We start from the raw sequence: 56,394 nt of genomic DNA, 5'->3' as shown, positions 1-56,394 counted from the left end.
AAAGCTTCAAAAATGCCAATTTTGCCGTATACGTTAAATTTTTAACGTATACATTAAAATTTTGGTTTTTACGGCCGGACGGGTGCTCAAGAACAGCCAAAAAAGTCCTGAAAAGTACCTTTTTAGGGGCCTAATCGGGCTGTAGACCAATGAATATGTACGTGAGTAGCTACTTAAATGATAGCGACTGTGTTTCTTCGGGGCGCCAGAAATACCGGAGAATCGCGTTCAGGCCGGATAAACCGTCAACAAGCCCATCAATAACCCATGGTCCCGCTGCCGTCGCCCCGGCCCTTGCGGCCCACGATCTGCCAGTAAGTGCGCTGGCCTATGAGTTCGGCGAGGAATTCCTGCTCGGCGTCGGTGTGGTTCAGGTAGCCCGCAGGCGTCAGGCGTGGCCCCTCTTTGGTCGAAGGTTCTGCCCAGAATGACTGGTGGTATTCAGCTTGCGACAGCTGCCTGCTGCCGGTCGCATTCAGCTCGACAGTGCCGTAGCAGTTGCAGAAGTAGGTGCGGTTGTCCTGCTGGGGCAAGACCTCTGTATAGACGCCGGTGCCGCGTATGCCTGCAGTGAGGGTAGGCGTGACGATGGAGCGGCTGCCGCCCTTGTTCCAGATGCTGGCAACTGCGCCCGTGACAAGGCGCAAAAGGCTGACCGTTGACAGGGTTGCACCGCGCTCGACCGTCATCATGGTGTTCTGGCGCACCAGGAAAGAAGCGTTGCCCATGACAAAGATCAGGCTGGAGTCTGGCCCGGTCTGCAATTGGTCGCCGGTCTGAATGGTTTGCCCCGGCAGCAGGCGGCTGCCGTTAAGCAGCGCGTCACCCGTCAGCTGGACCACATTGCTGCGTTGCTGGGCCACTGCCGCGCCAAAACTTCCCATCGCCACCCAGGCTGCTGCAGCTTTCAGCGTTTCCCGCCTTTGGTACCACGTGACTTCCTTTTCAGAGCGGCCTTGCAGAAAGTGCTGGGTCATGTGGAGTCTCCTGAAAAAGCAGCCGGCGCGTCCGGGGCTGGCGTTGAGGGGTCGGGGGTGTCAGTGAAGCTATCACGAAAGGTGAAAAAAATCGACGTAAAAAACATCGCCATCACCAGCAGTGCCACCGGGAAGAGCGCCATCACGGCGATGTTGGGGTTACCCAGCAGCACGGCAATCAGCGTCAGCAGCACCATGGCGCCCATGAAGATGCCGGCCCAGGCGAGACCGTAAACGGCCAGTGCCGCCCAGTTTTTGTAGCAGGCCATCAGGCTGAAAAACAGGCTTTTCACCGGCGGTATGCCATGCCAGTGCACCAGCGCCGGGGCGTGCCAGAACAGCAGCGACAGCGGGATGTAGAGCAGCATGGTGACCCACATCGCCAGCTGGAAATTGTCTTGCGTCACCATCTCCTGGGTGATCTTGCCGCCCACCAGATAGAGCTTTGCGAACTGCCCGCCATCAATCAGCGCCGATATGCCCATCAAGACCAGAAAGCCCACGGCGTAAAGCGCACCCAGCACCATCATGGCGCGCATGCGCTGCTTGCCGGCGCGGAAGGCGCTGATGAGGATGGAGGGCATGGGGAATTTCCCTTTGGTCGCCTCCTGCGTCGCGGCCATCAGGCCCAGCGTGGCTGCGGGTAGCAGGGCAAGCGCCAGGGCAGATCCGATAAAGGGCAGCAGCGTCGCCACCGACAGCACGGCCATGAACATGAAGAACAGGCCGGACATGGCCAGTGGCTGCTGAAGAAAGGTTTTCAGGCCGAGCTTGACCCAGGTGATGCCTGTACGTGCCGGAACAATATTGAGTTTCATGGTGGAAGGCCGGTTGGGGCGCGCAAAAGCTTGGAAGTTCAAAAAAAGGCGCCAGGGCGGCATCGGGTGTGTGGCGCAATGGTTGCCAAGCGTAACCTGCCACCCCTGGCGGGCCCGGTTTCAGGCCGGCATGAGGACCGGGTGCAGCACGCGCTGGCGCAACACGCGTTCAAAGTGACCGGGGTCATGCGGCTGAAGCACTGCAGCTTCACGCGGCAGGTGGAAATCCCAGAGGCGTGACACCCAGAAGCGCAGTGCCCCGGCGCGCAGCGCTGCAGGCAGCAATGCACGCTCCTGCGCGGTCAGCTTGCGGACTGTCTGATAGGCGGCTATGAATGCCTTTGCGCGTGCTTCTTCATGCACACCGGTTTCCACATCGACGCACCAGTCGTTCAGGCAGACACCGATGTCAAACAAAAAGGTGTCGCAGCCGGCAAAGTAAAAGTCGAAAAAGCCGGTGAGCTGGCCGTCCTCAAACATCACGTTGTCGCGGAAAAGGTCGGCATGTATGGGGCCGCTCGGCAGGGCGGTGTAAGCAGACGATGCCGCAATATGGTTCTGGTAGGCCAGCTCGCCCAGAAGCAGGCTGTGCTGCTCGGGCGTGACCTCGGGCAGCACCACGGGCACGGTCTCGTTCCACCAGGCCAGGCCTCGCAGGTTGGGCTGCCGCCTGGGGTAGTCCAGCCCCGCGAGGTGCATGCGCGCCAGCATTTCACCGACCTGGGCGCAGTGGCTGGCCTGGGGCTTGAGCTCGCTGCTGCCGCGCAGGCGGTTCACGACTGCGGCGGGTTTGCCCTTGAGTTTGTGCAGGATCTGCCCGCTCGCGTTGGCCGCAGGGTCAGGCACGGGAATGCCGCGTTCTGCCAGATGCTTCATCAGGTGCAGATAAAACGGCAACTGCTCGAACGTCAGCCGCTCGAACAGCGTGAGGACAAACCGGCCCTTGTCGGTATCGACAAAAAAATTGGTGTTTTCAATGCCGCCGGCGCAACCCTTGATGGACTCAAGTTTGCCCAGATCCAGCGTGTGCAGGAAATCATCGGCCTCGTCGAACGAGACCTCGGTAAAAACGGCCATGCCTGAAACTAAACCTTACGGGTAGGTACAAGAATTTGTACGAAACAGCGATGGTACTAGGGTAAGCAAGCCCTAAAACTTCAGGACATTCCAGACGCGGGCACCGTTGGTGTCGCTGCTGGAGGATGAAGGAGAGCTGCTTTTGGCCGTATCCGAAGGTCGGACTTCGTAAGCCGGCACATTGATACCGGTTTTGGGCTGCACGGTGATGCTTTGCGTTTCACCGCCCACGCGCAACTCATCGATGCGGACCCCGGCGTCTTCGGTGCGTATGCGCTGCCCGGCCTTGTCCGGACGACCCTGCGCCGGGGGAGCGGCGTCGGGTGCAGGCGTTACCGCAGCTGGCGCAGCAGGTGAGGCAGAAGTTTGGGCCATTGAAACTGTCGCCACCGGCAAGGCACGCAGCGCAGCAACGACCACGGCACGACATGAGGATGGCAGAACTTGTTTCATGCCTGCATTCTAGGACGTGTTAACAATTAAACGGATGAGCGTTGGCGCCAGATGGGGATGGATGCGCGAAGCGCGGCGCTGCCAATAGCACCGCTATTGGCAAGCCGTGCGACAAAGCAGACGCCCCATCTGGGGCCAACCCGCAGGGAAAGTGCCCCAGACGACCTGCTGCGGCGTTGCTGCTCGATTGTGTGGCAGGCCACACGGCCCTCACAGCGCCTTGCATCAGGCCGCCTGGGGCACTATCGCTCATTCGTTTAATTGTTAACACGTCCTGGGCTTCGCACCGGCCTGGACAAGGGTGTCGCAGGGGTCAGGCAGCGGTTTGGCTTCTGTCCCGGGAGGGCGGCTGATATCCCCGACAATGCCATCGCATGAGCATTGACAAAAAAACCCTTCTGCTGGTCGACGGCTCCAGCTACCTCTACAGGGCCTTTCACGCCATGCCTGACCTGCGCGCCAGGCCGGGGGACCCTGCCAGCCCTGCGACGGGGGCGATACGCGGCATGATCAACATGATGCAGAAACTGCGCAAGGACGTGCGCGCCGATTACGCCGCCTGCGTGTTTGATGCCAAGGGCCCGACCTTCCGCGATGCGCTGTACCCTGAATACAAGGCCCAGCGATCCCCCATGCCCGACGACCTGCGCAGCCAGGTGGCGCCCATCCATGAAGTGGTGCGCCTGCTGGGCTGGAAGGTGCTTGATGTCCCGGGCGTCGAGGCCGATGACGTGATCGGCACGCTGGCCTGCACGGCGTCAAGCCAGGGCATTGAAGTCATCATCTCCAGCGGCGACAAGGACCTGAGCCAGCTGGTCGACGAGAACATCACGGTGATTGACACCATGAACGACCGCCGCCGCGACCTGGCAGGCGTCGAGGCCGAGTTCGGCGTGCCGCCGCGCCTGATGGTTGATTACCAGACGCTGGTGGGCGATGCGGTTGACAACGTGCCCGGTGTGCCCAAGGTCGGCCCCAAAACAGCGGTGAAGTGGCTGCTCGAATACGGCTCCCTGGATGCGCTGGTGGCCAAAGCCGCAGACATCAAGGGCGTGGTGGGCGAGAACCTGCGCAGCTCGCTCGACTGGCTGCCCAAAGGCCGTGAGCTGCTGACCATCAAAAAAGACTGTGAGCTGGCTGAGTACATTGACGGCCTGCCCGCGCTGGATGCGATTGCCATGGGCGCACAGCAGACAGACGAGTTGAGGGATTTCTACGAGAAATACGGTTTCAAGGGGCTGGTGCGGCAGATTGATGTCGAAAGCACCCCGCCCGAGATGGTCGGGGGCCTGGAAGGCCGGCACCCGCCGGCAAAAAAAGCTGCACCGGCAGATTCGGGTTCACCCGGCCTCTTCGATGAGCCAGCCGAACGAACCGCAGCGGACGCGCATGCTGACGTACCGCTCGCCGAACGCACCACCAATCTTCGCTATGACACCATCCTGAGCTGGGACTTGTTCGATGCCTGGCTGGCGAAAATCGAAGCGGCTGAACTTGTGGCCCTGGACACCGAAACCACCTCGCTCGATGAAATGCTGGCGCAAATCGTGGGGCTGAGTTTCAGTGTCAACCCCGGCGAGGCAGCTTATATACCCCTCACCCATGACTACCCCGATGCACCGGCGCAACTGCCGCGTGACGAAGTGCTGGCAAGGCTGAAGCCCTGGCTTGAAAACCCGGCCAAACCGAAACTGGGCCAGCACGTCAAATATGATCGCCACGTGTTTGCGAATCACGGCATTGAGGTGCAGGGTTACGCCCACGACACCATGCTGCAAAGTTATGTGCTCGAAGTGCACAAACCGCACGGCCTGGCCAGCCTGGCCGAGCGGCATGTGGGACGCAGCGGTATCAATTACGAAGACCTGTGCGGCAAGGGCTCGCACCAGATTAAATTCAACCAGGTCGATATCGCCAAGGCGGCCGAGTATTCCTGCGAGGACTCGGACCAGACGCTGGATGTGCATCGCGTGCTCTGGCCGCAGATAGAGGCCAACGACAAGCTCGGCTTTATCTACGAACTGGAGATGAAAAGCAGCGAAACGCTCTACCGCATAGAACGTAACGGCGTACTGATTGATGCGCCCATGCTGGCAACCCAAAGCCATGAACTGGGCCAGCGCATCCTGCAGCTTGAGGCCGAAGCCTACGAGATTGCCGGACAGCCGTTCAACCTGGGCAGCCCCAAACAGCTGGGCGAGATCTTTTTCGACAAGCTGGGCATGCCGGTCATCAAGAAAACTCCCAGCGGCGCACGCAGCACTGATGAGGAAGTACTCGAAAAACTGGCCGAGGACTACCCCTTGCCGGCCAAGCTGCTGGAGCACCGCTCCCTGAGCAAACTCAAGGGCACCTACACCGACAAACTGGCCCAGCTCGCCTTGCCGCGAACGGGCAGGGTGCACACCCACTATGCGCAGGCTGTGGCGGTGACGGGGCGCCTGTCGAGCAACGACCCCAACCTGCAGAACATACCTGTCAAGACCGCAGAGGGCCGGCGCGTGCGTGAGGCTTTTGTGGCGCCGCCGGGCAGCGTGATAGCCAGTGCCGACTACTCGCAGATCGAGCTGCGCATCATGGCGCACATCAGTGAGGACGAAGCATTGCTGCGCGCATTCACGGAAGGCATTGACGTGCACCGCGCAACGGCCGCCGAAGTGTTTGGCGTGCCGGTAGAACAGGTCAGCAGCGAGCAGCGCCGTTACGCCAAGGTGATCAACTTCGGGCTGATTTACGGCATGAGCAGCTTTGGCCTGGCCCGCAACCTGGGCATTGAGACCAAGGCTGCGGCGGCTTATATCGACAAGTATTTCCAGCGGTATCCCGGCGTTAAAAACTACATGGATGAAACCCGCCTGTCGGCCAAAGCCAAGGGTTATGTTGAAACCGTGTTTGGCAGGCGCCTGTATTTGCCCGAGATCAATTCACCCAACGGCCCGCGCCGTGGTGGCGCCGAGCGTGCTGCCATCAATGCGCCCATGCAGGGTACGGCGGCAGACCTGATCAAGCTCAGCATGAACAGGGTGCAGCAGGTGCTGGACGATGAAAAGCGCGGCACAAAAATGATCATGCAGGTGCACGACGAACTGGTGTTCGAGGTGCCGGAGGCCGAGGTGGAGTGGGTGCGTGTTGAAATTCCTCGCCTCATGGCCGGTGTCGCCGTCATGAAGGCCCCGCTGCTCGCTGAAATCGGCATCGGACCCAACTGGGAAAAAGCGCACTAGCGTGCCCGGTTGCCTTGCAACTGCTTGATGTGTGACAAGTTTGCCATCAGTGCCTTGCGGCATGATGGCCGCATGAGGCGACCAACAACATCAGGAACCCCATGAAGCTGGCTTTGCTGTCAGACATTCACGCGAACATTCAGGCCCTTGATGCATGCCTGGCGCATGCTCACGCGCAGGGTGTACAGAAATTTGCGTTGTTGGGTGATTTTGTCGGTTACGGCGCTGATCCCGTGGCTGTGGTGCAGCGGGTGCAGGCACTGGCCGGGCAGGGTGCGCTCGTCATCAAGGGCAACCACGACGTGCAGGCCGTTACGCCGCCGCTGCAGGCTACAACTGTGGGAGACAGCACAGCCAGATGGACCCACGACCAACTTGACAGCAGCCAGCGCCAATTTCTGGACAGCCTGCCCATGGTTGTCGAGCAGGACTCGGTGTTGCTGGTGCATGCCAGCGCGGACCACCCTGAACTCTGGCGCTACGTGACAGACGAGCGCGCCGCCGCCGCAAGCCTGGCCGCCGTGACATCGCCAGCGGTACGCCATGTGTTTGGCGGCCATGTTCATTTTCAAACCCTGTATTACCGGGGCGCCGGCAGTGATGCGGGGCTGATGAAGTTCACGCCTGCGGCTGGTGTGGCCATTCCAGTACCTGCACACAGACACTGGCTGGCCACAGTGGGCTCGGTCGGCCAACCCCGGGACGGCAACCAGCAGGCCATGTACGCGGTGTTTGACACAAACACACTGCAACTGACCTTTCACCGCGTCGCTTACGACCACCGTGGGGCGGCGGTCGCCATTCGGCAGGCAGGCCTGCCGGCTTACTTTGCCGACCGGCTGGAGCTGGGACGATGAAGCTGATGGAGCCCGGCTCTGAACTGGACGGTTTCACGATTGACGGGTGCGTCCATTCCGGTGGCATGGCTCACATTTATCGCGTGCACTACACCCACGGAGCCAGGGATCCCGGTTTCCCCATGGTCATGAAAATTCCGCGCATGACGGCTGGCGATGGTGCCGAAAACATCGTCAGCTTTGAAGTCGAACACAGGATATTGCAGCTTGTGACAGGTCCGCACGTGCCGCGTTTTGTGGCGGCAGGGGACCTTGAAAACGTCCCCTACCTGGTGATGGAGTATGTCCAGGGGGCAACCCTGCAGCAGTGGGTGGATGCGCCGCTGCGTCCCGACCTGGATGAGCTGACCCGCCTGGGCGGCGCTGTGGCGATGGCTGCACACAGCCTGCACCAGCAAGACACCGTGCACCTGGACTTGAAGCCCGCAAACGTGCTGATCCGGCCCGACGGGAGCGCCGTGTTGCTCGACTTCGGTCTGTCCTGCCATGCGCACTACCCTGATCTGCTTGCTGAACAACTGCGCAAGGCCGTGGGTTCGCCGGCCTGGATTGCGCCCGAGCAAGTGGTTGGCGTGCGGGGTGATCCGCGCAGCGATATCTTTGCGATTGGCGTGATGCTCTACCAGCTGGCTACCGGAGAGTTGCCGTTTGGCGCGCCCGAGACCGTCGGTGGGCTGCGCCAGCGTCTGTGGATGGACCCGACGCCGCCGCGCAGGCTGCAGCCCCAGTTACCGCCATGGCTGCAGGAGGTCATCATGCGCTGCCTGGAGCCCGAGGCGGCCAAACGCTACCCATCCGCGGCGCATTTGGCGTTTGACCTTCGGCATCCCGAACAGGTCATCGTGACTGAACGTGGCCTGCGCACCAAAGGTACCAGTCTGGGAACACACCTCAAGCGCTGGCTGAAGGCGGCCGGCATGCACTACCAGCCCAGTCCCCTGCCGACCCGCCAGATCGAGGAAGTCCCTATCGTCATGGTGGCGCTGCCGCATCAGGATACGACGGATGCCACGTTCTACTCGCTGCGGCAGGCTGTTGCACGGGCACTTGGGACCCGCCCTGGTGCCCGCCTGGCGTGTGTGACGGTGATCGCAGCTGGCCAGACCAGCGCATCAAGTGACGCGACCAGCGAGACCAGTGTGCACCGCCGCTACCTGACCCAGATGCGGCAGTGGGCGCAGCCGCTGGGCCTGATGGGGCATCAGATATCCTGCCATGTACTGGAGGCGGGCGATGTTGCGCATGCGCTGGTGCAGTACGCGGCGGGCAACCAGGTCAGCGTCATCGTGATGGGCGCTGCGACCCACGGGCTGAAGATGCAGCGCCTGGTGGCCACAGTACCCATCAAGGTGGCGATGGAAGCGCCATGCACCGTGATACTGGTCAAGCAGGCACTGCCGTTTCAGTTGCTCGACGCACCCTAGTTTCTAGCCGCAACGCAGGTTCATCACCGAATTGGCGGCGTTGACGTCGATATTGAGGCGCTGCGCGCTGTACTCCATGGTGACGATCTGACCGGGGGCTATCACCCGTGCCGTCAAGGCCCCGGAACGCTTGCGCGCTTCTTCGACAAGCGCCGTAGTGGCCGTACCGCCCAGCGCGAACTGGGCAGCGGCCGCGTTGCACTGGCCTGCCATGGGGGGTGGCGGCATGGCGGGCACGTGTTGTTGCTGGGCGCATGCGCTGAGGATGCATGCGAGGGCGGCCGGGACGAAAAACCGTTTGAATGTCATGGTTGGGTTCCTGTTCTGGTGGTGGATTTCAGAGGGCCAAGTCATGAAGTCTGGGCGCAAGCCGTCTTCGGCGCTGTAGGATAAAAGGCGATTTGTCTGCGTGGCGTCTTCTGTGAACCAAGGGAAAATACTGATCGGTATTTCCCTGTACTGGCAAGAACTATATTGACCGAATAGACTCAGATGGTCGGTGTCGACCTGCCTTTCATTCAAAAACTGAGGAACCTTCATGCTGAACAATGACCTGAAAACCGAATTTGACGCACTGCTGCCCGGCCAGACTACCGAGGCCGGCGCAAGCCGCCGTACGGCGCTGAAGACCGCGCTGGGTGTGGGTTATGCCGCAACAGCCATGCCCATCATGGCGCAGACTGCCATCAAGACGTCCTCGGAAGGCCTGAAGACGGGTGAAACGAGTTTTGAAGTCAACGGTTTCAAGGTGCCGGCTTTTTACGCAGCTCCTGCCAATAAAAAGAACCTGCCGGTCGTCCTGGTGATCCAGGAAATTTTCGGTGTGCATGAGTACATTGCCGACACCGCCCGCCGTTTTGCAAAGGCCGGCTACCTGGCGATTGCCCCCGAACTTTACGCGCGCCAGGGTGACCCCAGCAAATACAGCGAGATGGCCAAGCTGATGACCGAGGTGGTTTCAAAGGTGCCGGATGCGCAGGTCATGGCTGATCTGGACGGTGCCGTGAAGTGGGCAGGCGCCAATGGCGGCAATCTCAAGAAGGTCGGCATCACCGGCTTTTGCTGGGGTGGCCGCATCACCTGGCTGTACGCCGAGCAAAGCAAAAATGTGAAGGCCGGGGTTGCCTGGTATGGCCGCCTCGTCGGCACCCCGTCGCCCCTGTCGCCGACCAACCCACTGGATCTTGCCGCAGGCCTCAAAGCGCCGGTGCTGGGCCTGTACGGCGGCCAGGACGGCGGCATCCCGCTGACCACAGTGAACCAGATGAAGGATGCGCTGGCCAGCGCGGCTGCCAAGGGCAACAAGGCTGCGGCAGCCTCCGAGTTTGTGGTTTACCCTTCCGCGCCACACGCCTTTCACGCTGACTACCGCCCAAGCTACCGCAAGGAAGCGGCAGACGACGGTTTCAAACGTGCGCTCCAGTGGTTCAAGACCCACGGCGTCGCTTAACCCCGCCCCCGGAACCGCCTTCGGGCGGTGTCAAGGCCGTCTCCTGCCCGGAGGCGGCTTTTTTATTTCTGGCTGCACTTGACACGCTTGATAAGATTGACGAAATGGCTGCGCCCTGTGACAGGCGGTTTGGCCTTGTTGCACGGGTACGGGGGGACTTGCAGGCCTCTTTGACCATCTTTTCTCATCATCCAGGGCTGCGGCCTTTTTAGAACAAACACAAGAAGCTATGGTTTTGATAGCAATTTTGGCCGGAACCATGGTCGCTGGCATCGGCAGTGTGTGGCTGGCAGCCATGTTGAGCTTCGGCGTGCTTGCCCGTTACACGCAACATATGCTCAGTCTTGCGGCGGGTGCGCTTCTGGCAACGGCCTTCATGCACCTGCTGCCCGAGGCATTCGAAAGCCAGGTCAGCCCCCAGGCGCTTTTTGCGGCGCTGCTCGCGGGCCTGGTGTTTTTCTTCCTGCTCGACAAGGCTGAGTTGTGGCATCACGGGCATGAGCACAACAGCGGCGAACATCGCGAAGCACCGGGCGTTTTGCACAAGGCGCATAGCCACGGGCACGTCCATCACCATCACGACCACAGCCACGGCAAGTCGGGCGGCTGGGCCGTGCTTGCCGGTGACAGCGTGCATGCGTTTGGCGACGGTATCCTCATAGCCTCGGCCTTCATGGCCGATCTGCGCCTCGGCGTCGTGGCCGCACTGGCTGTGCTGGTGCATGAGATACCCCATCACATGGGCGACCTGGTGGTGCTCAGGCAGTCGTCCAATAACCGGCGCGCCGCGATCGTCAAGGTGTCCATGGCCGGGGCCGTCACCGCATTGGGCGGTATTGTTGGCTACGCACTGGTGGACCAGCTCATTGGCTATCTGCCCTTCTTCCTGATCGTGGCATCCAGCAGCTTCATCTATGTTGCGCTTGCAGACCTGATCCCCCAGCTCCAGAAAAGGGTGAACGCACGGGAAACCGCTGCGCAGATCGCGTGGCTGATGATAGGTATCGGAATGGTCACGCTGATCAGCAGCGTTGCGCACGTTCACTGACCTGGCGTCCGATCTTTCGATCCCTGCTGTCAGCCACAAGCTGACAAAAAGGGTGCTTTATCGCCTATACGCCGTCCATTTTTCGCGCCGCAAGATATACACATCTTCAAAAATCTGTGTAAAGGTGGCTCGCCATGAACGCACATTCGGCTTCCGGTTCAGATCATTTTTATTCATCACGCTTGCCTGGGCAGCGTGACACCCCGACAGACAATCTTCCCCGCAGCGCTCTGGCCCGCCTGGGTCCGTGCATCGCATTTTTTGTCATGGTTTTCGCCAGCATGGCTGCTGCAGCTACCGTCGTCAGTGAGGCGCCATTGATACTGGTCGGCCTGTATTGATGGATCACACACCGTCATCCCCACCCGGCGCAGTTCCAGGTGGTCCGTCCATGCCACGCCCGGATCACCCTGATCTGGAACACGAAGAAGGCCCTGGCAAAAACGGCCAGAATGAAGAGCCCGAAATCTCCTGCGAAGAAGACATTCCGTCTGATGGAGAGGATGTTGATGGCCAGGCGGAAATCCGCCAGCTGCCCGACAAGCCCGAAATCTCCAGCACGCCAGAACACCTGAAAAATTGAAAGGCAAGGCCATGGCGACAAATCCGAATGTGCCACCCCCGCGGCCCGAAGAGCCGCTGCAAACGCCGCCCGAGCCTGGGGAGGTGCAGACAACGCCCATGCCAATGGGTTAATACCTGTCTGGCGCAAACGCGCTGCCGCTGCTTCAAAGCCCGATTCCGTTCGGACTTTTCCGTTCTGACCGTGCTCTGGTTCTATCCGCGCTCTACTGGCCTGCTGGCATCACTGCACCAGTCGCTCCAGCTGCCGGCGTACAGACCGCTGCTGCCCAGGCCTGCGACCTCCATCGCAATGATGTTGGGTACAGCGCTGACGCCGCTGCCGCAGTGATGCACCACGCTGGCGGGGTCGCGGCCTGCCAGCAATGCTTCGAACTCTGACCTCAGTTGCGCTGCAGGCTTGAACTTTCCATCTTCACCCATGTTTTGCGTAAAAGGCCGGTTGAGTGCGCCGGGTATATGACCGGCAACCGGGTCCAGCGGCTCCACTTCACCCCTGAAACGAGGCGCGCCGCGCGCGTCGATCAGGGTCTGGCCGGGTTTGCCGAGGCCGGAAAGAATGGTGGATGGCGATACCAGGCGGACTTTCTCGTGGCCCAGTTTGAAGTTGCTCTGAAAGTGGGCCGGCTCTTCGCCGGCGGTGACAGCGCCGCCCGCCGCCTGCCAGGCCTGCAGGCCTCCATCAAGCACCGCAACATTGTCATGACCAGCCCATTTAAGCATCCACCAGAGCCGGCCGCAGTAGTTGGCGCCATTGCGGTCATAGACAACGGCCTGCATGTCGTTCGCAAAACCGACACTGGACAGCCATGTCGCAAACCGCTCCCTGTTCGGCAGCGGGTGGCGTCCGCCCGAGGCAGGCGCATCTGCGCCGCTCGCGGTGATGACGGCGTCTGCCCCGGACTTCGCGGGATTGACGCCATGTCTTGCGCTCAATGCCGTGTCGAGGTTGGCGTAAACCGCGCCCGGTATGTGCGAATCCAGGTATTGCTTTTCGCCTGCATGCGGCTGCATCAGCTCGAAGGTGCAGTCGAAGATGCGCAAGGGTGTTTTGGCATCAACGAGCGCCTGAAGTTGTTCGGCGGAAATCAGGGTGGTGTACATCTCATGCTCCTCTGGAGGCGGCTCAGTGTTCTTCTGCGGGGGCGTTGGGGGCGGCACGCGCGCGCAGGACGGTGGCCGCGATGGCGCTGGCGACTATCAGTGCCATGCCCAGCCATCCGGACAGGGGAATATTGTCACCAAACAGCAGGACGCCGTACAGGGCGCCAAACACGACCCCGGAGTATTGCAGGTTGGCCACCATCAGCGTGCCGCCGTGATGTGCGGCTATGGAATAGGCCTTGGTCATGCTCAACTGCCCCAGCGATGCGAACAGGCCCAGCGGCAGCAGCCAGAGTGCCTGCGGCCATGACCAGTTCGAGATGCCCAGACCGGCCATGCCGAACAGACCTGTGAGCATGGTGCCGACGGCGAAATAAAACACCGTGCGGGTTTCCGGCTCGCCCAGGCGTGCCATGGCCATCACCTGCATGTAGGCAAATGCAGATACAAAGCCTGACAACAGGCCCACCAGGGCCGCAAAAGCCTGGTTTTGCGCCGTGGCCGGCCTGAGCAGCAGCATCACGCCTGCAAAGCTGGTGAGTATGGCCAGCACCAGCGGGCCCTGCCTGGGGGCTGCCTTGCCCAGCATCAGCGCGCCGCCGACCAGGAAGGCTGCAATCCAGATGCTGCTCATGTAGTTGAGGGTCATGGCGGTGGCCAGCGGCAATTCTGAAATCGCGTAAAACCAGGCGGCCATTGAGGTCACGCCGACCACGCTGCGCCAGGCGTGCATCGCGGGGTAAGACGTTCGAAGGGTGGTTCCGCGTGTGTGCGCAAGGGCTGCCATGAAAATAATGCCGAATACACCGCGGTAAAACAGTATTTCGGCATTGTTGAAATGGCTGGACGCGAATTTGATGCACACACCCATGCTGGCAAAAAAGAGCGAGGCCAGGATCATCCAGAGGGCTTGCATGGCGGGTCAGGGTATGGTGCGGAGCTTGTAAATCCGGGGCGGCATCTGCATCAGGCGATGTCGGCTGCCCGGACGGGGCTCAGATCATCTGCGTGGTCTTGCTGGCGCCCATCTCGCGGCGGTACCACTCGTGAAAGTGCTGCATGCCGTCTTCCATGGGGCTCTGGTAGGGGCCAAACTCGTTGTCGCCGCGCAGCATGAGGGCCTTGCGGCCGGCATCCATGCGCAGGGCAATTTCATCGTCTTCCACGCAGGTTTCCATGTAGGCGGCCTGCTGGGCTTCGATGAACTCGCGCTCAAAAGCGCAGATTTCTTCAGGATAGAAAAACTCGACCACGTTGAGTGTCCTGTCCGGCGCCTGGGGGTGCAATGTACTGACGACAAGGGCATGCGGGTACCACTCGACCATCACATGCGGGTAGTAGGTCAGCCAGATCGCACCGTATTTTGGCGGCACGCCCTTGCGGTATTGCAGCACCACGTCATGCCATTTTTTGTAGGTGTCGGTGCCGGGCTTGCCCAGCTTGTCCGAAACACCCACAGTCTGCACCGAGTAGTTGTTATTGAGTTCCCACTGGAGGTCGTGCGTGGTCACAAAGCCGCCAAGACCCGGATGGAAGGGACCGACGTGGTAGTCCTCAAGGTAGACCTCGATAAAGGTCTTCCAGTTGTAGTTGCACTGGTGCAGGTGCACCTTGTCGAGCTGGTAGCCGGAGAAATCAAGATCGGCCATGGTCTCCAGCCTGGACATTTCCGCCGCCACATCCCGGCCGTTGTCTTCAAACACCAGACCGTTCCAGGTGGTGGTTTTGTAGCGGTTCAGGTTCAGGCAGGGGTCGGTTTCGAAATGCGGCGCTCCTACCAGCTCGCCGGAGGTGTTGTAGGTCCAGCGGTGCAGAGGGCAGACGATGTTGCTGCCGGTGTTGCCTCTGCCTTGCAGCATGGTCGACTGCCGATGCCTGCAGACATTGGAAATCAGCTCTATTCCGGAGGCGTTTCTGACAAGCGCCCTTCCTTCAGCTTCCTGAGGCAGGGTGTAAAAATCCCCCAGCTTGGGAACTGCCAGTTCGTGACCGAGGTAGCGGGGTCCGCGCGCGAACAGCTTTTGCTGCTCGCGCTGGTAAAGACCGGCGTCAAAGTAGCTTGAAATGGGGAGCTGGCTGGTGGCCTGCAACAGGCGAAGGCTTAAATCGGGCATGCAATGGTGCGGCGGAGGCCGCAGTGGTCACCTTATCGAGAACTGTTCTCAATTCTACCCGCCGCCCCCTTGCTGATGGCTGGCGGCTGATAATGATTGACTGACTTGCCCCCGTCCCGCCTCAAGGACTGCACACGGGGAAGTAAAGCATGGCGGCAAAGGCCTAAAATCAGTCCTCACCCCAAATATCATGGCCAAATCCTCCGCTGCCCCAGCCACCGCTTCTTCCGCTCCGCCCGCACCTGCGCTGCCTGCCACCTATGAAGCCGCGCTTCGGGAACTGGAAGAGCTGGTTTCAAGCCTGGAGTCGGGCCAGTTGCCACTGGACCAGTTGCTTGCGGGCTACCAGCGCGGCGCCCAGTTGCTGGCGTTCTGCAAAAGCAGGCTGGAAGTCGTTGAAAATCAGGTCAGGGTTCTTGAGGGCAATGAACTGAAACCGTGGGCCTAGGACAGGTCCTTCGCACTGCAGGCACAGCGCCGCCGAGAAACGCCTTGAACGCACCCGAAAACTTTTCCCTTTTCAATCTTGCCGACTGGAGCTCGCAGCAGCTTGCCGCCATTGAGCAGGCATTGTCCTGCTGGGTGGCCTGTCCGGTAGAGGCGCCAGCACCGGCAGGGCTGGGCGACGCCATGCGTTATGCAGTGCTCGACGGCGGCAAGCGCCTGCGCCCGCTTCTTGTACTGGCCACCTGCGAGGCGGTGGGCGGCAATCCCGATGCCGCCTTGCGTTCTGCCTGTGCGGTGGAACTGATTCACGCGTATTCACTGGTTCATGACGACATGCCCTGCATGGACAACGATGTGCTCAGGCGCGGCAAGCCCACTGTCCACGTGAAGTTTGGCGAAGCCCAGGCCCTGCTGGCCGGCGATGCTCTGCAGGCACTGGCGTTTGAGTTCCTCACGCCCGACGATGCCGATATCGATCACGCGATGCAGGCGCGCCTGTGCCGTATCCTGGCGAAAGCTGCGGGCTTCCAGGGCATGGCAGGCGGGCAGGCCATAGACCTGGCCAGCGTCGGCATGCCGCTCACCTCAGAGCAGTTGCACGAAATGCACCGCCTCAAGACCGGCGCGTTGCTGCAGGCCAGTGTGATGATGGGCGCGCACTGTGGCGCCGTATCCGCCCCGGTCCTGGAAGCGCTGCGCGATTACGGCGCGGCAGTGGGCCTGGCGTTTCAGGTGGTGGACGACATCCTGGACGTCACGGCCGACTCTGCCACACTGGGCAAGACTGCCGGCAAGGATGCTGCGCAGGACAAGCCGACGTTTGTATCGCTCATGGGGCTGGATGCCTCCAGGCAATACGCGCAGCAGTTGCTGGCGCGTTCGCTTGCCAGCCTGGACCAGGTAGATGCCCACGGGCTGCGCGGCACTGCGGCACTGCGCGCACTTGCCGACATGCTGGTCAACCGCCAGCACTGAGCGCTGAAATCCCGCGCATAAGAAAACAGACATCACGATGACCTCACTCCTCGAATCCATCAGCAGCCCGGCCGACCTTCGCGAACTGCCGCGTGCACAGCTCAAGCCGCTGGCCGACGAGTTGCGGGCCTACCTGCTGGACACGGTATCCAAGACCGGCGGGCACCTGAGTTCCAACCTCGGCACGGTTGAGCTGACCGTCGCGCTGCACTATGTGTTCAATACGCCCGACGACCGGCTGGTGTGGGACGTGGGCCACCAGACCTATCCGCACAAAATCCTCACCGGGCGGCGCGAGCGCATGGGTAGCCTGCGCCAGTTCGGCGGCCTGTCCGGCTTTCCGCGTCGTGACGAGAGTGAGTACGACACCTTCGGCACGGCCCATTCTTCGACCTCGATTTCTGCCGCCCTGGGCATGGCCCTGGCGTCGAAGCAGAAGGGCGAAGACCGTTATTCGGTCGCCATCATTGGTGACGGCGCGATGAGTGCAGGCATGGCCTTCGAGGCGCTCAACAATGCCGGTGTGCATGACAACTGCAAGCTGCTGGTCGTGCTCAACGACAACGACATGAGCATCAGCCCGCCGGTAGGCGCGCTCAACCGCTACCTCGCCCAGCTGATGAGCGGCCGTTTTTATGCATCCGCCAGGAATGTAGGCCGGCATGTGCTCAGCGTTGCACCGCCCCTGCTTGAACTTGCCAAGCGTTTTGAGACGCATGCCAAGGGCATGGTGGTGCCGGCAACGCTGTTCGAGAATTTCGGCTTCAACTACATAGGCCCGATTGACGGGCATGACCTCGAGTCGCTGATACCGACCATCGAAAACATCAAGCAGCTGATGCAAAAAGGCAGTGGCCCGCAGTTCCTTCATGTGGTGACCAAAAAAGGGCAGGGCTACAAGCTGGCCGAGGCCGACCCCATTGCCTATCACGGCCCCGGCAAGTTCGACCCGGCCATGGGCCTGCAGAAATCCACCGCACCTGCCAAACAGACCTTCACCCAGGTGTTCGGCCAGTGGCTGTGCGACATGGCCGCGCATGACAAACGCCTGGTCGGCATCACGCCCGCCATGCGTGAAGGTTCCGGCATGGTCGAGTTTCACAGGCGCTTTCCCGAGCGCTATCACGATGTCGGCATTGCGGAGCAGCATGCCGTCACGTTTGCGGCGGGCATGGCGACTGAAGGCCTCAAGCCCGTGGTCGCCATTTATTCGACCTTCCTGCAGCGTGGTTATGACCAGCTCATTCATGACGTTGCGCTGCAAAACCTGCCGGTCGTGTTTGCGCTTGACCGCGCGGGGCTGGTCGGCGCCGACGGTGCGACGCATGCCGGTGCTTACGACATTCCCTACCTGCGCTGCATTCCCAACATGAGCGTGGCCTGCCCGGCAGATGAGGGTGAGTGCCGCAAGTTGCTCAGTTCTGCGTTTGAGCAGAACCACCCGGTCGCTGTGCGTTACCCGCGCGGCGCCGGTGTCGGCGTGGTGCCGGAAACCAATCTGGATGCCCTGCCCTTCGGCAAGGGCGAGATTCGAAAAGAGGGCGGCGGCATTGCCATCCTTGCGTTCGGCACCTTGCTTTACCCTGCCTTGCAGGCGGCTGAAAAGCTGGGCTGCACGGTGGTGAACATGCGCTGGGTCAAGCCTCTGGACACCGAATTGCTGCTGCGCGTGGCCGCGTCGCACCAGGCGCTGGTGACGGTCGAGGAAGGTGCCGTCATGGGCGGCGCCGGCAGTGCGGTCAGTGAAGCCCTGCAGGCTGCAGGCGTATCCATGCCGGTATTGCACCTTGGCCTGAAGGATGAGTTCATCGAGCATGGCGACCATGCCAAATTGCTGGCCATGCAGGGGCTTGATGCTGAGGGCATCGAGTCGTCCGTCACGGCGCGTTTTGGCGAGCTGTGTGCGGCGGGCAGATCTTCACGTGTCACGCTCAAGTCCGTGGCTTGATGTGCTTGTGTCCTGATCCCGCGGGTTCAGGGCCATGTCAGGTTTTCAAGGGTAAATCCCTGCGCAGGTGCGAATTCCGGTTTCTAGAATCCTGCATGCTTTCCCCGGGCGCCTGCCTGTCTGCCACTGCTTTGCCGCAGGCGTTTCTTTCCTGATTCGGAGTCAAATGCTGGACCGCCGCTCACTTGTCAAACATGCCGGTATTGCGGGCGTCCTTGCGGCGGGAGCGGCCCCTGCCGTGCACGCTGCGCCTCTGGTGCGCTGGCGGCTGGCCTCCAGTTTCCCCAAGTCGCTGGACACCATTTATGGGGGCGCAGAAACCTTTGCCCGGCATGTAAAGGCGATCTCCGGCGGCAGGTTTGAGGTGTCCGTGCATCCCGCTGGCGAACTGATGCCGGCTTTCGGTGTGGTCGATGGCGTGCAGCAGGGCCGCATCGAGGCCGCCCACACAGCGGCCTATTATTTTTATGAAAAAGACGAAACCTTCGCGATAGGCGGGGCCATTCCCTTCGGCCTCAACAGCCGGCAGATGAGTGCCTGGACCTTCCAGGGCAACGGGCTCAGGCTCATGCGCGAGTTCTATGCGGCCTACAACATGGTGCACTTCCCCTGCGGCAATACGGGCGCGCAGATGGGCGGCTGGTTCCGCAAGGACATCCGCTCGCTCGCCGACATCAAGGGCCTGAAGTTCCGGGTCAACGGCTTTGCCGGCAAGGTCATAGAGCGCATGGGTGGCCAGCCCCAGAACCTGCCTGGCGGCGAAATCTACAGTGCGCTTGAGAACGGCACGATTGACGCCGGTGAGTGGATAGGCCCCTACGACGACCAGAAACTGGGCTTCAACAAGGTTGCACCCAATTACTACTACCCCGGCTGGTGGGAGGGTGGCCTGCAGCTGGACCTGTATGTCAACCGCAAGGCCTGGGAAGCCCTGAGCCCCGAGTTCAAGGCTCTGGTGGATGTGGCCTCATCTGCCGCGCATGTGGACATGCAGGCCAAGTACGACGCCCGCAATCCTGCAGCGCTCAAGCAGCTCGTCAACGCCGGCGCCAAGCTGCGGCCCTTTCCCGCAGATGTGATGAACGCGGCCTTCAAGGTCTCACGTGACCTGTATGCAGAACTGTCTGCTTCCAACCCGCGATGGGCGAAGGTGTATGCAGACTACGCCAGGTTTCGCGGAGAACAAAACCTCTGGTTCCGTTTTACCGAAGCCACGTTCGACCGCTTCATGCAGGGCCAGAAACTCTAGGCCTTCATCCATGCCGTCAAGGCACGCACCGGCATGCTTTCTGGTCATGTGGGGCAACCGGTGGCCTGCAGTCAGTTTATTGACAGCTAAACACCCCTTTTCAGACCGTTTTCGCCTCTGTACTAGGGGTAATAACCGGGTCAGGTGCGATTAAAAAGCCTTGAGAATTGCGGGGCTCAGCTGCATTCCTGTCGACGGATCAAAAGTCCGGCGGCGACGCAGCAGAACATGTAATTTGATATTCCAAAATTCAGGCAAACTTTCAGGAGAAAGCACTCATGGATCGTCGTTCACTCATTAAAAATGCCGGTATCGCCGGCGTCCTTGCTGCAGGCGTCGCGCCTGCCGTCCATGCGCAGGCAGCCATTCGCTGGCGCCTCGCTTCCAGCTTCCCCAAATCGCTCGACACGATCTATGGCGGTGCAGAAGTTTTCGCCAATGCCGTCAAGGCCATGTCCGGCGGCAAATTCGAAATCTCCGTGCATGCCGGCGGCGAACTGATGCCCCCGTTCGGCGTGGTCGATGGCGTTCAGGCCGGTACGGTCGAGATGTGCCACACGGTGCCTTACTATTTCTACGGCAAGAACCCTGCGTTTGCACTCGGTTCAGCCATTCCCTTCGGCCTCAATGCACGCCAGATGACGGCATGGATGCGTCACGGCAACGGCCGCAAGCTCATGAATGAGCTGTACGCCAAGTACAACATGGTCAGCTTTGCCGGCGGCAACACGGGCACCCAGATGGGCGGCTGGTTCCGCAAGGAAATCAAGAGCGTTGCCGATTTCAAGGGCATGAAGATGCGCCTGGGCGGCGGCCTGGTCGGTGAAGTCATGCAAAAGCTGGGCGCAGTGCCACAAAGCATTCCCGGCGGCGAAATCTATCAGGCCCTGGAAAAAGGCACCATCGATGCAGCCGAGTGGGTCGGCCCTTACGATGACCAGAAACTGGGCTTCAACAAGGTTGCACCGTTTTACTACTATCCCGGCTGGTGGGAAGGCGGTCCTGAGGTGGACTTCTTCATCAACCAGAAGGCGTTTGATGCCCTGTCACCCGAGAACAAGGCGATTGTCGATGCAGCCTCTGCCCTGGCAGCGACCGACATGCTGTCCAAGTACGACGCATTGAACCCCACTGCGCTCAAGCAGCTGGTGGCCGCCAAGACCAAGGTGCTGCCGTTCTCCCAGGCCGTGCTGGAAGCCTCGTTCAAGGCCTCGCAGGAAGTGTTTGCCGCCAACGATGCCAAGAGCCCCGAGTGGAAGAAGATCTACGCCGACATGCGTGCATTCCAGCGTGACCAGGTGTCATGGTTCCGTTATGCAGAAAACCGCTTCGACAACTTCATGGCTACCCAGAAGCTGTAAGTTGCCATGCTCAGGCTGGCATTGCCGGCCTGGCATGCGAAAGCAAAAGCCACCGCGAGGTGGCTTTTTTTATGGCAATTGTGCAGGTTCGGGGAGTGTAAAGTCAGCTTTACATCCTGGCTGTTTCGTGAACCTGCGAATGGCGTTTGTCCGGGTTTTAAGCCTTCAAGCACCTGTTTTTGCCTGCGAAAATCGGCTGCAGGCCAATGGATATGCGCGTGAGCAGCTACTTATTTTGTAGCAACATGCTTTCGCCACCAGGCCCGCGATTAGCCCGGCTGGCCGTGAGGGTCGACTTCAAACCAGTTCCGGGACAGCCCGCAGGGCAAAGATCAAGCCGTCGCTTGCGCCTTGTCCTTCTCGGTCACAAACGAATCAGCATAAAACTCTTCCTCAGGCAAACCAGCCTTGATGTACGCGGCCTGTGCCGAGTCAACCACGATGGGTGCGCCGCAGGCATAGACCTGGTAGCCAGACATGTCGGGGATGTCCTGCAGTACGGCGTTGTGCACGAAGCCTGTGCGGCCCGCCCATGCGTCTTCAGGCAGTGCGTCGGAGATAACCGGCACATACGTGAAATTGGGCATCTCGGCGACCTTGCTGTTGACCCAGTCGTTCATGTAGAGGTCGGCAGGGCGGCGGCCGCCCCAGTAGAGAACCGCAGGGCGGGTGATGCCCTTGAACTGCATGTGCTCGATGATGGCCTTGATGGGCGCAAAGCCCGTGCCCGATGCCAGCAGCACCATGGGTTTGTCTGAGTCTTCACGCAGGTAGAAGCTGCCGAAGGGGCCTTCAATGCGCAGGATTTCCTTTTCCTTCATGGCGCTGAACACATGGTCGGTGAACTTGCCGCCGGGCATGTGGCGGATGTGCAGTTCAACGCCGGGGTTCTCAAGCTGCGTGTGCGGTGCGGTGCCCATCGAATACGCGCGGCGGTCGCCGTCGCGCAGCAGGAATTCGACGTACTGACCGGCGTGGTACTTGAACACATCGGCAGCGGGCAATTGCAGGCGCACATTCATCACGTCATGTGAGGCTTTCGCCAGGCTGGCGACGCGCACCGGCATTTTCTTGATGGGGAAGGCGCTTTCGTCGGTGACCTGGCGCGACTCCAGCACCAGGTCGGTTTCTGCGGTGGCGCAGCAGGTGAGGATAAAACCATCAGCCGCCTCTTCAGCCGTCAGTGCCTTGGCCTGGTGTGTGCCCTGCTTGATGGTGCCTTCGAGCTTTTTGCATTTGCATGAGCCGCAGGCGCCGTCCTTGCAGCCATAAGGCATGCCTATGCCCTGGCGTATGGCGGCAGACAACAAGACTTCATCTACCTGCGCAACAAAGGTACGGCCGCTGGGTTGCACGGTCACGTTAAAGCTCATATTCGTTATCCTTGGGGGTCTGTAGTTTTGCGTGGGCCTGCTTTTGGCCCAGACCCCAATTTTGCCTTCAAATTCAAGTCCCCTTGGTGCGCTGCCTGCACGTTTTCGCCGCCAGCGCGTTTTGATCATCGGTTGTGGTGATGTGGGCCTGCGCGCAGCGGCTGCCCTGCCTGCACGGGTCAATGTCATGGCGCTCACGTCTTCGCAGTCGAAGCTCGCGGCGTTTCGCGGAAGAAACATCACGCCCCTGCCTGGCAACCTGGACGATGCCGCCACGTTGCGCAGGTTGTCGGGGCTGGCTGACCGTGTGATTCACCTGGCGCCGCCGGCCAATGAAGTCGCCAATGCGCGCGATGACGGCCGCACGCGCAGGCTGTTGCAGGCCCTGCGGCTGCGCGGCTTGCCACAGGCGCTGGTATATGGCTCGACGAGTGGTGTGTATGGCGATTGCAGCGGCGATGTGGTGGCTGAAACGCGTTGCGTGAACCCTGCCAGCGCGCGTGCATATCGGCGTGTGGATGCAGAAAGTGCGGTGAGGTTTTTTGGGCGCTCGGCATCCGTGCCGGTACACATCCTGCGCATCCCCGGCATTTATGCGCCTGACCGCGAAGGCGGCACGCCGCGCGCACGCCTGCTCAGGGGCACGCCGGTGCTGGCCGCTCTTGACGACGTTTACACCAACCACATCCACGCAGACGACCTTGCCCGCGCCTGCCTCGCAGCCATGTGGCGCGGCAAACCGCAGCGCATCAGCAACGTCAACGACGACACACAACTGAAAATGGGCGATTATTTCGACCTGGCCGCCGACATGTACGGCCTGCCACGTCCACCGCGTTTACAGCGTGGTGAAGCCCAGCAGCAGCTGCCACCCATGATGCTGAGTTTTATGGGTGAATCCCGCAGGCTGGACAATCGCCGCATGAAAAACGAACTGGGTCTGCACTTGCGTTATCCGACCGTGTACGCTGGCCTGCGCAGTGGGGCGGAGCCATTCACGAGCCCGGGTATCAAACCGGAATGAATAGCGCGTTCAAGGCCGTAGACAGGCGCACAATTCCCGACAGCAATCAAAGATCAACCAAGGAGACAAAAAATGAACACCAACAGACGCCATGCACTCGCAGCCATTGCCAGCCTGGCAGCCACACCCTGGGCCGCGACCGGCGCCCTGGCGCAGGCCTGGCCCAACAAGCCTATCCGTCTGATCGTGCCTTACGCCGCAGGCGGCGGCACAGATGCGTTTGCGCGCACCGTTGCGCCGCGCATGGGCGACATCCTGGGCCAGCAGATCATCGTTGACAACCGTCCCGGCGCGGGCAGTGCCATAGGCGCCACGGCCGCGGCCACCTCGCCTGCTGACGGCTACACGTTCCTGCTGGGTGACAGTGCGACGTATTCGGTCAACCGCAGCCTTTACCCCAAGCTGACCTACGACTCTTTCAAGGACCTGGCGCCTGTGTCGCTGACTGCGCGCTTCGGCCTGGTGCTGGCGGTGCATCCCTCGGTACCGGCAAAGAACCTGGCCGAGTTTGTCGCGCTGGCCAAGGCCAAGCCCGGCCAGCTCAGTTACGGCACACCCGGCAACGGCACGCCGCACCACCTGGCGATGGAACTGCTGATGCAGCGCACCGGCATTTCCATGGTGCAGATTCCCTACAAGGGCGCCGGTCCTGCGGTGCAGGATTTGCTCGGCGGCCAGTTGCAGGTGCTGATGACCGACCTGCCTACGGCGGCGCAGCATCTGAAGGCCGGCACAGTGCGCGCGATTGCCTCGCTGGGTGAGAAACGCCTTGCCGCCACGCCGGACCTGGCGACGGTGGCAGAGTCGGGCTACCCCGGTTTTGACGCCTGGGCATGGCAGGGTTTCTCGGTGCCAACCGGCACGCCGCCAGCGGTGATCGCGGCCCTGAATGCGGCTTACCTCAAGGTGACCAGCGAGCCTGCCATACGCCAGAAGATGACCGAATTTGGCACCGAACTGACGCCGAGCACACCCTCTGCGATGGACGCCTACATGCGCGCCGAAGCCGTGAAGTGGGCCAAAACGATTCAGGACGGCAAGATCAAGGTTGAGTGAGCAGGCGCGTGGGTGCGTGAGTGAGTGATAGGGCCGGCATCACGTTTGATTTGCTATTAAAAACATAGCTGCTCACGTACGTATCTATTGGTCTGGAGGCTGATTTGATGCCTGAAAAAGACGTTTTTAAAGGCTTTTGGGAGCCTGCAGCGCGACAAAACCTGTTCCGAATGTGAAAAGTTAACTTCCATATTAACTTTTTGCATCTGGCCGCTTCACTTGCTTCGGCCTGAAATGAAAGTTGTGGGAACATGGACCGCGTGACAAGGTCCCTGTTTATCGCGCCGCCTCCGCAAGATCGCGCCCATCCGGGTGTCGGGCTGGCCGTGATTGCGGCGCACGTCGGGCTGCTGTTGATTGCCAACCTGTACTGGCCGCTGCAGACGGTGGCAGAACATATCGTGGTGCAGGTGTTTCGCAGCGATTCGGCCCCAAACCGCTTGCCCTCAGACCCGGCGGCCAACGCAGCAGCCAGCGGTGAATTTGCACGCAACCCCGGCAGCATCACGGCGCGGCGCTTTGGGCGCGCTGCCACGCAGCTTGAGTTGCCGGCGACAGAGGCCGCCCCCGAGCTGCCCGTGCCATCTGTTCCCGCAGCCGCCCCCGCGCGACAAAGCACACCGCTGTCTGCAACGCCGCAGGCAGTGATCGACAAAGCAGCACCCGCGCCGCTTCGTGCTGCTTCGCTGGCTGCGCCTTTGCCCCAGCCCGTACTACCCGAGCCGCCCGCGCCGCAGCCGGCTCCCGTGACACAAGCTGCAGTCACTGCAACAATCCCCGCGCCAACGCCAACGCCTGCTCCTGCTCCTGCTCCTGCTCCTGCTCCTGCTCCTGCTCCTGCTCCTGCGGTTCAGGTGCCTCAACCTGCCACGCCGCCTGCGCCTTCGCCCGCAGCAGTTGTGCCGCGCGTCACCGCGGCTTCTGAAGCGGCGACTGTGCAAACTGCGCCTGCCACCTTGCCGAGAACTACAGCCACACTGGTCGCACCAGCGAGCACGCCAGCCAGTGCGTCTATAGCGCCACCTGCGTCTTCAGTCGCCCCACCCGGGCCGGCTGCTGCAAACGTTTCACCCGGCACGCCGGCAACATCAGGTCTCGCAGCGGGCAACCCTTCGGCGGGACCCGGTGGCGCGGGTTCTGCCCCGGCGGTCAGCCCGCAGGGCGGGGGCTTTGCGCCGCCGCTGGACCTTCGCCTGCCGCCGCGCTACATCTACAGGCCGCCCATCGCGGTGCCGCAGCGCAGCCTCTCTGAAATGGCCAACGAACAACTCAGGCGCAAGCCGCGCGACCCTTTCGCCGAGGCAGTTGACCGTGCGGCCAACATCGACTGCGCCAGAGAAACGCCCGAAGGCCCGGCACAGGGCCTGCTCGCCATCGGGCCGCTGCTCAAACGCGCCATTGAAGAAAAATGCAAAAGATGACGCCGAAACAACCTTTTTTACCGCCACGTTTTTATTTCCAGTACAAAGGCATTCCATGAACCAGACGAACACCGTGACCCTGCGCTCCATGCGTCCTGCCGGTCTTTTCCATGCGCTGTTTCTGGCGATGGTTCTGGCTGCGGCTGCGTTGCCCGCAGCGGCGCAAAGCCAGCTCAGCACCACGCTGGGCGCCAGTGCGCCGTCATCGGCCGCGGTTCCCGCAGCGCTACCTTCACCTGTCCCGGCGACGCGAATTGCAAGCGGTTCGCTCAATGATGGCAAGGCACGGCCTTCAGCAGCGCCTGTACCGGCGGCTGCCAATCCCTACGGCCTGGCGGCCATCTGGCTGCAGGGCGACTGGGTGGCCAAGGGTTGCCTGTTGCTGCTCGCGCTGATGTCAATTGCCAGCTGGTACGCATTGCTGGCCAAGACTGTGGCATTGCGGCGCCTGAGAAAGCAGGCCGCGGTGGCTCAGGGCGTGTTTGACGACGTGCGGCACTTTGCATCGCATGTGGGCAAGCTTGAAGCCAGCAACCCCGTACGTTATGTGGCCGATGCGGGCAGCGCGGCCGTTCACCAGTACGCAGCGCTCAGGCCGCGTGTCGACTACGACACCTGGCTGGTGCGGGCGATAGAGCAGGCGCTCTCGGGTGTGCAGATAAGCATGCAAAGCGGTATGGCCGTGCTGGCCACCATCGGTTCGACCGCGCCTTTCGTGGGCCTGTTTGGCACCGTGTGGGCCATCTACACGGCGCTTGTCAAAATCGGCGCATCGGGGCAGGCGTCGATTGACCGCGTGGCCGGGCCGGTGGGAGAGGCGCTCATCATGACGGCAATCGGCCTGGCGGTTGCTGTGCCGGCAGTGTTTGGCTACAACTGGCTGCTCAGGCAAAACAAGCTGGCGTTCGAGTCGCTGCGCAACTTCGGCGCGCAGCTGCATTCATTGCTGCTGGCCACGACCGATGTGACGCAGGGCGCTGATGCCGCCCAAGCCCCTGAAGCTGTCGTACCTTCTGTGATTGACTGACCGTGGCGCTGTATTCGTCAACCGAAAGCCAGGCCGAAGACGGCTGGATGGCCGAGATCAACACCACACCGCTGGTCGATGTGATGCTGGTGCTGCTGATCATTTTCCTGCTCACGATTCCGGTGGTGAGCGCCACCGTCAACGTCAACCTGCCGGTCGAATCAGCGCAGTGGCGCGACACCAGCGGTGACTATGTGGTGGTCACGGTAGACAGGGTCGGCAACCTGTATTTCAACGACAGCTTCGCGCCAGACATCCAGGCGCTCTCGTCATTGATCGGTGACATCGCCGCCCTGAAGCCGCAACCTGAGATCCACATACGCGCCGACGCCAACTCACCCTATGCCTACATCGGCCAGGTGATAGACACGGCGCAGGGCCACGGCTTCGCACATGTCAGCCTGGTGACCGAGCCGGCGCAAAACCGATGAAGCTCTACACACAACACCTGTCCAGAAGCAGCGGCGATGACCCCGAGGCCGGACCCATGGTAGAGATGAACACCACACCGCTCATCGACGTGATGCTGGTGCTGCTGGTCATGCTCATCATCACTATTCCCGTGCAGCTGCACTCTGTCAATCTCGACATGCCGTCCATGCAGGCCGGCACTATGCCCGAGGTGGTCGAGGTGCAGATGAATGCTGCCGGTTTTCTTCAATGGAACGGCGAAACGCTTGCCGATATGCAGGCCGTGCAGGCGCGCATGGCAGCTGCAAGGGCGCAGCCTGTGCAACCAGAGATTCACTTGAAGCCGTCTTTCGACACCCCCTATTCTTTTGTTGCGGCCTTCCTGGTGATGGCCAACAGGGCGGGGCTGCAAAAGGTTGGCGTGGTCAACCAGGGCGGATGAACCCAATAATTTTCTTTTTAATTTCAGGAGTTTGAACATGGAATTTCCCCAGTGGATTGTTGACCGCGTCACCAGCCGGCAAGGCAGTCTTCACCCGTACGACAGTTTTGATGCAGGCAAACTCGCATTCGTGGTGGTCGACATGCAGAACCACTTTGTGCTGCCCGGTTTTCCCGCTGCTGTGCCCTCTGCGGCTGCGACCATTCCCGCCATCAACCGGCTTGCGGCAGCCGTACGCGAGGCGGGCGGCAAGGTGGTATGGATACAGACCACCTCGGTGAACTCGGACGTGCACCTTTCGCTGCATTACAGCGAGACCTATACGCCGGAGCGCAAGCAAAAGCGCATGGAGAGCCTTGACCCCGCCGCAAGGGGCTACGCCCTGCACAGCGAGCTCGATGTGCAACCCGGTGATGAGCACGTGGTCAAGCTTTGCTACAGCGCGATGGTGCAGGGCTCATCCGAGCTGAACCAGCTGCTGCGAAAACTGGGCATTGAAACCGTGCTGATAGGCGGCACGGCCACCAATGTCTGCTGCGACTCCACAGGCCGCGACGCGATGATGCAGAACTACCGCGTGGTCATGGTCGAGGATGCGCTGTCTGCCTTCACGCCCGACGAGCACATCTGGGCGCTGAACAACTGGATGCTGGTGTTCGGCGATGTACTGTCTGTCGACGACGTTGCCCGCAGGCTTGTGCCGGCCAGGGAGAACGTGGCCGCCGCAGCCTGATTATTTCGCGGTGACTGCGGCGGTTTCCGTCGCGATACGCAGGCGCAAGGCGCGGGCGAAAGCCCAGCCGGTCAGTGGCAGGGCGATGGCCGGCACCAGCAACATGAAGGTATAGCCCAGGTGGTCATAGGTGTAGCCGGCAATTAGCACGCCAATCGCCTGCCCGCCAAACAATCCAAATGCAAACAGCGCCACGGCCGTGCCCCGAAACGCCGGCACCATTTGTGTGGCATGGGTCTGCAGCGTGTTGTGGAACAGGTAAGTGCCGAAACCCGTCAGCAGCGCCAGCGGGCCGGCCAGCCACGGCACGAGTGACAGCAGCAGACCCAGGAAGCCCGTGCCCATCAACACCCCGCCCGCCAGCACCATGCGGCGCTCGCCATATTTCTGAACAATCCTTTTGGCGGTCAGCGCGTATATCAGTCCACCCACCGCATAAAGCGCAATCAGCGCCGACGCGAAAGACAGGCTCAGACCATGCCGGTTATGCAGGTATGAGGGCAAATAGCTGATCGGGCCAAGCAGGAAGATGCCCTCTGCCAGCACCGCAGCCAGCACCACACGTGCCCAGGGCGCTGTCACGACTGCACGCAACTGGCCGGCCACATTCAACCCGCCCGCAGGCGCCTTGTGTGCGGGCGCTGTGCGCAGCCAGTACCAGAGCAGGAATGCAGTGATGGCAAAACCCAGCGAGAGGCTCAGGAAAGCACCTTTCCATCCCAGCGATGAATCGGCAAAAAGACCACCGGCCAGTTGCCCGGCCATCATGCCGGACAGACTCCCGGTGATAAACCGCGCCAGGGTGGCCTGCCGCTGTTCATAGGGCACGTTGTCGCCTATCCAGGCCATGGCCAGCGGCATCACGCCGGCAGCGCTCATGCCCCAGGCGACACGTGTCCAGACCAGGATTTCAAACCTGCCGGCGAGGGCTGAGGCCAGTGCCGCCAAAGCGCAACCGGCCAGTGATATCCAGATCAGGCGCGCCTTGCCGTAACGGTCGCCGAGCGGGCCGAACACCAGTTGCATCAGGCCGTAGGCGATTGAAAAACTGATGATGACCTGGCCCGCCGCGCCCGGTGTGTGGTTGAAGTCAAGCGCCAGCCGCGGCAGCAGTGAGTCGCAGATGCGCAGGGCGGCGCCACTGAAGAAGGCCGCGCAGGCCATCAGTGTGACGGTGGTGTTGATGCGCGCCGGAGACAGCGTTTGTGTCAAGTGAGGGCGGCTGGATGTATTAATGGGAATGTGCTGCGCTACTCAGGCTCATGTCGTATTGAGTCCTGGTGCCCGGGGCCGGAATCGAACCGGCACGCCTTGCGGCGGGGGATTTTGAGTCCCCTGCGTCTACCAATTTCACCACCCGGGCTGGAATGAGCGAAGCCTCGAATTATGGCACAGTGTGGGTCTATGAAATACCCAACCATCGAAGACGCCATTGGCAAAACGCCCCTGGCGGCGCTGCAGCGCATAGGGGCTGCCGAGAATAAAAAACGCGGCAACGTCATCCTCGGAAAGCTTGAAGGCAACAACCCCGCCGGGTCGGTGAAAGACCGGCCTGCGCTTTCAATGATCAGGCGCGCAGAAGAGCGCGGCGACATCAAGCCCGGCGACACGCTGATCGAAGCCACCTCGGGCAATACCGGCATTGCGCTGGCCATGGCGGCGGCCATCAGGGGCTACCGCATGGTGCTCATCATGCCGGAGGACCTGTCGATTGAACGTGCCCAGACCATGAAGGCTTTTGGCGCTGAACTGATCCTGACGCCCAAAAGCGGCGGCATGGAGCACGCCCGCGATCTGGCCGAAAAAATGGAAAAAGAAGGTCAGGGCAGGGTGCTGGACCAGTTCGCCAACCAGGACAACCCCAGAGTTCACTATGAAACTACCGGGCCTGAAATATGGACAGATACGTCAGGCAAAGTGACACATTTTGTCAGTGCCATGGGCACAACCGGCACGATTACCGGTGTTTCGCGTTACCTGAAAGAGAAAAATCCGGCCATCCAGATCATTGGCGCCCAGCCCGCCGAGGGTTCGCGTATTCCCGGTATCCGCAAGTGGCCGGAAGCCTACATGCCGAAAATTTATGACGCCAGCACGGTGGACCGGCAGGTGTCCGTCAGCCAGCTTGACGCCGAAGACATGGTCAGGCGCATGGCGCGCGAAGAGGGCATTTTTGCGGGTATTTCAGCAGCGGGCGCCTGCTGGGTGGCCCAGGAAATCGCCAAAACCGTGACCAATGCCGTGATCGTGTTTGTGGTGTGCGACCGCGGTGATCGATACCTGTCGACAGGGGTGTTCCCCGCATGACCCATGAATTCAGGTTCTGCCCCAGTTGCGCGACGGCGCTGGAGATGGTCACCCAGATGGAAGACGGCGGCGAAAAGGCCCGCCTGCGCTGCCCGGCCTGCGGCTATACCCACTGGAACAACCCCACCCCCGTGCTGGCGGCCGTCATTGAATATGAGGGCCGGATTTTGCTGGCGCGCAATGCCGCCTGGAGCCACAAGGCTTACGCCCTGATCACAGGCTTCATGGAGGCCGGCGAGACGCCGGAGGGCGGCATCAAGCGCGAGATCCAGGAGGAGACCAGCCTGCGCACCCTGTCGCTGGACCTCATTGGTGTTTACGACTTCCAGCGAATGAACCAGATCATCATTGCCTACCATGCCGTCTGCGAGGGCGAGGTGGCCCTGTCTGCCGAACTGGTCGACTACAAGCTGTATGACTTTGACAAGGTCAAATGCTGGCCCGCCGGAACGGGCTATGCCCTGGCCGACTGGCTGAAGTCAAAAGGCCATAACCCCGAGTTTGTGGAATGGCCCCGTCGCGACTGAGGCCACCAGCACCTTTTAAAATGAGGGCAACCCAAGGACCAAGATGAACATTGACAAAGAACTCGACACCCGCGGCCTCAACTGTCCGCTGCCCATACTGAAAGCCAAAAAAGCACTGGCCGACATGCAAAGCGGCGAACTGCTGCGTGTGGTGTCTACAGACTCGGGCTCTACCCGGGATTTTCTGGCTTTTGCAAAGCAGACGGGCAACGAGCTGATGGAGCAAAGTACGTCTGGCGGCGATTTTATTCACGTCCTCAAACGCCGTTAAAGCTTGATAAGTATCGATAAATACTCTCAAGAGGCGTTAAATGCCTCTAAAAGCGCTGCCTGCGTTGCCGGTCAGCCGAGTTTGAGCTCTTTCAGGTAGGCCCTGAAGTTCTCACCCACTTCGGGGTGCTGCAGGGCCAGCTCTACCGTCGCTTCCAGAAAGCCCGACTTGCTGCCGCAGTCATAGCGCTTGCCCTTGTACTGGAAGGCATACACCGCTTCTTCCTTCATGAGGCTCGCAATGCCATCGGTCAGCTGGATTTCCCCGCCCACGCCTGTCGGCTGGTTGCGGATATGTCTGAAAACTGCCGGTGTGAGGATGTAGCGGCCCGCCACACCCATGCGCGAAGGTGCAGCTTCGGGCGCTGGTTTCTCGACCATGGCGTTGACCTTCATCAGGCCGTCTTTCATCTCCTCGCCGGCCACGATGCCGTAACGGCGGGTATGTTCCGCAGGGACTTCCTGAACCGCAAGAATGGATTGTTTGAGCCTGTCAAACTGGGCGCTCATCTGTGCCAGAACCGGCTGGCCATCCTGTGGGCCGACCATCAGGTCATCAGCCAGCAAAACTGCAAAAGGCTCATTGCCGACAAGGTGCTCGGCGCAAAGCACCGCATGGCCCAGGCCAAGGGATCGCGGCTGACGGACATACGAGCAATCCATGTCCTGGGGCTGCACGGATTTGACGAGCTTGAGCAGTTCCAGCTTCTGGGCGACTTCAAGTTCGTTTTCAAGCTCATAGGCTGTATCGAAATGATCCTCAATGGCACGCTTATTGCGTCCTGTTACAAAAATCATGTGACGGATGCCTGCCGCATAGGCCTCTTCCACAGCGTATTGAATCAGTGGTTTGTCTACCACCGGCAGCATTTCTTTGGGTTGGGCTTTGGTGGCCGGCAGGAAGCGGGTGCCAAGGCCGGCAACCGGAAAAACGGCTTTGTTCAAATTCGTGATTTTGGGCATCGGGTTAGATCAGGGGAAAACATTGAGTTTGCGGCGGCCGGTGCGGCCGGCGCGTCGGACAATTCCGCAATTTAGAGCGACACAAACGCCCACAAAACGAAAAAACAGCGAACCAAGGACAGCAGGGTGGACATCTTACTTCTAGACGCACTCGTACCAGAGGCCATGGCCTGGCTTGAAGCCAGGCACAGCCTCGAGTACCGCCCCGAATTCGCCGACGACCTTGTTTCATTGCGTCAGGCCGCCTACAAGACCCGGGGCATCATCTTCCCGCGCCAGACCGTCGTGACGCGCGAGTTCCTCGATTTCCTGCCCAAACTCAAGGCCGTTGGCCGCCTGCATGTGGGCACGGACAACACCGACCTCGAAGCCTGCAAGGAACGCGACATTAAGGTCATTCATGCCAGCAGCGCCAATGTCCGTTCGAATGCCGAATACCTGCTCAGCTGCCTGCTGATTCTCTACCGCCGCGGTGTCGTGTCTGCGCTCATGGGGCGCCGCCATCCTTCTGCGCAGATGGGTCGTGAACTCAGTGGCAGCACTGTGGGTATCCTCGGCCTCGCACCCACTGCGCATACGCTTGCGGGCATGTTGAACGGCCTGGGCGTGCGCCTGATCGGTTACGACCCTGCCGTGCATCACACGGCGCCCATCTGGGAGCGTCTTCGCATCAAGCCTGTCACGCTGCCTGAACTCATTAGCCAGGCCGATGCAGTCTCGGTCCAGATGCTTTACGCCAGCCGCTTCAAGGGTTTTGTCAACGACAAGCTGCTGGCGGCCTGCAAGAAGAACCAGCTCTGGGTGGGCATCAGCCGCAGTGAACTTTTCAATGAGGCGGCCCTGGCTGCGGCGCTGACGGATGGCCGCATAGAAGCCTGTGTGATTGACGGCGCAGAACCCCGGTTTCTGGCCGAGACCTCGCCGCTGCACGGGCTGAAGAACCTGTTTGTCACGCCTCGCCTGGGCTCGCACACGCGGGAGGCGCGCCTGCGGTCGAGCTGGTATGTGGCGCATCGCATGCATGAGGCTGTGACGTCCGAAAAGCCCGCCAGCGACTCGTCGCTCAGCGCACCGATGGACCTGACCGGGACCTCGGCAGATTCTGGTTCTGGCTCACAGTGGGTAGAGCCGGAATTCGATAACCGGTAAATATAGCCCCCACGTTCGCTCACTGCGTGTAGCTCTCTGCCCCCCAAGGGGGCTGGCCTTGCTTGGGGCGGCCCTGCGCGGCGGCCGATCGCCTCCACGTTCGCTCACTGCGTGTAGATCCCGAGGCCTTGCAGGCCCTGTTTGCGAAGGCTCTCCGTTTCCAGCATCAAAAAAGCCCCGGCCAGCGGGGCTTTTTCTGTTGTGCGGAGGCCTACTTCAATCGCACCAGCTGTTCGCGGATCTTCTCCAGCGCGGCATTGTTGTCGGCCAGACGCTTGCGTTCCTGTTCGAGCACGGCCGGCGGCACCTTGTTGACGAAGGCTTCGTTGGCCAGCTTGGTTTCGGAACTGGTGATCTGGCCGGTCAGGCGGGCTTCTTCTTTTTGCAGGCGGATTTTTTCTGCAGCCACATCGACTTCCATGTAGAGGCAGAGCCGGGCTTCGCCGACGATGGCGACGGGTGCCGATTGTGCTGCTGCGACCCAGCTGGCTTCGTCACCAAACACCTTGACTTCGCTGAGTTTGGCAAGTGACTTCAGCACGGGCGCGACCGAGCTCATGAAGTCCGTATCGCCCAGCACAAACAGCGGCAGGCGCGTGGCGGGTGACACATTCATTTCGCCTCGCAGGTTGCGGCAGGCGTCCACCAGCGTCTTCAGTTTGGCGACATGCGCTTCGGCTTTTTCGTCGATCTTCTCGGGCTGGCTTTTCGGGTAGGCCATGTTGCCGATGTAGTCGCCTTTTTTCATTCCGGCGACAGGTGCAACCTTCTGCCACAGCTCTTCAGTGATGAAGGGAATGACGGGGTGCGCCAGGCGAAGAATGCCCTCAAGGGCGCGTATCAAAGTGCGGCGCGTGGCGCGTTTTTGCGAGTCATTGCCGGTCTGTATCTGCACCTTGGCAATTTCCAGGTACCAGTCACAGAACTCGTCCCAGACAAACTGGTAAATGCTGCCGGCCACGTTGTCGAGGCGGTACTCGGCAAAGCCTTTCGCGACGTCGGCTTCGACGCGCTGCATGGTTGACGAGATCCATCGGTCGGCCTGCGAGAAGCTCATGTAGTTGTGGAACTCACCGCCAGGCTGGCATTGTTCTTTGGTGTGTTCGGCAAGGCCGCAATCCTGGCCTTCGCAGTTCATCAACACAAAACGCGTGGCATTCCAGAGCTTGTTGCAGAAGTTGCGATAGCCCTCGCAGCGCTTGCTGTCGAAGTTGATGCTGCGGCCCAGGCTGGCCAATGATGCAAAGGTAAAACGCAATGCGTCAGCGCCATAGCCGGGAATGCCGGCAGGGAATTCCTTCTCGGTGTTCTTGCGAACCTGGGGCGCCGTCTCGGGTTTGCGCAGGCCTTGCGAACGCTTCTCGAGCAGGGGCGCCAGTTCGATGCCATCAATCAGGTCGACGGGGTCCAGCACATTGCCTTCGGACTTGCTCATCTTCTTGCCCTGCGCGTCTTTCACAAGCCCGTGGATGTACACGTGTCTGAAAGGCACCTGGCCTGTGAAGTGTGTCGTCATCATGATCATGCGGGCGACCCAGAAAAAGATGATGTCGTAACCCGTGACCAGCACGCTTGATGGCAAAAAGAGGTCGAGCTCTTTTGTCTTTTCAGGCCAGCCCAGTGAAGAGAAGGGCACCAGTGCTGACGAATACCAGGTGTCGAGCACGTCTTCATCGCGCACCAGTTTTTTGCCAGGGGCCTGCTTTTGCGCGTCTTCCTCGTTCTCGGCCACATAGACCTTGCCGTCCTCGTCGTACCAGGCCGGTATCTGGTGGCCCCACCAGAGCTGTCGCGAGATACACCAGTCCTGGATGTTGTTCATCCACTGGTTGTAGGTGTTCACCCATTGTTCCGGCACAAACTTCACGTCGCCGCTGCTCACGGCGTCAATGGCTTTTTGCGCGATTGATTTGCCGGTGGGGTCCTTGTCGCTGACCTTGCTGAGCGCCACAAACCACTGGTCAGTCAGCATGGGTTCGATCACCTGGCCGGTACGTGCGCAACGGGGCACCATGAGCTTGTGTTTTTTGACTTCGACGAGAAAGCCCTGTGCTTCCAGATCTGCAACCACAGCCTTGCGCGCCACAAAGCGGTCCATGCCGCGGTATTTTTCGGGTGCGTTGTCGTTGATGGTTGCATCCAGCGTCAGCACGCCGATGATGGGCAACTGGTGCCGCTGGCCGACCGCATAGTCATTCGTGTCGTGCGCGGGCGTGACCTTCACGACGCCCGTACCAAACTCCTTGTCTACATAGTCATCGGCAATCACGGGGATGGTGCGATCACACAGCGGCAGCGACACCAGTTGACCGATGAGGTGCTTGTAGCGATCATCCTCGGGATGCACCATCACGGCCACGTCGCCCAGCATGGTTTCAGGCCGGGTCGTGGCTACTGTCAGCGAGCCCGAACCATCGGCCAGCGGGTAGCGGATATGCCACATGAAGCCGTCTTCTTCCTCGCTTTCGACTTCGAGGTCGGACACAGCCGATTTCAGGATGGGGTCCCAGTTCACCAGGCGCTTGCCGCGGTAGATCAGGCCCTGTTCATAGAGCTGCACAAAGGTCGAGGTGACGACCTTTGACATCTTGGGGTCCATGGTGAAATATTCGTGCTTCCACGACACCGAGTCGCCCATGCGGCGCATCTGGCGTGTGATGGTGGTGCCGGATTCTTCCTTCCACTCCCACACCTTCGCCACAAAATTCTTGCGGCCCAGGTCATGGCGCGATTTGCCTTCGCCCTGCAGCTTGCGTTCGACCACGATCTGCGTGGCGATGCCCGCATGGTCGGTGCCCGGCACCCACAAGGTGTTATCGCCCTTCATGCGGTGGTAGCGCGTGAGCGAATCCATGATGGTCTGGTTGAAGGCGTGGCCCATGTGCAGCGTGCCGGTCACGTTGGGTGGCGGCAGCTGGATGGCAAACGAGGGTTTGGCGGCGTCCAGTGTGGGCTCGTACTGGCCGCTTTGCTCCCAGAGCGGGCCCCAATGGCGTTCAATCTCGGTGGGCGCAAATGACTTGGCCAGTGCGTCCAGCCCCGGCGTCGGTACGACCACCTTGACAGCATCGGATGCGGGGTTGGTGGGCGTGGGTGCTTGTGATGGGACAGCTTCGGTCATGGGCGCAATGAAAAGCGGCATCGAGAGCGATGCCGCGTTGAGGTGTAAATGGGACCCCTGATTTTATTCGACTGGCCATACCCCGCCGGGGTGGTGTGTTTGCAGGCCAATCAGCCGTCGAATTCAAATGCCGGCGGGCTTTTTCAGCGTCAGCATGCGGTCCTGCGGCGTCAGCACGATGGTCTTGACCTCGCTGCCCTGCATGATGGTCAGCTTGATGGGTTCATTGGGCGCGGTGCGCGCCCACACCTTCTTGTAAAAGGCCTCAAGTGTGGTGACCTGGTCGCCATCGACGGCCAGCACAATGACGCCGGGCATCAGGCCCGCTGTTTCTGCGGGGCTGTCCGCGCTGACGCGCACGATCTGCACCTTGCCTTCACGGTCGCTGGAGGTCAGGCCCAGCCATGGCCTGCGGCTCTGGCTGCTGCTGCCTGACTGGCGCATCTCTGCCAGTATGGGCTTGAGCAGGTCTACAGGCACAAACATGTTGCCGGGGTTGCGGCGGTTTTCACCTGCTGCATCCATCACCAGCAGTGAGCCCACACCAACCAGTTCGCCCCTGTGGTTAAACAGCGGTGCGCCGCTGTGGTTGCCCCGGCTGGACGCTACAGGCGGGCTGGTAAATATCGCTGTGTCGAGGTGGTATTCCCAGGTGCCCGAGAAGGCCCGCGTGTTGACGAGCTGCGTCATGCTGACGCCGCCATTGTCGCCATTCGCGCCGCCGGTATTGCCGGTCGCGGCCATCAGCGGTTCACCGGGTTTCAGGTCACGCACGCTGCCCAGGGTGACGGGGGCCACCCCGCGCAGCGGGAGCAGGGGGCGCACCAGGCCAAAGCCGGTGGCAATGTCGTAGGCGACGGCGGTGGCGGGCAATACCCGGTTGTCCTGCGTGACGATTTCAATATGTTCGGCTTCGAGCATCAGGTAGCCGATGGTGAGCACCAGGCCGTCGGCTCCTATGACCACGCCGGAGCCGGTGCGTTTTTTGCCCAGGTTTTCAGCCGATCTTGATCCTTCAACAGCAGTAACCCGGATGCCGACAACAGCCGCATTGGCCTTGTTCATGGCCTCCATGATGGCCTGCACGCTGGGCGTTGCGGGCGTCGCTGCGTGGGAAGCCACCGGAAGGGCAAGGGGGGCGGAGATGGATAACGCGACAGAAAGCCAGAGACTTGAAGCACGCATGGTGGACTCCATGAAGCCGTGTCCGGCGCGGGATGGCGTCAAATCACGTAACTAGGGCCTGCCATCCTGTAAATCGCCTCCGCGCTGGGGCTGCAAGGGGTGCAGCGCTAGGCGCAGACCGCAGGCCGGGGTAATCCCCGGTCAAGGGCTGCAACGACGCGGGGCATTCCTTGCAGCCCCAGCCCTGCGGGTGGCACCCGGAAAGGACAGCACTCGTTGTTGCGAAGCCTCACCGGGGATTACCCCGGCTTCGTTTCGCGCCTAGATTGCAATCCTTTCCGGCGGCCACGCGGAGGCGATTTACAGGATGACAGGCCCTAGAGAATGCGCCTGTTTCAAAATCTCCGCAATAGGCTGAGGCCAAAAACCGGCTCTTTTTTTCAGGGCTTTCACCCTCAGGCTTTGGCCGCCCTTGCGCCGGCTTCAGGCCTGTCATTTTTCTGTGGTTTGAGCGGCGCGGCGGTTTTGCCTTCTGCCCGCTCCTGGCGCCATTGCTGCTTGCGCGCCGTCCATTCCGCCAGCCGGGCGTGGGCGATGTGGCTTTCCTTTTCCATCTCGTCTTCCGTGGCCAGCTGCGCGGTCAGCTCAAGCCTTATGCCGTTGGGGTCGAAGAAGTAGATGCTCTTGAACACATGGTGGTCGGTCACGCCCAGCACGTCGATGTTTTCGGCTTCCAGCCGCGCTTTCATGGCCTGCAGGTCGGCCACCGTGTCGACCCGGAAGGAGATGTGGTTCACCCAGGCCGGCGTGTTGGGCGACGGCAGTGCGGCGACATCGTCACCGAGGTCAAAAAAAGCGATGAAGGAGCCGTCCCGCAGGCGGAAAAAGAAGTGCGTGTAGGGGCAGTACTCACCAGTGCTGGGCACATGGTCGCTCTGGATGATGTGATACAGCGGCAGGCCAAGAATGTCTTCGTAAAAGTGCCGTGTTTCTTCAGCATCTTTGGCGCGGTAGGCATAGTGATGCAACTGCTGTATGCCTGCGGGTGGCGGAAGGCTGGCCTTGGTCATCGCTGGCGGTGTAGTTTGAACAATGGCGGACATGGACGGGTCTCCTTGGGAAGCCTGAATCAGTTGGTGGCCCCTGCATGGGGCTCCGGGGGATGGCTTTTGTGATTTAACTAATCGTAATTGATTTACTTTAACGTAATTATGGCCCCGTGCCAAGCCTGGCCTGACAACAGAGGGCAGCAGATTGCCCGTCTTGACCGGTTGCCTCGGCCGCTGTCGTAAAGTCAGGCTTTGAATACATATTGATACTGATATCCAGCATGCTGTTTTTACTTTCTCCTGCCAAATCCCTCGATTACGACACGCCACCGCATGTGGCCACCCATAGCAAGGCGCTGTTTGCCAGCCAGTCGGCCGAACTGATTGAGGTCCTCAGGCAAAAAACGCCACAGCAGATCAGCACGCTGATGAAGCTCTCGGACACGCTCGCAGGTCTCAACGTGGGCCGCTACCAGGCCTGGTCACCACGCTTTACCGCAAAAAATTCAAAACAGGCCGCACTGGCGTTTGATGGCGATGTCTATGGCGGGCTGGACGCCAAAACCCTCAGCGCCGAACAACTCGACTGGGCGCAGGACCATCTCTGCATTCTTAGCGGCCTTTACGGCGTGCTGCGTCCGCTGGACCGCATGCAGGCCTACCGGCTGGAGATGGGCACGGCGCTCAAAACTGACAGGGGCAGCAACCTCTACCAGTTCTGGGGCACACAGATATCGGATTACCTCAACAAGCGCGCTGCGGCCGACACATCGCCTGTCATCGTGAACCTTGCCAGTGAAGAATATTTCAGGGCGGTCGACCTGAAGGCGCTGAAGGTGCGTGTCGTGAGCTGCGTGTTCGAAGAGTTGCGTGCCGGCAAGTACAAAATCATCAGCTTCAGCGCCAAACGCGCACGCGGGCTGATGGCGCGCTACGCGATTGAGAACAAGGCCGGCACGGTCAAAAAACTGCAGGGTTTCGATGCCGAAGGGTACGCTTTTGATGCGAAAGCTTCTTCACCTGACCGTTTGGTGTTTCGCCGCAAACAGCCAGCCTGAACCTCGTCATGAAGAAGCAGGCCGCCAGAGAGCAAATCCTCACAAGTGAGGTGCTTGACTGGATGGCTGCACAGGCGCTGGCCGGGCATTCAGAAGAAGCCCTGTTCCAGGCCATGCTCGACGCCGGCTGGAATCACGATTCAGCCACACGTGCCGTGCAGATGCTGCGGGAGTCGCTTCGTGTATTGCCCGTTCCCGCTCTGGCGCTGCCTGTCACGGGCGGCATGGTCGATGCCGGGGACAAGTGGGTACAGGTGATTCACCAGTCGGCCACTCCAGACATTGTTGTGTTCGCCAGCCTGCTCAGCGACAGCGAATGTGAGGCGCTGATTGAAGAAGCACGGCCCCGGCTGTCGCGATCATTGACGGTAGACACCCGCACCGGCGGCGAGGAGCTGAACCCCGCGCGCACCAGCGACGGCATGTTTTACGCACGTGGCGAAACTGAAGTGGTGCGGCGTGTCGAGGCCCGCATTGCCAGGCTGCTGGGCTGGCCCCAGCAAAACGGTGAAGGCCTGCAGGTGCTCTGCTACGGCCCGGGCGACCAGTACAAACCTCACTACGATTATTTCGATCCGGTCGAGCCCGGCACCCCGGCGATACTGGAGTGCGGCGGCCAGCGGGTTGCCACACTCATCATGTATCTGAATGAGCCGGCGCAGGGCGGCGCGACGGTGTTCCCGTCCGTCAAGTTCAATGTGCTGCCCAAACGCGGCAACGCCGTGTTTTTCAGCTACCCGCGGGCCCACCCTTCAAGCCTGAGTTTGCATGGCGGCGATCCGGTGACCGCTGGTGAAAAATGGATTGCGACCAAGTGGCTGCGTGAACGGGAGTTCACTTAAGCCTTCAGTTTCCGGGCTGTCATCCCGGACTCGATCCGGGATCCATCCCCGTATTCGGCGCGGCGCAGAAGTCATGGATTGCGGGTCAAGCCCGCAATGACGAGAGAGCTGTATACATAATGTCCGGATGAAACTCAAAGCCAACAACATCGACATCGAGGTTGAAGACACCCACCCCGGTGACGCTTCGGGCCGCCCGGTGGTGCTGCTCATCATGGGGCTCGGCATGCAGCTCATTGCCTGGCCGCCGGGCATGGTGCAGGCGCTGGTCGATGCCGGTTATCGCGTTATACGGTTTGACAACCGCGACGCGGGGCTTAGCCAGAAGTTCGCCCACCTCGGCATGCCCAACCTGCTGTGGGAAGGACTGAAGTTCCGGTTGCGCATGACCATCACGCCGCGCTACAGCCTCAAGGACATGGCGGCCGATGCGCTGGGCGTGCTGGATGCACTGCAAATTGAGAAGGCCCATGTTGTCGGCGTCAGCATGGGCGGCATGATGGCGCAGCGCCTGGCCCTGCTGGCGCCCACCCGCCTGAAAAGCCTGACCAGCATCATGAGCACCAGCGGCGCACGCGGCCTGCCGGAGGCCAGTCCTGCGGTCACGCGGGTGCTGCTCAAGCGGCCCGGCAAGGGCCTTGATGCGGCGATAGACCACACCGTGAAACTGCTGCAAACCATAGGCAGCCCCGGTTTCCCCACGCCGCAGCCCGAACTGCGCGAGAAAGTCGCGGCGGCTGCAGCGCGCAGTTTTTACCCGCCCGGCATCGTGCGCCAGATGGTCGCCATCGTGGCTGACACCACGCGGGCTTCAGAGCTGCAGGCCATCAGCGTGCCTGCACTTGTCATTCATGGCAGGGCAGACCCGCTGGTGCCTTTTGCGGGCGGCGAAGACACGGCCAGGCGTATTCCCGGTGCGGTGCTGCACAGCGTGGACGGCATGGGGCATGATTTGCCACCCGGCGTCGTTGAGCGCATCCTCGCGCCCTTGATTCCGCACTTAAAGGCTGCAGATGCCCTGCAGAACCCCCGATTCATATGAACACCCCAGAACAATCCCAGCTCGGCAAAACTTCGGCCTATATCGACCAGTACGACGCGTCGCTGCTGTTTCCCATCCCGCGTGCCGGCAAGCGTGCAGAAATTGGCGTGACCGATGCGCCGCCTTTTTTCGGTGCCGACATGTGGACGGCGTACGAGCTGAGCTGGCTCAACCTGCGCGGCAAGCCGCAGGTGGCGCTGGCGCACATCACCGTGCCCTGCGAGTCGCCCAATATCGTTGAGAGCAAATCCTTCAAGCTCTACCTCAACAGCTTTAACAACACGCGTTTTGCCGACGCGCGCGACGTGCGTGAGCGCATACGTGCAGACCTGAACGCTGCTGTCGGCGCCGGCGTCGGTATCAAGACCCTGGGCCCGGAGCTGTTTGACCGCGAGCCTGTGCACGAGATGGACGGCCTGAACCTGGACCGGCTGGATGTCGAGTGCAGCCACTTCACGCCCATGCCCGAACTGCTGTTTGCCGAGTTCGATGAAGCGCCGGTGCAGGAAACCCTGACCAGCAACCTGCTCAAAAGCAATTGCCTGGTCACCGGCCAGCCCGACTGGGGCAGCGTGCAGATCAGTTACTCAGGCCCGCAGATCAACCAGGAAGGGCTGCTGCAATACCTGGTGAGCTTTCGCAACCACAACGAGTTTCACGAGCAGTGCGTCGAGCGCATCTTCATGGACGTGTGGACGCGCTGCAAGCCGCTCAGGCTGTCGGTGTACGCGCGTTACACGCGGCGCGGCGGGCTGGACATCAACCCCTTCCGTACCAGCCACCCGCAGGCGCTGCCACACAATGTGCGCACGGCGAGGCAGTGATTTTGCTATTAAATCAGTAGCTGCATACGTACGTATTCATTGGGCTGGATGCCAATTTGATACCGGAAATACGCGTTTTCTGGCTTGTTTTGGCGATGTTTGCAGGGCGTTAAAACAGCCACTTGGTAGTTTTTGTCGTATACATTAAAAATTTAATGTATACGGCAATAATTTAACGTAAACATTAAAAACAGGCCCAAGTGCCTTGAAAGTTGGTTCGCGTGGGGCTTTGGCGGCCAAAAAAATGCTTTTCAGGCCATTTTGAGGTGCCAAATCAGGCTGTAGGCCAATGAATACGTACGTGGCTAGCTACTGAAAGCATAGCAATTTTCCAGCCCAGGCCGGTCAGCGAATCTCGTCAACCCAGTCGCAGCGCAGGCGCAGGCTCTCATGGGCGCGCAACCGCAAACGCATGTACAGGCCCGGCAGGCAGACGCCAGCAATGCATAGCGGGTAAGCCCAGGGCGCGTCCAGTGCCATTGCCGGTACCCAGGCAATCCAGCCCATGACCCAGAAGGTCAGCATGACATCCCAGATCTGGTATTCCAGCGGGTGGTCTTCCTTGTGGTTGACATGCCATTTCTTGATGCGATGCAGCCGGGCAATGGTCGAATGCCGCGGCGGTGGGGTGTGAGCCTGTGCCATGAAACCTCCGGTCCATGCGCCAACCGGTCAGGTTCACGCATGGCTTCAATCTAGGCTTGAGCCCGGAGTGTGTCAACGACGTTTCCAGACTGTGCAGTCTAGGGCGTGTTACAGGCACTGGAAGCCCGTGGCTTGCACCACAGTTCTAGCTGCGCCGCCTGCGTGGCACCACCGTCAGTTGAAACACGTTTTTGCCCAGTGTCGCGCCTATGGCGGTTTGCTGGGGCGCCAGGTCGATCAGCTGCTCGCCCTGCCAGACCTTGACCTGTGCCGGCCCGTCGGGCAGGTTCTCGAAAGTGGTGAAGCCCTCGGGGCTGGTTTTGGCTGCCCACGGCGATTCGCTCACATAGATGTAGCCGCGCATGGAACCGTGGATGTAGCAGCCCAGCAGGTTGGCGACCACGACCCCGGGTTTGTCGAGCGTGATGTCTGCTGTTTTGGCAGGTTTGCCTTCCGGTTTGCCTTCGATCATCATGTCAAAACCGACTTTGCTGGAGTTGAACTGCTCTGCCCCTGCAGGTGAAGAACGTACGTGGTGGTTCCAGGGGTCGTTATTTGAAAGCCTGATCCTTGCGCCCGATCCCACCAGTGATACCGCCGGTATGAACTGCATCTTCTCCTGCACGATGCCGGCCTCTGCGGGCAGCGCTGTTTTGGGCAACACCGATTTGTTGGCCGGTATCACCACCACGATGGCGTCCTGCACTGGTTTGCCGTCCCTGTCGATGACAGACACGACCAGGTTGCCGGCAGACGCCAGCGTACAGGCGGCGTACAGGGTGGTCAGGAGCAGGGTTTTTTTCATGATGGTGTCAGCTTATTTCGGCGTGATGATGTCGCGGTTCATGGGCGCCAGCAGCGCCAGCATCTGGTTTTGTTTCGTGAACGGAATGCCTTTGGCATCCATGCTTTGCTGCAGCACTTCAACCAGTGCATGGAAGTCTGACTTCGTGATGTCCAGGTTGGCGTGCGAGCTTTTCATGTCGGCACCCTTGTAGACGCAGGGGCCACCGCCGAGCGCGCAGAACTGGTCTACCAGCTGCTCTTTCACGCGCTGCTGGTTCGCCGGCTTGAAGTGCGGGCCGGTACGTGGGTCGGCCAGCAGGCGGACCATGAAGTCATCCATCAGGGCGACGAGGCCGGCTTTTTCACCGAAGGCCCTGTAGAGCTGGTCGCCTTGCTGCGCCATCTGCGCGAAAGACGTACCCGCCACCAAAAGCGATGCACCGATAGCCAGGGAAACAAGTGTTTTTCTCATGGTGAGTCCTGAATATGTGTTGATGTTGTGTGGTGCCGGCCTGATCAGAAGGCGAGCTGGGCAGAGATGTAGTAACCGGCCTGCTTGCGGCTGGCGGTCGTGGCGGGCACGATGACGCCGAGGTCTGCATAGGCCAGGGTGAGCGAGAAATTTTTGGTGGGTGCCCAGGCGATGTAGATGTCTTTCCAGTCTTGTGAGCGCAATGCGCCCGAGCCCGCACCGAAGGCGGCGTTGCCCGCTTTTTCGAGCTTGTTGCGCATGAAGCGGTATTCGGCGCCTACGACCACGTTTTTGCTCAGCAGGTAACCCACCGAGAACTCGGGCTGCAGGGAATAGCTGTTTTCGCTGCCCCCCAGTGTTGCGCCGTAGCCGAGCAGCCCATTCTGGTTGGCCCTGGTTGCACGCAGGGTTCCGTTGAGCAGCAGGCTCTGGCCCAGAAAAAGTTTGGTGGCGCTGACATACAGGTCGACGCCGCTGCGTTTGGCGCCCAGTGCCGCAAGCGTCCCGTCGAACCTGGAACTGCCGAGGTTCTTGAATTCCACGCCCACGGCAACCTGCGGCATGAGGCTGTCGCTGTCAAGAATGGCATCGCCCAGCACGCGCACCTTGGCGCCCAGGATGGTCTGTTTCAGGTGCAGGCCGGGCAGGCCCAATGCCGCAACCGCGCTGCGCGTGTCCAGGTCCTGGCTGGCAATCGAGATTTCATATTTATCGTTGAAGCCGATGGCTGCGCCCAGAACAGTCAGGCCATAGTCCTTTGTGCCAGCGCGGGTGGCAAATGCCGAGAAGCCGGTTTCGCCGTCTGTGGCATTGCTGCCGATCACGGCCCAGGGCGTCAGGCCGCCACCGGCTGCACCATCAACACTGCTGACGCCGCCGGTCAGCAGCAGCTTGCCGGTTTCGGCTTGGGCACCTGTGAAGGAGAGTGCCGCTGAGGCGGCCAGGAGGGTGATTGCAAAATTCTTGTTCATGGCAGTCCTTGGAGGGGAATCGTGGGGCGGCGTGCAATGCGAATGCATGCTCGAACTGCTATACGTACCTTTTGATACAACTGGATTCAGCTTTTTGTGAAAACTTTTAATTTGTCTGTCCGTGAATCCAAAACGGAACTACTTCACGTATTGAGAACATGACGGCACCCTTCCGAGGTCCGGTAACAGTTGAAGCCAAGGCAGGGAGTTTTATGCGTTTCATGTGTACAGCCAGCACGGCGTGGCTGGCGGGACAAAGACCTGGCAGGGTGCTTGCCGTCCTGCTTCTGTCACTCAGCGCCATGGGTTCTGCCCAGGCGCAGGCAGTAGCAAAGCCTGCGGCGGCGCGTGAATGGGTGACGCCTGCAACTGGTGATGTACAGCGCGGTGCGGCGCTCTACCAGGCCCGGTGCACGGCCTGCCACGCGGTAGACAGCAACAGGATTGGGCCCGCGCACCGCGGTGTCATGGGCAGGCGCATAGGCAGCTTGCCGGGCTACAAATATTCGGATGAGCTTGCGGCGTCACGCCTGCGCTGGACGCCGCAGACGCTCAATGTCTGGCTTGAAGACCCCGAAGAGCTGGTCAGGGGCCAGCGCATGGGTTTTCAGGTTGACAGTGCCCAGGAGCGGGCCGACCTGATTGCCTACCTCGCCACGCTCAAATAATCCATTTGCTAGAAGAGCTGGTCTGTTGCCACCACGGCTTCTGCCGCCTGCGGGGGTGAAGCGGCGCTGACCGCTTCGTCGCCAGCCCTGGCCAGGGTGCTGGCGCGTACGCCCAGCAACCGGAGCCTTCTGTCGAGCGCTACCCGCTTGAGGCACTGCCCGGCTATCTTGCGGATGGTCTGGCCATCGGCTATGTAGGCCTGGATGGTCTGGTCGCGGGTGGCAATCCTGAAGTCGTCATAACGCAGCTTGATGCCTATGGTTTTGGCGACATAACCCTTGCGCTGCAAATCCTCGCCCAGCTTCTCGCACAGTGATGTGAATATTTCGCCCAGTTCGGCCTTGTCGCGCACGGCGTGCAGGTCGCGCCCGAAGGTGGTCTCGCGGCTCATGCTCACCGGCTCGCTGTGGGTTTCCACCGGCCTGTCATCGCGGCCCCAGGCGACCTCATGCATCCATGCGCCGCTGGATTTCCCGAAGTTGTCTATCAGCCACTGGGGGTCCTGCGCGGCGAGTTCTCCTATGGTGTGAATATGAAGTTTGGCCAGCTTCTCACCCGCCTTGGGGCCTATGCCGTTGATCTTGCGCACATTGAGCGGCCAGATCTTTGTTTCCAGGTCTTCTTCATAAACGATGGAAATGCCGTTGGGCTTGTTGAACTCGCTGGCCATCTTGGCCAGCAGCTTGTTGGGCGCAACACCTATCGAGCAGGTGAGGCCTGTCTTCTCAAAAATCGCTTTCTGTATGAGACGCGCCAGCACACGGCCACCCTCGCGCTGCCCGCCCGGGACATCCGTAAAATCGATGTAAACCTCATCCACGCCGCGGTCCTGCATGACGGGTGCGATCTCTGCAATTGTGCTTTTGAAGAGGCGCGAGAAACGCCGTACCTCGTCAAAATCCACCGGCAGCACGATGGCCTGCGGGCAGAGTTTTGCCGCCTTCATCATGCCCATCGCAGAGCCCACACCAAACTGCCGCGCCGCATAGGTGGCCGTGGTGATCACGCCGCGCCCGACGTAATCCTTGAGCAGGGGGAAGTCCGCCACGGGAATAAAGCGCGGCTGCCGCTCGGGGACGGCGCTGAGTGCTTCATCCACCTTGCGCCTGCCGCCACCGATGACCACGGCCAGCCCCTTGAGCTGGGGGTAGCGCAGCAGTTCGACGGACGCAAAAAAAGCGTCCATGTCGAGGTGGGCGATTCGGCGAATGGGGGGCATCCCCCGATTTTGCCGCTTCTGAAAATGAATGCGCGCAGTCCTGCCGGTATAGGGAAGTTGGCTACCCGACCTGTGTCGATCAGACCGGGTAAGTGCCTGGCAACAAAATCGCCCTGTCTACTTTCTGGATGTCGGTGTGGCCGCAAAACGCCATGGTCACGTCAAGTTCCTTGTGAATGATCTGCAGGGCTTTGGTCACGCCCGCTTCGCCCATGGCCCCCAGCCCGTAGACCACGGCACGGCCAATCATGGTGCCACGCGCGCCCAGCGCCCATGCCTTGAGCACGTCCTGACCCGAGCGTATGCCGCCGTCCATCCAGACCTCGATCTGGTCGCCCACCGCTTCGACGATGGGCGGCAGGGCGGTGATACTCGATGGCGCACCGTCCAGCTGGCGGCCGCCGTGGTTGCTGACGACAATGACATCTGCGCCACTTTGTGCGGCCAGCTTCGCGTCCTCGACATCCTGTATGCCCTTGAGTACCAGCTTGCCATCCCAGCGCTCACGCACCCAGGCGACATCGGCCCATGACAGGCGCGGGTCGAATTGCTCGTTGGTCCACACTGCGAGCGAGCTCATGTCGCTCACGGCCTTCACGTGGCCGACCAGGTTGCCGAAGCTGCGGCGTTTTGTGCCGGCCATGCCCATGCACCAGCGCGGCTTGGTCATCAGGTTGATGATGTTGGCAATGGTGGGTTTGGGTGGCGCTGTGAGGCCATTCTTGATGTCCTTGTGGCGCTGGCCTATGACCTGCAGGTCCAGCGTCAAAACAAGTGCGCTGCAGCGGGCCTTGCGGGCCCGGGCAATCATGGCCTCCATGGCGCTGCGGTCACGCATCATGTAGAGCTGGTACCAGAAGGGCGCCTGTGTCGCGGCGGCGATGTCTTCCATGGAGCAGATGCTCATGGTCGACAGCGTAAAGGGAATGCCGAATTTTTCGGCCGCCCGTGCAGCGTGGATTTCGCCATCGGCATGCTGCATGCCCATCAGGCCTATGGGTGCGATGGCCACAGGCATTTTCGTTTTCACGCCGGCCATGAGGGTGGCTGTGCTGCGGTTTTCCATGTTCACCGCCACGCGCTGGCGCAGCAGGATTTTCTGGAAATCGGCCTCGTTGGCCCGGTAAGTGCCTTCGGTCCAGGAGCCCGAGTCGGCATAGTCATAAAACATGCGCGGCACGCGCTTTTTGGCCAGCTCGCGCAGGTCTGAAATATTGGTGATCACGGGCACGGATGTCTCCTTCGTTTGCCAGAGATGTTAGTGGCGGGCTGCGTTGCCCGGTGTGAATACTGCTTTTTGCGCGTGAAATTATTTTGATGCGGGCTTGGGCGCTGCTTTCGGGGCCGGTTCTGGCGTGTTTTTGACGCCTGCACCGCGCACTTCAAGGCGTATTTCGTCAAGCACCTTGCCGCGGGCATCAGCCAGTTGCACCACATGCCGACCCGGCCAGGGCAGCCACTGGGCGTCGCTGCCACGTGCAAACTCCTTGCCGTCCATCAGCCAGCGCAGGTTTCGGCCTTCAGCGCTGAAGCTCAGGCGCTGGCGATTGGGCGGGATGTCCGGGTCGAGCGCGATGATGGTGCCCGAGGCCGGTGCGGTGATGCGAGGTGCTTCCTGCGCCTCTTCAGATGTGTTTTTGGCACGCTTGAAACCGGCATCTCCTGGCGCATCCATGGCAAATACTTTTTGCTCGGTACCGGCGATAAACCATTCGTTGCGTGCCGCCTCAAGTTGTTTGCCAAACCCTGTGCGCGCCTGAACCAGGCCTGGGGGCGGTGCGGGTGACCGGCTGGGTTCTGTTTTGTGCAGGTAGTTCATCACCGCAGCCCACACAGGCGCTGCGCCGCTGGTGCCGCTGACATCCCACATCGGGGCACCGCTTGAATTGCCCACCCAGACGCCGACGGTGTAACGCTGCGAATACCCCATGGCCCAGTTGTCGCGCATGTCCTTGCTGGTACCGGTTTTCACGGCGGTCCAGAAACGCGTGGCCAGGACGCTGTCGGTGCCGAAGGTTCGGGCACGTGCCAGCGGGTCGGCCATGATGTCGGTAACGATGAAGGCGGCGCGCGGGTCTATCGCTGGCGTGAACTCGGGTTTGACGGTTCTGCCCATCGCGACGGGGCTGTAGCGGCCCGCATTGGCCAGGGTACGGTAGCCATTGGCGAGTGACAGCAGCGACACCTCACTGCTGCCCAGTGCCAGGCTATAGCCGTAGTAGTCCCCAGATTCTTTCAATGGCACACCCGCCAGTTTGAGCTGCTTCTGGAAAGCATCTGGCGACACCATGACCAGTGTGCGTACGGCGGGCACGTTGAGTGAAGCGCCCAGTGCGGTGCGTGCAGACACATGGCCCTTGAACTGGCGATCATAGTTTTGCGGAATGTAGAGCCCGCCCGCGGTCTGTATGTTGGTGGGGGAGTCATCAAGCAGCGATGCGGCCGTCATGCGTTTTTCTGCAATGGCCTGGGCGTAGAGAAAAGGCTTGAGCGTGGAGCCGGGCTGGCGCAGCGCGAGCACGCCGTCAACCTCTGCCGCGCCGCTGAGTTCACCCGATGAGCCCACCCAGGCCAGCACCTCGCCGCTGGCGTTGTCCAGCACGATGATGGCGCCGTCTTCCACATGCCGGCCCCGCAGTTCACGCAGTTGCTGGGTCAGTGTTTGCACGGCAAAGCGCTGCAGCGGGGCGCGCAGGGTGGATGAGATGCTGGCCGGTGCGGCTTTTTTTGCAGGCGTGTCAGCTCGTACCAGTTGGCGTGCAAAGTGCGGCGCGAATCCTTCAGACGCATCGAATGCCTTGCGCTGAAGCGCCGCAGTGGCGAACAGGTCCAGGCCTTCGCAGTCCGCTTTTGCCGGAGATTGAAGGAGCTTGAGAACCCCACACGCGCGCTGCGTGACCTGCGCCGCTTTTGCATTCGGCGCACGCACCAGTGCAGCCGCCAGCGCAGCCTCCCGTTCATCCAGCCCGTGCGCAGCCTTGCCGAAGAGCGTGCGGCTCAGCGCATCAATGCCCACAGTCTCACCGCGAAACGGCACAAGGTTGAGGTAAGCCTCCAGGATCTGGTCCTTGCGCCAGCGCGCTTCCAGCACCTGACTTGACACCGTTTGGCCTATCTTCTGCGTCAGGCTTCGGCCACGGGCGCCTGCGCGCCAGTCTTCATCGACGAGACCTGCAAGCTGCATGCTGATGGTCGATGCGCCGCGTGTCTTTGTGTTCCACAGGTTGCCCCAGGCCGCAGCAGATACGGCACGCCAGTCCACGCCGCTGTGTTCATAAAAACGCTTGTCCTCGCTGAGCACCAGCGCCGTGCGCAGCGCCGGCGAGATGTCCGGCAGCGCCACCCACTGGCCGCGCCGCACCGTGGCATCGGTGCGCAGGCGCTGTATGACTTCACCATTGCGGTCAAGGATGACTGTGTCAGATGGTTTGAAATCGCGTTTGACTTCGTCGAACGCAGGCAATGCCCAGGCAGAAAAAGCAGAAGCCGAGATCAACAGTCCGCCCATCAGGCGCGTCATGCCAACACCGATTTGAAAGCCGGCAGATGGATTGCGGGTCGACCCCGCAACGATATCGCTTGTCACTTCACTGCCTCCACCTTCACCCGCGCATTCGGCGCCTCGCCAAACATCTCGGGCGCATACATCGCCTCTGCACGGCTTGGCGGCAGGGCGAACTCGCCGACGTTGTTGAGACGCACGGTGTACTCCATCTTCACGACACCCTTGGGCAGGTACTCGTAGTAACTGCGAAAGGCCTCGAAGCTGCGCTCTTCGAATGCCGGCCAGCCTGCGCCTGATTTCTTTTCGCCGCTGGTGGCGATCTGCGAATCGCGGCCCAGGCCGCTGCCGAGAATCGTCGCGCCACCGGGCACCGGGTCGGTGATGGCGACCCAGGTCATGTCGGCGCTGGCATTCACTTCAAGTGTGATGCGCAGAACGTCGCCGCGTGTGTACACCCCTTTGACGGCCTGCTCGACCGGGGTGATGGTCTTTTTGATCTGGTAGCCCGCGTTGAAGGGCTCTTTCAGCTGGATGGCCGCAATCGACTGCAGCGTCAGCCACGGCTTGCCTGCGCCCTGATGCGTCACGGTCAGCGTGTCCTTGCCCGCTTTGCCCCATGGCAGGAACATGCTGTTGTTACGCAGGTTACCGGGCGATGCTGGTGCGCCGAAGAACGTAGTCTGGTTGGGTGCGCCCGCAGAGTCGGTGGCTTTGACCCGGTCGACCTTGCTCCAGTCCACACTGGCCGTAGCTGCCGCCGCCGAGGCCAGTGTGGCCCTGGTGACGCCGGCCACGGGCGTGGCTTCAAACCTTGCAGAGAATTTGTCCAGCGCCAGCCCGCCCCACAGGTTGGCAGTCGTGGTGTGCCATGCGCCTTTTTGCTGGCGAGCAATAAAGCCATTGGCAAGCCGTCCCATGTCGTCTTTCCACGCCGGGTCGTCCATCACGGCCAGCATGAGGCGCGCGGTGTTGACATCGCCATTGGTCATCAGCCACCACCAGTAGTCGTCCTTTTCGGTGCTGAAGATCAGCTTGGTGCCCTGGAAGGACAGGCGCGAGCGGATGATCTGGTTTGCTTCCGCCAGGCGCTGCTCGCGCTGCGGCACATCGGCCACGCGCTTGAGGATGTTCAGCCAGTCGATCACTGCACTTGTCGGCCACTGGTTGGGCGCGATGGTGATGCTGCCGACCATGCGGCCCTGCGCCTTGCCGTAGCGCGACAGCGCTTCGATGGCGGCGAGCTTGCGCACGTCGAGGTCCTTGCGCGGGCTCCAGAACTCGCGCTGAATGCGGCCTTCGACAAAACCGATGAGGCCGCGTTCCATGGGCGCACGAACCTCGTCAGGCAGTGCAAACGCCGGGTTGATGCTGGCGGCTTCATGGGTGGCAGCCAGCAGGTAAGAGGTCAGGATGTCACTGCCGCGTGAGCCTTCGCCCTCACGCGGCGGGAAGTAGCTGGCCAGGCCGTCACTGTCCAGGTAGTTGGGTATCTGCCCCACAACTGTCTGCCACAGCTTGCCGTCACGCAGGCCCACTGACTTGCTGGTCTTCTGTTCCAGGCAGGCGAAGGGGTAGTTGGCAAACCAGTCACGCACCCCGTCCATGCCTTCGGCGAGTTTTGGTTGCAGCGACATCTTCAGTCCACCCCGGCCCGGCAGCGCATCTGCAGGCGGGTTGACGTCTAGGTTGAACGAGCCATCAACCTGCACCAGCGTGGCCTGCTGCACCGTTAATGGCACAGCAGGGATGATGCGCTGGCGCGCCTTCAGGCCGTCACGCGCGCCGCTCACCGTGTCTTTGGCCTCTATCTCCCAGAGTATGGCTTCGGCCCGCGTGAAGGCGAGTTGTGCCGGTGCCGTCACCAACCATGCGACTTCACGTGCTTCACCTGCCGGAATGTCTACCGTTTGCGGTTTCAGGTCGAGCAGCGTGGCACGCGGCGTCACTTCCACCTTCATCGCCGCCTTGGTCGTGTTGCGCAGGGTGAGCTGAGCACGGAAGTTGTCGTCCTCTCGCACCAGCGGCGGCAGGCCGCTGATGATCTGCAAATCCTGCGTCGCCTTGATGCTGGTCTGCCCGATGCCGAACATGCCGGTGCCCGCATCGGCGACGGCCACAATCTTGAAGGTCGTCAGTGCATCATTGAGCGGCACATTCACAATCGCCTGGCCGTTGGCGTCCAGCACCACCTTCGGGTTCCAGAGCAGCAGGGTCTCCAGCAGTTCGCGTGTGTTGCTGCGCCCGCCGCCGCCACCTGCTGCCACGGCCTTGCGGCCATAGTGCCTGCGGCCAATGATTTCCATCTGCGCGGTTGACGTTTCCACGCCCCAGGCGCGGCGCTGCAACATGGCGTCAAGGATGTTCCAGCTGCTGTTGGGCATCAACTCCAGCAGCGCCTGGTCAACGGCGGCCAGTGCCACTTCGGCATTCGCGGCGGGCTGGCCATTTGGCAGCTTGACTTGAATAGTCACCCTGGCCTGGCTGCGCACGGCATAGCTTTCCTTGTCGGCCTTCACGCTCACATCAAGCTGGTGCGCTTTGGTGCCGACGCGGATTTCCGCCAGGCCAAGCCTGAAGGCCGGCTTGCTCAAATCGACCAGCGCAGTCGGCGCGACATATTCGCGGCCCTCGTACCAGAAGGATGTCCACCATTCACGCGGCGCCTTGTAGCCCCAGGTGAAAAAGCTGTACCACGGCACCTCGCGCAGCCGCCCACGCAGGGCCAGCACGCTCACATACACATTCGGGCCCCAGCCGTCCTTGATCTTCAGATTGATGGTCGGGTCCTGGCCGTTGAGCTGCACCACCTGTGTTTCGATGATGCCTTCGCGCTCAATGGCCACCAGCGCTGTCGCGAAACGGAAAGGCATGCGCACCTGGAACTTCGCGGTGTCGCCGGGCTGGTAGCTTTTCTTTTCGGGCAGCACATCCATGCGGTCATGGTTTTCACCACCGAACCACAGTTCGCCCTGCTTGGTCACGTAAACAGAACTTGCCGCCTGTATGGTGTTGCCGTCCTTGTCTTTTGCGGTGACGATCAGTTCAACCTCACCGGCTTCGCCCAGTTTTGTTTCGCAGAGCAGCAGGCCGCGCGAATCGCTCTTGCCGCTGCAGACGCTGCCGAGGTCTTTTGTTTCGGTCTTGTTGTCGTAGGTGTAAAAACCGCCCACCATGCGTTTGCGGCTGGTGGTGACGATGCGCGCAATGGCTTTGACTTCCATGGACACATCGGCCGCGGCCTTGCCACTCAAATCAAGCGCCAGTGCCTGGAACCTGATCTTCTGGCTGGCGGATACCCAGCCCTCGGTCTTGATGCCGGCGATCACACTGGCCGGCCACAGCGTGGAGACGCTGCGTATGGTTTGCACTTCACCATTGGGGTCGGCGTAGGTGGCTTCCAGCAGCAGCTCCTGCGGCTGTTTTGACACCGGTACGTTATCGACGGTTACCTTGCCTGCGCCGTTGCGGTCCAGCGTCAGCGGCAGCTTGTCGGCAATCACACGCTGGTCTTGCGAGGCGGTGTTTTCTTCGTCGGCGTCGGGGTTGTCGCTGCGCTTGCCGCGCGGTGGCGAGAAGTTGAATTCTTCGTAGTCGCTGTAGCTCAAGCCCTTGCCGCGCACCAGTGCAGACACCCGGACCGGCAGGCTGACCGCGCCGCCGCCGGCGACGTAGTTGATCTGCACATCCGTCGGCACCGTCTTCACATTGACCAGCGCTTTTTTCTCGGCAGGCGTCACCCGGCCTTCAAGCACAGGCAGCCTGAACTCTTCAACCCGGAACTGGCCGCTGGTGAAGTTGCGGCTGCGTTCGTCCGCTTTCGGGTCGCCCTGCAATGTCACTTCGTACATGCCCAGCTTGGCCGCAGGCGGAATCGCGAAGGTGTTCTCTGCGCTTGAGCCGCCCGTCGCCGTCTTGCGCCAGGTGATGGGTTGCGTGTATTTCTGCCCGCTGCCGATGTGCGTGACGACCAGTGTCGACGGCTGCACTTCGGCCAGGCCAAAGCCCTTGCTGGTTTGCGTGCGCAATATGTGTTTCATCGACACGGTTTCACCGGCGCGCAGCAGCGTGCGGTCAAAAATCGTGTGGGCCACTTCATCGGGTCGCATTTCGGTACTGGTCGGCACATTGAAGCGCCAGGCTTCTATGCCTTTATGCCAGTCGCTCCATGTGAAAGCCATATCTTCCACGCCAGATACAGCTACCCGGGCACTGACGAAGTAAGCCGAGCGATAGTCATCACGCCCGCATTTAGGCGCCTGCGGCGAGAGGCCCGTGAAGTTGGCAATACCCTGCGCATTGGTGGTGGCCTTCGCAAGCTCTGCGCCCTGACAGTCTGAGACACGTACCACGGCGTTGGCCACGGGCGCGCCCTTGTCCAGTGTGGTAACCCAGGCCATTGCGTTTTCGCGCCCCAGCTTGAAATGCACGCCCAGATTGGTGACCAGCGCTGACGTGCGCACATACATGGTCCGGCTGGCGCCGTGGCGTTCGTCGAGCAGCGAGGTACCGAGTTTTTGCGATGCGATTTCAACGACGTGAAAGCCCGGCGTGAGCGGTATGCCGACCACTTCAAAAGGCCTTGGGTCGTTGTTCACAGGCTTGGGCAGATCCAGCGTCTTCACACCCGGCTGGCCTGCCAGCAGCGACAGCATGCGCGTCTGCACATACTCTTTTGTTTTCGCATCAAGTATTTTTGGCAGCGGCCCCTTGATATCTGCCGCGGCCTGTTTGCGCTCGACCTCATAGTCGTCATAGCGCTGCACCTTGCGGAACCACGCGATGATGTCGGCGTCGGTTTTGGGTTGGAGGTCGCTGACCTTTCCGGCAGGGGCAGTGATGGCTGCCGGCGTGACGCCCTTGACCTGCAGGGCTGCCTCAACATTGCGCAGCGTAACTGGCAGAAGCGCCGGGTCGCTGGCTTTGGTATTGGGTTCTGCAAAACGCTCGACGATGCCGAAGGGCGATGCCGCAAATTTCGCCAGCGGCGGCATGGCGCCGGTAGCCACCTTGAGCGGAAAGCTGTCGGCGTTGCGCAAGGTGCGGCCCGATGCGTCCTTGAAGTCTTTCGGCAATTCCAGCACATACTGCGCCTGCTCGGCAAACAGTGGCTTGAAGATGATGTTGCTGACCACATCGGCGGCGTCGCCGCTTTCAGCATCGAACACTGGCTTTAGCGTATTGGAACCCGACTTCAGGCGTATGCCCTCTGCCAGCTTGCGCGGCACAGGTGCGTTGAAGTTCAGGCTCATGGGGCG

At 61.0% G+C, this 56,394-nt stretch carries 50 protein-coding genes and 1 tRNA gene (1 of these 51 only partly in view); 28 read left to right on the top strand and 23 right to left on the bottom strand.

Annotation, left to right across the window (positions count from 1 at the left end; all coding sequences use genetic code 11):
• Positions 1–257: 257 nt before the first annotated feature.
• The 4 genes from HYX42_RS11460 to HYX42_RS11445 form a co-directional block, all read right to left on the bottom strand.
• Positions 258–977: an iron dicitrate transport regulator FecR gene (locus HYX42_RS11460; RefSeq protein WP_293403006.1), complete on the bottom strand. Its 720-nt coding sequence runs from the start codon at positions 975–977 to the stop codon at positions 258–260.
• Entirely contained in the window at positions 974–1,795 is an 822-nt protein-coding gene (locus HYX42_RS11455; RefSeq protein WP_293403004.1) for a BPSS1780 family membrane protein, read from the bottom strand. The genes HYX42_RS11460 and HYX42_RS11455 overlap by 4 nt, the downstream gene beginning before the upstream one ends.
• Before the next feature lie 120 nt (positions 1,796–1,915).
• The gene (locus tag HYX42_RS11450; RefSeq protein WP_293403002.1) at positions 1,916–2,872 is read right to left on the bottom strand and encodes a homoserine kinase; all 957 of its coding nucleotides are present in this window, start codon (positions 2,870–2,872) and stop codon (positions 1,916–1,918) included.
• 72 nt (positions 2,873–2,944) lie between these two features.
• Complete coding sequence (locus HYX42_RS11445) at positions 2,945–3,325, bottom strand: hypothetical protein (RefSeq protein WP_293403000.1); 381 nt, start codon at positions 3,323–3,325, stop codon at positions 2,945–2,947.
• A 374-nt stretch (positions 3,326–3,699) separates the two neighbouring features.
• Between HYX42_RS11445 and polA the strand changes: the two genes are divergently transcribed.
• The 3 genes from polA to HYX42_RS11430 all read left to right on the top strand — a co-directional run bounded on the left by polA (position 3,700) and on the right by HYX42_RS11430 (position 8,830).
• On the top strand, positions 3,700–6,549 hold the full coding sequence (polA, locus tag HYX42_RS11440; RefSeq protein ID WP_293402998.1) for a DNA polymerase I: 2,850 nt from the start codon (positions 3,700–3,702) through the stop codon (positions 6,547–6,549).
• A gap of 101 nt (positions 6,550–6,650) precedes the next feature.
• Complete coding sequence (locus tag HYX42_RS11435) at positions 6,651–7,406, top strand: metallophosphoesterase family protein (RefSeq protein WP_293402996.1); 756 nt, start codon at positions 6,651–6,653, stop codon at positions 7,404–7,406.
• Entirely contained in the window at positions 7,403–8,830 is a 1,428-nt protein-coding gene (locus HYX42_RS11430) for a bifunctional serine/threonine-protein kinase/universal stress protein (protein ID WP_293402993.1), read from the top strand. Before HYX42_RS11435 ends, HYX42_RS11430 begins: the two co-directional genes overlap by 4 nt.
• 3 nt (positions 8,831–8,833) lie before the next feature.
• Here the strand turns inward: HYX42_RS11430 and HYX42_RS11425 are convergent, their stop codons facing one another.
• Positions 8,834–9,139: an I78 family peptidase inhibitor gene (locus HYX42_RS11425; protein WP_293402991.1), complete on the bottom strand. Its 306-nt coding sequence runs from the start codon at positions 9,137–9,139 to the stop codon at positions 8,834–8,836.
• Positions 9,140–9,368: 229 nt separating this feature from the next.
• Here HYX42_RS11425 and HYX42_RS11420 point away from each other — a divergent pair, with 229 nt between their 5' ends.
• The 4 genes from HYX42_RS11420 (at position 9,369) to HYX42_RS11405 (ending at position 11,911) form a co-directional block, all read left to right on the top strand.
• Positions 9,369–10,280, top strand: a complete 912-nt coding sequence (locus HYX42_RS11420; protein ID WP_293402989.1) for a dienelactone hydrolase family protein — start codon at positions 9,369–9,371, stop codon at positions 10,278–10,280.
• A 229-nt stretch (positions 10,281–10,509) separates the two neighbouring features.
• The gene (locus tag HYX42_RS11415; RefSeq protein WP_293402987.1) at positions 10,510–11,328 is read left to right on the top strand and encodes a ZIP family metal transporter; all 819 of its coding nucleotides are present in this window, start codon (positions 10,510–10,512) and stop codon (positions 11,326–11,328) included.
• A gap of 134 nt (positions 11,329–11,462) precedes the next feature.
• Complete coding sequence (locus HYX42_RS11410; protein WP_293402985.1) at positions 11,463–11,669, top strand: hypothetical protein; 207 nt, start codon at positions 11,463–11,465, stop codon at positions 11,667–11,669.
• 50 nt (positions 11,670–11,719) lie between these two features.
• Positions 11,720–11,911, top strand: coding sequence for a hypothetical protein (locus HYX42_RS11405; RefSeq protein WP_293402983.1), 192 nt, complete (start codon positions 11,720–11,722; stop codon positions 11,909–11,911).
• A gap of 194 nt (positions 11,912–12,105) precedes the next feature.
• Here the strand turns inward: HYX42_RS11405 and HYX42_RS11400 are convergent, their stop codons facing one another.
• From HYX42_RS11400 to HYX42_RS11390, 3 genes are all read right to left on the bottom strand, one after another.
• Positions 12,106–13,014, bottom strand: coding sequence for a sulfurtransferase (locus tag HYX42_RS11400; RefSeq protein ID WP_293402981.1), 909 nt, complete (start codon positions 13,012–13,014; stop codon positions 12,106–12,108).
• 22 nt (positions 13,015–13,036) lie between these two features.
• Positions 13,037–13,930: a DMT family transporter gene (locus tag HYX42_RS11395; RefSeq protein WP_293402979.1), complete on the bottom strand. Its 894-nt coding sequence runs from the start codon at positions 13,928–13,930 to the stop codon at positions 13,037–13,039.
• 79 nt (positions 13,931–14,009) lie between these two features.
• Positions 14,010–15,128, bottom strand: coding sequence for an aromatic ring-hydroxylating dioxygenase subunit alpha (locus HYX42_RS11390; RefSeq protein WP_293402977.1), 1,119 nt, complete (start codon positions 15,126–15,128; stop codon positions 14,010–14,012).
• 190 nt (positions 15,129–15,318) lie between these two features.
• Here HYX42_RS11390 and HYX42_RS11385 point away from each other — a divergent pair, with 190 nt between their 5' ends.
• The 5 genes from HYX42_RS11385 (at position 15,319) to HYX42_RS11365 (ending at position 21,108) form a co-directional block, all read left to right on the top strand.
• Positions 15,319–15,576, top strand: a complete 258-nt coding sequence (locus HYX42_RS11385) for an exodeoxyribonuclease VII small subunit (protein ID WP_293402975.1) — start codon at positions 15,319–15,321, stop codon at positions 15,574–15,576.
• 44 nt (positions 15,577–15,620) lie between these two features.
• The gene (locus HYX42_RS11380; protein ID WP_293402973.1) at positions 15,621–16,550 is read left to right on the top strand and encodes a polyprenyl synthetase family protein; all 930 of its coding nucleotides are present in this window, start codon (positions 15,621–15,623) and stop codon (positions 16,548–16,550) included.
• A 37-nt stretch (positions 16,551–16,587) separates the two neighbouring features.
• Positions 16,588–18,498 carry a 1-deoxy-D-xylulose-5-phosphate synthase gene (gene dxs / locus HYX42_RS11375; protein WP_293402971.1) on the top strand — a complete coding sequence of 637 codons (1,911 nt, stop codon included), beginning with the start codon at positions 16,588–16,590 and terminating at the stop codon, positions 18,496–18,498.
• Between the two features lie 169 nt (positions 18,499–18,667).
• Entirely contained in the window at positions 18,668–19,747 is a 1,080-nt protein-coding gene (gene dctP, locus HYX42_RS11370; RefSeq protein ID WP_293403499.1) for a TRAP transporter substrate-binding protein, read from the top strand.
• Between the two features lie 278 nt (positions 19,748–20,025).
• Entirely contained in the window at positions 20,026–21,108 is a 1,083-nt protein-coding gene (locus HYX42_RS11365; protein ID WP_293402969.1) for a TRAP transporter substrate-binding protein, read from the top strand.
• 332 nt (positions 21,109–21,440) lie between these two features.
• Here the strand turns inward: HYX42_RS11365 and HYX42_RS11360 are convergent, their stop codons facing one another.
• Entirely contained in the window at positions 21,441–22,481 is a 1,041-nt protein-coding gene (locus HYX42_RS11360; protein WP_293402967.1) for a CDP-6-deoxy-delta-3,4-glucoseen reductase, read from the bottom strand.
• Between the two features lie 61 nt (positions 22,482–22,542).
• On the opposite strand from HYX42_RS11360, the gene HYX42_RS11355 reads away from it, so the two are divergent.
• The 7 genes from HYX42_RS11355 (at position 22,543) to HYX42_RS11325 (ending at position 28,595) form a co-directional block, all read left to right on the top strand.
• Positions 22,543–23,505, top strand: coding sequence for an NAD-dependent epimerase/dehydratase family protein (locus HYX42_RS11355; protein ID WP_293402965.1), 963 nt, complete (start codon positions 22,543–22,545; stop codon positions 23,503–23,505).
• A 72-nt stretch (positions 23,506–23,577) separates the two neighbouring features.
• A complete protein-coding gene (locus tag HYX42_RS11350) occupies positions 23,578–24,561 on the top strand; it encodes a tripartite tricarboxylate transporter substrate binding protein (RefSeq protein WP_293402963.1) in 984 nt (327 codons plus the stop codon).
• A gap of 251 nt (positions 24,562–24,812) precedes the next feature.
• Positions 24,813–25,982: a hypothetical protein gene (locus HYX42_RS11345; protein WP_293402961.1), complete on the top strand. Its 1,170-nt coding sequence runs from the start codon at positions 24,813–24,815 to the stop codon at positions 25,980–25,982.
• A gap of 55 nt (positions 25,983–26,037) precedes the next feature.
• Positions 26,038–27,009 (top strand): MotA/TolQ/ExbB proton channel family protein, encoded by a 972-nt coding sequence (locus HYX42_RS11340; protein WP_293402959.1) that lies wholly within the window; start codon positions 26,038–26,040, stop codon positions 27,007–27,009.
• A gap of 2 nt (positions 27,010–27,011) precedes the next feature.
• Positions 27,012–27,440, top strand: a complete 429-nt coding sequence (locus HYX42_RS11335) for a biopolymer transporter ExbD (protein WP_293402957.1) — start codon at positions 27,012–27,014, stop codon at positions 27,438–27,440.
• On the top strand, positions 27,437–27,862 hold the full coding sequence (locus HYX42_RS11330) for a biopolymer transporter ExbD (RefSeq protein ID WP_293402955.1): 426 nt from the start codon (positions 27,437–27,439) through the stop codon (positions 27,860–27,862). The genes HYX42_RS11335 and HYX42_RS11330 overlap by 4 nt, the downstream gene beginning before the upstream one ends.
• A gap of 37 nt (positions 27,863–27,899) precedes the next feature.
• Positions 27,900–28,595, top strand: a complete 696-nt coding sequence (locus HYX42_RS11325; protein ID WP_293402953.1) for an isochorismatase family cysteine hydrolase — start codon at positions 27,900–27,902, stop codon at positions 28,593–28,595.
• On the opposite strand, the gene HYX42_RS11320 is transcribed toward HYX42_RS11325, so the two are convergent.
• Both HYX42_RS11320 and HYX42_RS11315 read right to left on the bottom strand, forming a co-directional pair.
• A complete protein-coding gene (locus HYX42_RS11320; RefSeq protein WP_293403497.1) occupies positions 28,596–29,759 on the bottom strand; it encodes an MFS transporter in 1,164 nt (387 codons plus the stop codon).
• Positions 29,760–29,873: 114 nt separating this feature from the next.
• Positions 29,874–29,958, bottom strand: a tRNA-Leu gene (locus tag HYX42_RS11315).
• A gap of 41 nt (positions 29,959–29,999) precedes the next feature.
• Here HYX42_RS11315 and cysM point away from each other — a divergent pair.
• Genes cysM through HYX42_RS11300 form a run of 3 tightly spaced genes read left to right on the top strand, consistent with a single transcriptional unit; the run spans position 30,000 to position 31,700 of the window.
• Positions 30,000–30,902 (top strand): cysteine synthase CysM, encoded by a 903-nt coding sequence (cysM, locus tag HYX42_RS11310; protein ID WP_293402951.1) that lies wholly within the window; start codon positions 30,000–30,002, stop codon positions 30,900–30,902.
• Positions 30,899–31,429: an NUDIX hydrolase gene (locus HYX42_RS11305; protein WP_293402949.1), complete on the top strand. Its 531-nt coding sequence runs from the start codon at positions 30,899–30,901 to the stop codon at positions 31,427–31,429. Before cysM ends, HYX42_RS11305 begins: the two co-directional genes overlap by 4 nt.
• A gap of 43 nt (positions 31,430–31,472) precedes the next feature.
• Positions 31,473–31,700, top strand: a complete 228-nt coding sequence (locus tag HYX42_RS11300; protein ID WP_293402947.1) for a sulfurtransferase TusA family protein — start codon at positions 31,473–31,475, stop codon at positions 31,698–31,700.
• 71 nt (positions 31,701–31,771) lie between these two features.
• Here HYX42_RS11300 and galU read toward each other — a convergent pair whose 3' ends face one another.
• Entirely contained in the window at positions 31,772–32,662 is an 891-nt protein-coding gene (galU, locus tag HYX42_RS11295; protein ID WP_293402945.1) for a UTP--glucose-1-phosphate uridylyltransferase GalU, read from the bottom strand.
• Between the two features lie 126 nt (positions 32,663–32,788).
• Between galU and HYX42_RS11290 the strand changes: the two genes are divergently transcribed.
• A complete protein-coding gene (locus tag HYX42_RS11290; RefSeq protein WP_293402943.1) occupies positions 32,789–33,811 on the top strand; it encodes an NAD(P)-dependent oxidoreductase in 1,023 nt (340 codons plus the stop codon).
• Between the two features lie 211 nt (positions 33,812–34,022).
• Here the strand turns inward: HYX42_RS11290 and HYX42_RS11285 are convergent, their stop codons facing one another.
• The 3 genes from HYX42_RS11285 to HYX42_RS11275 all read right to left on the bottom strand — a co-directional run bounded on the left by HYX42_RS11285 (position 34,023) and on the right by HYX42_RS11275 (position 39,160).
• Entirely contained in the window at positions 34,023–36,953 is a 2,931-nt protein-coding gene (locus tag HYX42_RS11285) for a valine--tRNA ligase (RefSeq protein ID WP_293402941.1), read from the bottom strand.
• Between the two features lie 102 nt (positions 36,954–37,055).
• Entirely contained in the window at positions 37,056–38,117 is a 1,062-nt protein-coding gene (locus HYX42_RS11280) for a S1C family serine protease (RefSeq protein WP_293402939.1), read from the bottom strand.
• A 395-nt stretch (positions 38,118–38,512) separates the two neighbouring features.
• Positions 38,513–39,160 (bottom strand): VOC family protein, encoded by a 648-nt coding sequence (locus HYX42_RS11275; protein ID WP_293402937.1) that lies wholly within the window; start codon positions 39,158–39,160, stop codon positions 38,513–38,515.
• Positions 39,161–39,387: 227 nt separating this feature from the next.
• Between HYX42_RS11275 and yaaA the strand changes: the two genes are divergently transcribed.
• The 4 genes from yaaA (at position 39,388) to queF (ending at position 42,872) form a co-directional block, all read left to right on the top strand.
• A complete protein-coding gene (gene yaaA, locus HYX42_RS11270; RefSeq protein ID WP_293402935.1) occupies positions 39,388–40,164 on the top strand; it encodes a peroxide stress protein YaaA in 777 nt (258 codons plus the stop codon).
• An 8-nt stretch (positions 40,165–40,172) separates the two neighbouring features.
• The gene (locus tag HYX42_RS11265; protein ID WP_293402933.1) at positions 40,173–41,006 is read left to right on the top strand and encodes a 2OG-Fe(II) oxygenase; all 834 of its coding nucleotides are present in this window, start codon (positions 40,173–40,175) and stop codon (positions 41,004–41,006) included.
• Between the two features lie 127 nt (positions 41,007–41,133).
• The gene (locus tag HYX42_RS11260; RefSeq protein ID WP_293402931.1) at positions 41,134–42,048 is read left to right on the top strand and encodes an alpha/beta hydrolase; all 915 of its coding nucleotides are present in this window, start codon (positions 41,134–41,136) and stop codon (positions 42,046–42,048) included.
• Positions 42,045–42,872, top strand: a complete 828-nt coding sequence (gene queF / locus HYX42_RS11255; protein ID WP_293402929.1) for an NADPH-dependent 7-cyano-7-deazaguanine reductase QueF — start codon at positions 42,045–42,047, stop codon at positions 42,870–42,872. Before HYX42_RS11260 ends, queF begins: the two co-directional genes overlap by 4 nt.
• A gap of 345 nt (positions 42,873–43,217) precedes the next feature.
• Here the strand turns inward: queF and HYX42_RS11250 are convergent, their stop codons facing one another.
• The 4 genes from HYX42_RS11250 to HYX42_RS11235 form a co-directional block, all read right to left on the bottom strand.
• Complete coding sequence (locus tag HYX42_RS11250; RefSeq protein WP_293402927.1) at positions 43,218–43,517, bottom strand: hypothetical protein; 300 nt, start codon at positions 43,515–43,517, stop codon at positions 43,218–43,220.
• 145 nt (positions 43,518–43,662) lie between these two features.
• The gene (locus HYX42_RS11245) at positions 43,663–44,322 is read right to left on the bottom strand and encodes a plastocyanin (protein WP_293402925.1); all 660 of its coding nucleotides are present in this window, start codon (positions 44,320–44,322) and stop codon (positions 43,663–43,665) included.
• 12 nt (positions 44,323–44,334) lie between these two features.
• A complete protein-coding gene (locus HYX42_RS11240) occupies positions 44,335–44,775 on the bottom strand; it encodes a group 1 truncated hemoglobin (RefSeq protein ID WP_293402923.1) in 441 nt (146 codons plus the stop codon).
• A 44-nt stretch (positions 44,776–44,819) separates the two neighbouring features.
• On the bottom strand, positions 44,820–45,746 hold the full coding sequence (locus HYX42_RS11235) for a DUF3034 family protein (protein WP_293402921.1): 927 nt from the start codon (positions 45,744–45,746) through the stop codon (positions 44,820–44,822).
• 212 nt (positions 45,747–45,958) lie between these two features.
• Between HYX42_RS11235 and HYX42_RS11230 the strand changes: the two genes are divergently transcribed.
• Positions 45,959–46,414, top strand: a complete 456-nt coding sequence (locus HYX42_RS11230) for a c-type cytochrome (protein ID WP_293402919.1) — start codon at positions 45,959–45,961, stop codon at positions 46,412–46,414.
• 8 nt (positions 46,415–46,422) lie between these two features.
• Here the strand turns inward: HYX42_RS11230 and HYX42_RS11225 are convergent, their stop codons facing one another.
• From HYX42_RS11225 to HYX42_RS11210, 4 genes are all read right to left on the bottom strand, one after another.
• On the bottom strand, positions 46,423–47,634 hold the full coding sequence (locus HYX42_RS11225; protein ID WP_293402917.1) for a DNA polymerase IV: 1,212 nt from the start codon (positions 47,632–47,634) through the stop codon (positions 46,423–46,425).
• A 79-nt stretch (positions 47,635–47,713) separates the two neighbouring features.
• Positions 47,714–48,865 (bottom strand): alpha-hydroxy acid oxidase, encoded by a 1,152-nt coding sequence (locus HYX42_RS11220; RefSeq protein ID WP_293402915.1) that lies wholly within the window; start codon positions 48,863–48,865, stop codon positions 47,714–47,716.
• Positions 48,866–48,943: 78 nt separating this feature from the next.
• Entirely contained in the window at positions 48,944–51,142 is a 2,199-nt protein-coding gene (gene pbpC, locus HYX42_RS11215) for a penicillin-binding protein 1C (RefSeq protein ID WP_293403495.1), read from the bottom strand.
• Positions 51,143–51,216: 74 nt separating this feature from the next.
• Positions 51,217–56,394 carry the 3' portion of an MG2 domain-containing protein gene (locus tag HYX42_RS11210; protein ID WP_293403493.1) on the bottom strand. Its footprint extends 762 nt past the window's final position, so 5,178 of the gene's 5,940 nt are visible here — the last part of the coding sequence; its start codon lies beyond the right edge, outside the window; the stop codon is at positions 51,217–51,219.

Origin of the sequence: Polaromonas sp., assembly GCF_016185115.1 — a bacterium.
GTDB lineage: Bacteria > Pseudomonadota > Gammaproteobacteria > Burkholderiales > Burkholderiaceae_C > Polaromonas.
This window is presented reverse-complemented; position numbering and strand designations above follow the sequence as displayed.

What these genes read in the sequence shown, in the direction of transcription:
- HYX42_RS11460 (WP_293403006.1), bottom strand. Translation starts at nt 977, where the DNA reads ATGACCCAGCACTTTCTGCAAGGCCGCTCTGAAAAGGAAGTCACGTGG.
- HYX42_RS11455 (WP_293403004.1), bottom strand. Translation starts at nt 1,795, where the DNA reads ATGAAACTCAATATTGTTCCGGCACGTACAGGCATCACCTGGGTCAAG.
- HYX42_RS11450 (WP_293403002.1), bottom strand. Translation starts at nt 2,872, where the DNA reads ATGGCCGTTTTTACCGAGGTCTCGTTCGACGAGGCCGATGATTTCCTG.
- HYX42_RS11445 (WP_293403000.1), bottom strand. Translation starts at nt 3,325, where the DNA reads ATGAAACAAGTTCTGCCATCCTCATGTCGTGCCGTGGTCGTTGCTGCG.
- polA (WP_293402998.1), top strand. Translation starts at nt 3,700, where the DNA reads ATGAGCATTGACAAAAAAACCCTTCTGCTGGTCGACGGCTCCAGCTAC.
- HYX42_RS11435 (WP_293402996.1), top strand. Translation starts at nt 6,651, where the DNA reads ATGAAGCTGGCTTTGCTGTCAGACATTCACGCGAACATTCAGGCCCTT.
- HYX42_RS11430 (WP_293402993.1), top strand. Translation starts at nt 7,403, where the DNA reads ATGAAGCTGATGGAGCCCGGCTCTGAACTGGACGGTTTCACGATTGAC.
- HYX42_RS11425 (WP_293402991.1), bottom strand. Translation starts at nt 9,139, where the DNA reads ATGACATTCAAACGGTTTTTCGTCCCGGCCGCCCTCGCATGCATCCTC.
- HYX42_RS11420 (WP_293402989.1), top strand. Translation starts at nt 9,369, where the DNA reads ATGCTGAACAATGACCTGAAAACCGAATTTGACGCACTGCTGCCCGGC.
- HYX42_RS11415 (WP_293402987.1), top strand. Translation starts at nt 10,510, where the DNA reads ATGGTTTTGATAGCAATTTTGGCCGGAACCATGGTCGCTGGCATCGGC.
- HYX42_RS11410 (WP_293402985.1), top strand. Translation starts at nt 11,463, where the DNA reads ATGAACGCACATTCGGCTTCCGGTTCAGATCATTTTTATTCATCACGC.
- HYX42_RS11405 (WP_293402983.1), top strand. Translation starts at nt 11,720, where the DNA reads ATGCCACGCCCGGATCACCCTGATCTGGAACACGAAGAAGGCCCTGGC.
- HYX42_RS11400 (WP_293402981.1), bottom strand. Translation starts at nt 13,014, where the DNA reads ATGTACACCACCCTGATTTCCGCCGAACAACTTCAGGCGCTCGTTGAT.
- HYX42_RS11395 (WP_293402979.1), bottom strand. Translation starts at nt 13,930, where the DNA reads ATGCAAGCCCTCTGGATGATCCTGGCCTCGCTCTTTTTTGCCAGCATG.
- HYX42_RS11390 (WP_293402977.1), bottom strand. Translation starts at nt 15,128, where the DNA reads ATGCCCGATTTAAGCCTTCGCCTGTTGCAGGCCACCAGCCAGCTCCCC.
- HYX42_RS11385 (WP_293402975.1), top strand. Translation starts at nt 15,319, where the DNA reads ATGGCCAAATCCTCCGCTGCCCCAGCCACCGCTTCTTCCGCTCCGCCC.
- dxs (WP_293402971.1), top strand. Translation starts at nt 16,588, where the DNA reads ATGACCTCACTCCTCGAATCCATCAGCAGCCCGGCCGACCTTCGCGAA.
- HYX42_RS11365 (WP_293402969.1), top strand. Translation starts at nt 20,026, where the DNA reads ATGGATCGTCGTTCACTCATTAAAAATGCCGGTATCGCCGGCGTCCTT.
- HYX42_RS11360 (WP_293402967.1), bottom strand. Translation starts at nt 22,481, where the DNA reads ATGAGCTTTAACGTGACCGTGCAACCCAGCGGCCGTACCTTTGTTGCG.
- HYX42_RS11350 (WP_293402963.1), top strand. Translation starts at nt 23,578, where the DNA reads ATGAACACCAACAGACGCCATGCACTCGCAGCCATTGCCAGCCTGGCA.
- HYX42_RS11345 (WP_293402961.1), top strand. Translation starts at nt 24,813, where the DNA reads ATGGACCGCGTGACAAGGTCCCTGTTTATCGCGCCGCCTCCGCAAGAT.
- HYX42_RS11340 (WP_293402959.1), top strand. Translation starts at nt 26,038, where the DNA reads ATGAACCAGACGAACACCGTGACCCTGCGCTCCATGCGTCCTGCCGGT.
- HYX42_RS11330 (WP_293402955.1), top strand. Translation starts at nt 27,437, where the DNA reads ATGAAGCTCTACACACAACACCTGTCCAGAAGCAGCGGCGATGACCCC.
- HYX42_RS11325 (WP_293402953.1), top strand. Translation starts at nt 27,900, where the DNA reads ATGGAATTTCCCCAGTGGATTGTTGACCGCGTCACCAGCCGGCAAGGC.
- HYX42_RS11320 (WP_293403497.1), bottom strand. Translation starts at nt 29,759, where the DNA reads ATGGCCTGCGCGGCCTTCTTCAGTGGCGCCGCCCTGCGCATCTGCGAC.
- cysM (WP_293402951.1), top strand. Translation starts at nt 30,000, where the DNA reads ATGAAATACCCAACCATCGAAGACGCCATTGGCAAAACGCCCCTGGCG.
- HYX42_RS11305 (WP_293402949.1), top strand. Translation starts at nt 30,899, where the DNA reads ATGACCCATGAATTCAGGTTCTGCCCCAGTTGCGCGACGGCGCTGGAG.
- HYX42_RS11300 (WP_293402947.1), top strand. Translation starts at nt 31,473, where the DNA reads ATGAACATTGACAAAGAACTCGACACCCGCGGCCTCAACTGTCCGCTG.
- galU (WP_293402945.1), bottom strand. Translation starts at nt 32,662, where the DNA reads ATGCCCAAAATCACGAATTTGAACAAAGCCGTTTTTCCGGTTGCCGGC.
- HYX42_RS11285 (WP_293402941.1), bottom strand. Translation starts at nt 36,953, where the DNA reads ATGCCGCTTTTCATTGCGCCCATGACCGAAGCTGTCCCATCACAAGCA.
- HYX42_RS11280 (WP_293402939.1), bottom strand. Translation starts at nt 38,117, where the DNA reads ATGCGTGCTTCAAGTCTCTGGCTTTCTGTCGCGTTATCCATCTCCGCC.
- HYX42_RS11275 (WP_293402937.1), bottom strand. Translation starts at nt 39,160, where the DNA reads ATGTCCGCCATTGTTCAAACTACACCGCCAGCGATGACCAAGGCCAGC.
- yaaA (WP_293402935.1), top strand. Translation starts at nt 39,388, where the DNA reads ATGCTGTTTTTACTTTCTCCTGCCAAATCCCTCGATTACGACACGCCA.
- HYX42_RS11265 (WP_293402933.1), top strand. Translation starts at nt 40,173, where the DNA reads ATGAAGAAGCAGGCCGCCAGAGAGCAAATCCTCACAAGTGAGGTGCTT.
- HYX42_RS11260 (WP_293402931.1), top strand. Translation starts at nt 41,134, where the DNA reads ATGAAACTCAAAGCCAACAACATCGACATCGAGGTTGAAGACACCCAC.
- queF (WP_293402929.1), top strand. Translation starts at nt 42,045, where the DNA reads ATGAACACCCCAGAACAATCCCAGCTCGGCAAAACTTCGGCCTATATC.
- HYX42_RS11250 (WP_293402927.1), bottom strand. Translation starts at nt 43,517, where the DNA reads ATGGCACAGGCTCACACCCCACCGCCGCGGCATTCGACCATTGCCCGG.
- HYX42_RS11245 (WP_293402925.1), bottom strand. Translation starts at nt 44,322, where the DNA reads ATGAAAAAAACCCTGCTCCTGACCACCCTGTACGCCGCCTGTACGCTG.
- HYX42_RS11240 (WP_293402923.1), bottom strand. Translation starts at nt 44,775, where the DNA reads ATGAGAAAAACACTTGTTTCCCTGGCTATCGGTGCATCGCTTTTGGTG.
- HYX42_RS11235 (WP_293402921.1), bottom strand. Translation starts at nt 45,746, where the DNA reads ATGAACAAGAATTTTGCAATCACCCTCCTGGCCGCCTCAGCGGCACTC.
- HYX42_RS11230 (WP_293402919.1), top strand. Translation starts at nt 45,959, where the DNA reads ATGCGTTTCATGTGTACAGCCAGCACGGCGTGGCTGGCGGGACAAAGA.
- HYX42_RS11225 (WP_293402917.1), bottom strand. Translation starts at nt 47,634, where the DNA reads ATGCCCCCCATTCGCCGAATCGCCCACCTCGACATGGACGCTTTTTTT.
- pbpC (WP_293403495.1), bottom strand. Translation starts at nt 51,142, where the DNA reads ATGGGCGGACTGTTGATCTCGGCTTCTGCTTTTTCTGCCTGGGCATTG.